Genomic DNA, 56,966 nt, shown 5'->3' on the forward strand with positions numbered 1-56,966 from the left:
GGCCGCAGCGTTCGAGCAGGTCGGTGAGTTCTGCGCACAAGGTCGCCACTTCGCAGCGGTGTTCCTGCAAGCCGCCGTTCTTGCAGTGATGCAGCACGGTCAGCGGGTTGATTGCGCAATTGAGCGCCAGCTTGCGCCAGAGCCGGGTGAGGATGTCGGCGCTCCATTCGTGGGGAATGCCAGCGGCGGCCAAGTCGTCGAGCCAGAACGGCGCCACTGGGTGAGCCGGGTCGCCCAGCCAGGTGTAGCCGTGGCCGGCGAATACCACGCGCCAGTCACCGTCGCGGAACGCGCCTTCGGTGCTGGAGGCGCTGATGCAACGGGCTTGGGGCACACAATTGGCCACCGCGTCCTGGCTGCCGAGGCCGTTCTGCAACAGGATAAGTTCCGATTCGGCGTCCAGACGATGGGCCACCGAGGCCACGGCCGCTTCCGCGTCGTAGGCTTTGCAGGCCAATAGCAGGCGCCTGATCGGTTCTGGGTTGTCCGCCGTTTCGCCAGGTATCGGGTAGCTCTGCGCCTGGCCCTGTTCCATCAGCGTCAGGCCGCCGGCGCTTCGGTAGGCTTGCAGGCGGGCTTCGTTGCGCAGCACCAGCCGAACCGGCAACCCGGCCCGGGCCAGGCGCGTGGCCCACAACGTGCCGAGACTGCCGGCCCCCAGGACATGCCAGGTGGTCGACATCAGTTTTTTACTCGGATTGGCGCAGGCATCTGAGGGCTCGCAGTGTCGGCAGGAAAAGAGCCGTTATAATGAGCCCGATTTTAACCACAAGCCAAGCGCGCGCCGATGATACTGGCGCGCCTTTTTATTTGGAGAACACTACATGCCGTCATTCGACGTGGTATCCGAACTGGACAAGCACGAAGTCACCAACGCGGTTGAAAACGCCGTCAAGGAACTCGACCGTCGTTATGACCTCAAGGGCAAGGGCAGTTTCGAGTTCAAGGAAAAAGACCTGACCGTGAACCTGACCGCCGAGGCCGAGTTCCAGCTCGAGGCGATGATCGAGATCCTCAAGCTGGCGCTGGTCAAGCGCAAGATCGACGTGCAGTGCCTCGAGGTCAAGGACGCCTATGCCTCGGGCAAGCTGATGAAGCAGGAAGCCGTGCTCAAGGAAGGCATCGACAAGGAACTGGCGAAGAAGATCGTCGCTCATATCAAGGACGCCAAGCTCAAGGTGCAAGCCGCCATCCAGGGCGAGCAGGTGCGAGTCACCGGCAAAAAGCGTGACGACTTGCAGGAAGCCATTGCGGCATTGCGCGGCAAGGAATTCGGCATGCCACTGCAATTCAATAATTTCCGCGATTGATACTTCAGTGACCCTGTGGCGAGGGAGCTTGCTCCCGCTTGGGTGCGAAGCGCCCACCTATAAGGGGCTGCTACGCAGCCAGCGGGAGCAAGCTCCCTCGCCACAATGTGTCTCTGCAGGTCTTTTAGTGGCAACAGGAATAGGAGAGAGAGATGGACTTGAATGCTGAAGTGGACAACCTGGTCAAGGCTTCCCAGACCTGGATCCCCATGATCATGGAATACGGCAGCCGCGTGCTGCTGGCGGTCATCACCCTGGCCATCGGCTGGTGGTTGATCAACAAAGTCACGCAGAAACTGGGTGCGCTGCTGGCCCTGCGTAACGCTGACCTGGCGCTGCAAGGGTTCATCAGTACCCTGGCCAACATCATTCTGAAGATATTGTTGATCGTCAGCGTCGCTTCGATGATCGGTGTGGAAACCACTTCGTTCGTTGCCGCCATTGGTGCCGCCGGCCTGGCGATTGGCCTGGCCCTGCAAGGCAGCCTGGCGAACTTCGCGGGTGGCGTGTTGATCCTGCTGTTCCGTCCGTTCCGCATCGGTGACTGGATCGAAGCCCAAGGTGTGGCCGGTACGGTCGACAGCATCCAGATCTTCCACACCGTGTTGCGCACCGGTGACAACAAGACTGTCATTGTGCCCAACGGCAATCTCTCGAACGGCATCATTACCAACACCAACCGCCAGCCGACCCGCAAGGTGGTGTTCGATGTCGGCGTGGATTACCAGGCCGACCTGCAAAAAGCCCGGGAAGTGCTGCTGGACCTGGCCAAGGATGAGCGTGTGCTGGCGGATCCGGCGCCTGAAGCGGTGATTTCCACCTTGGGCGACAGTTCCATCACGGTGTCGCTGCGTATCTGGGTCAAGACCGCGGACTACTGGAGCGTGATGTTCATGCTTAATGAGCAGGCGCGGGATCGTTTGAAGGATGCCGGTATTGATATTCCGTTTCCACAGCGAGTGATTCGGGTGGTTCAGGAAGGAGCAGCGCAATAATGATTCGACTATAACTTGGCCTGGGGTCAGGTCAGGTTATGTTTAGTTAGCTTGCTATTTAACAAGTTGTGCTAAAGCTTACATTGCAATGGATATAAAAAAACCGCTCACCTGATCCAGATGAGCGGTTTTTTGCTTGTTGCGGGTGTCGCTATCGAACTAGCACTGAATTACAAGATGCTCAGTGGGTATTCGATGATCAGACGGGTGTCATTGTTGTCGTTGCCGTTGATGGCGTTGTAGTCAGAGTTAGCACGGTAGAACGCAGCACGTACGCGGAAAGACAGGTCCTTGGCTGGACCGCTTTGCATAACGTACTTGGTTTCGAAGTCCCACTCGTGCTCTTTGCCTTCTGCGCCGCCAGTCTCGATGTTGTCACCGGTAACGTAACGAGTCATGAAGCTCAGGCCAGGAACGCCGTAGGTCTTCATGTTCAGGTCGTAGCGAGCCTGCCAGGAGCGCTCGTCCTGACCGTTGAAGTCGGAGTACTGGATGGAGTTGGCGAGGAAAATGGTACCGCCGCCGTCAACGCCATACACATAGCCGGTGTCACCGGAGGAGCGCTGGTGAGCCAGGGTGAACTTGTGGGCACCGATGGCATAGGCTGCTGCGAGGGACCAGATACGGTTGTCAACGTCGCCGCTGAGCTTCTGGCCCTGATCCTGGCTGTCATAACCGTTGAAGTCGAAGTTCAGGGACTGATCTTCGTTGATCGGCAGGGTGTAGTTCAGGTTGATGTATTTCTTTTTGTAGTGATCTTCAACGTCGGAAGCCGCTACGCCTGCTACGAAATTGTCGGTGAACTGGTAGGTTGCGCCAACGATGTCAGCAGATTTCAGGCCAAGGCCGTCATCTCCCATGCCAGTTTGCGAGCTGATGGCGTTGAAATGACCTGCGCTCAACTCCAAGCCTTTGATTTCTTTGCTGGTGATCAGCGTACCCGTGGCAACTTCTGGCAGCAGACGGCTGTCGTCAGTCGAGAAAACCGGGCTGGTGGTGAACTGGTTACCGTATTTCAGGACGGTGTCGGACAGACGGAATTTAACCGCGCCGCCCACCTTCGATTGTGTGTCTTCCAGGTTGCCGTCGCTGTCACGAGCGAACAGACCGTTACCGGCACGACCGCTACCGCCATCAATGCGAACGGTGCCAAATGCGAAGCCATCAACGCCTACACCAACGGTACCTTGAGTGAAACCCGACTCGTAGATGGCACGAGCGGCAACACCAGACTCTTCACGATAACTTTGTGAAGTGCTTGGGTTGTTCTTGAAATCACGGTTCATGTACAGCGCACGGGTCAGAACAGTCAAGCTCTGATCTTCAATAAAACCCTTGGATTCTTCCTGGGAAGAGGCCATTGCGAACTGCGAGGTACTGGCCGATACAGCCAGTGCGATCATGCTCCACTTCATCACGCGCATCGTGATTTGCTCCTTTGGTTTTTAGAAGAGTACTGCCGTCCCACCTGTTTTTTTATCTGGGCGGCTCTTTCTTTTTGTGTCGGCGCAAACTTATATCACGTCGACATTCTTTGGCGATACTTGCCCATTCAACCTTTCAGCTTCTTTACGACCATGTCGCCAATGGCTCGATCCATGTCGCATTTCAGCTGGTCCGACGCAACCGTATCCACAACTTAATGTTGTTTTTTCTTTTCCGGCATCGGTGTAAAGAGTCCGTCATTACCGCGCTTGAAGCTCCTGTGGGCAGCCTTGCCACTTTAATTTGTATGTCGGCAGGTTCTCGCTTCCGGCGAGGCCTTTGGACAGTGCGGGGATGAATGCAACAAGCATGCTCAAACCCGAATTTTGTTTACATTTTTTTCACATTTCACCGGTTGACGCGGTGAAACCTCATGAAACCGGGCTCCAAAGGCCTTGTTTTAAATAGGGTTGACTCGTGTGCGGCTCTCGTGATTGACGCCGACAAACGCGGCGAGACAATCAAAAACGTTACCGGTTCACCCTACCCAGTGAGTAGATCACGGATGCTTTGTGCACTGAGCGTAGACGCACTGTGCTGTTTTGGTGCAAAAAATTTTCCGGCTGTACGAAAATCTTACAACGCCGAGGCCTTGCGTGGGCCCCTGGCACGGTCCTGTCAGGACTGTGTGGTGCCGCTTGCGCTGTGTTGGTGCGTCAGCTTGCACAGGTTGATGCTGTGTGTTGAAAAAAACTTCGCAGGACGAGCATCAGGACGGTACACCGTGATCGATCCGGCGTTCGCGGGTATGCTGCGCATCTGAGTCCGATGCAGGCCTGTAGGCCGCCGAACCGGGCAAAACCGATAACGAGCGAGGAGTACGCGCGGTGTTCGCTTTAGATCCACGACTGCAACAAGACACATTGCCGATCGGTGATTTCCCGTTGTGCCGATTGCTCTTGTCCAACGATTCGAACTACCCGTGGTTCATCCTCGTACCGCGGCGGGAAGATATCAGCGAATTGTTTCAATTGGATGACGCTGATCAACAACAGCTGTGGAAAGAAACCACGGCGTTGGCCGAAACCCTCAAGGATTCGTTCGATGCCGACAAGATGAACGTTGCAACCCTGGGTAACGTCGTCAGTCAATTGCACATGCATGTCATTGTGCGTAAGCGTGATGACGCCGCCTGGCCCGCGCCGGTCTGGGGCAAGCACCCGGCCCAGCCTTATAATGCAGGGCAGGTCGCGGCCATTCGTGAACGGTTGCGAATGGCCTTGACCGATGATTTCAAGTTTCTGGAGGGCTGAACCATGAACCTTGAAGACCGCGTAACCGATCTGGAAAGCCGCCTGGCGTTTCAGGATGACACCATCCAGGCATTGAACGATGTGCTTGTGGAGCAGCAGCGGATCGTCGAGCGTCTGCAACTGCAGATGGCGGCGTTGCTCAAGCGCCAGGAAGAAATGGCCGGGCAGTTCGAGTCGTTCGAAGAAGAGGCGCCGCCTCCTCACTACTGACTGGGCCCGACTCTCGTTTGACGGGCAATAAAAAACCGCGAGCAGCCAGGCTGCATCGCGGTTTTTTACGGTCAGGGATCAGCGGCGCGGTAGCGCGGCGATCACGTCTTCGGCCTGCAGGCCCTTGTCGCGGTTCATCACGGAGAACTCCACGCGCTGGCCTTCCACCAGGACGCGATGGCCTTCGCCACGAATGGCCCGGAAATGCACGAAAATGTCATCGCCGGAGTCGCGGGAGATGAAACCGAACCCTTTGGACGTATTGAACCACTTCACCGTGCCGGTATCGCGGTTGGACATGTCGTAGTTCTGCGCAGCGGCGGCCGGCGACGACTTCTTGTAGAAGCTGACGGCCAGGTGCAGTGCCACGGCGAGCAGTGCCGCGCCCAGGCTGAACAGAATGGCCGGTTGACCGCCGATTTCCGGCATGGGTGCCAGCAGGGCCAGGGTTTGCAGGGCAACGGCCAGTACCAGCAGGGCGCTGACCAGGTTTTGCAGTTGGTGACGTGGACCTTTGTTCCAGTAAGGGATGACGGGTGCAAGGGTCAGGTTGAGCAGGCCGAAAAAGGCCAGGTACAGTGCATCGGGGTGTTGCAGGTAAGGTGTGGCTTCGGAACCCAGGCTAGGGATGAAGGACAGCAGCAGGGCAGCTGCGCCCATTAGCAAGTGGACGATTTTCAACATTTTGATTGGCTCACGGTTAAGACAGATCACAAGGAAGAGCGGGTCGGGGACGGTTCGCTTCGAAACAATGAGAGGCGTTGGACACGTACCCGAATCAGCCTATGCGCCACACCCGGGAAAATAAGCGTAGCGACACACTGCCTATTTAACAGTAAAGCTCGGGCCTTCTCAAACCCGTTACGGGCGCGCACCGCGCTGTTCGTCGGCCAGGAAAAACTCGCCGATGCTTGAAGGTGCCAGGCAAACGGCGTTGAATTCCTCGAGGTGTCGGAACCGCCCGCTGCCCCGGCTTGTCGGTTCAGGAGGGCTGGCGATCTGTCGCAGGCCATCGGCGGCCAAAACCACTAGAGTTTGGGGCGTTGTCGAATTCATCACCGTCAGGAGATCAACCAGCATGGCAATTGATATCGGTATCAGTGAAGAAGACCGCAAATCCATCGTCGACGGGCTTTCGCGCCTGCTGTCGGACACTTATGTGCTGTATCTCAAGACCCACAATTTCCACTGGAACGTCACGGGACCGATGTTTCGGACCCTGCACCTGATGTTCGAGGAGCAATACAACGAGTTGGCCCTGGCGGTGGACCTGATTGCCGAGCGCATCCGCGCCCTGGGTTTCCCGGCTCCGGGGGCCTACTCGGTGTACGCGCGCCTGTCTTCTATCAAGGAAGAGGAAGGCGTGCCTGCCGCCGATGACATGATCCGGCAACTGGTCGAGGGCCAGGAAGCGGTGACGCGTACGGCCCGTGGCATCTTTCCTTTATTGGACAAGGTCAGTGATGAGCCCACCGCCGACCTGCTGACCCAGCGCATGCAAGTTCACGAAAAGACCGCGTGGATGCTGCGGGCGCTGTTGGAAAACTAATAGGGCGCGCGTTGTATGTCGTGGCGAGGGAGCTTGCTCCCGCTGGGTTGCGAAGCGACCCCCCATACCAGACGCTGATTCTTTGGAGGCTGGAAGATTTTGCGCCTGCTGCGCAGCCGAACGGGAGCAAGCTCCCTCGCCACAGGTGTAGGACGACGTAATTCGTCGCCTGCCTGCTGTTGGCTTGTCCTACGCCCATGGTCATAAAGTCGTCTGGAACTGGCGATGCCGTTGAGCTTCCATAGAGCCACAGGTGGATTGTTCCAACTGAGAGGCTCGTATGGCAAAGGAGTGTCAACGGTATGATTCAAGGAAAGGAACCGGAGGAGGGGGTGCGTGGACGCTTTCAGTCCATCAGCGTCGATCCGTTCGTCAGGGGGTTCGATATGCAACTGGTGCGTCCCCTGGCCCGATCCATTCGTCTGAACGGGTTCGCCACCTGTCTGCGGCTGGAGCAGGTCTATTGGGATATCCTCGGCGACATGGCCCAGCTCAACAGCTGTTCCATCAGTACGTTGCTGTCCCATGTCGACAGAGAGGTGCACCTGCGCCATGGCGGGGTACGCAATTTCAGCGCGCTGGTGCGTGTTGTATGCGTGGTGCACGGTTTGAAGGAAACCGTGTCGCAGGTGGCGGACTGTCATTGACGGCTAGCTGCCCTGTCGATGACTGAGTCGGACTGCAAACGGCCTGTGCGGTCTTACGGCTGCACAGGCCGCATTTAATGGATATAATCCCGCTCTTTGCCGCAAAGCCCAGCCTTTGCGCGAGTAACCTGATTGCCGAGACAACCCATGCCGATGTACGACTATCAATGTGCTTCCTGTGGTCATCAGATGGAAGCCATTCAAAAGATCAGCGCGGCACCGCTGGTCGACTGCCCTGCCTGCCAGGCGCCAGAACTGAAAAAGATGCTGTCCATGCCTGGTTTCCGCCTCGGCGGCACAGGCTGGTATGAAACCGACTTCAAGACCGGCGCCAAGAAGAATTTGGCCGGTGGCGACAAAGCAGATTGAGTTGAACACGCGCGAGTGCTTGCACGGGCAGGTCCTCCAACCGAATTTCGAATTACGAGAAGTGAAACCACTACCATGATGCGCAGCCATTATTGCGGCCAACTGAACGAAAGCCTGGAAGGTCAGGAAGTTACTCTTTGCGGATGGGTCCATCGTCGCCGTGACCATGGCGGGGTGATTTTCCTCGATATCCGTGATCGTGAAGGCCTGGCCCAGGTGGTGTTCGATCCGGACCGCGCTGACACCTTCGCCACCGCCGACCGCGTGCGCAGCGAATACGTGGTCAAGATCACCGGCAAGGTGCGCCTGCGTCCGGCCGGTGCTGGCAACGCCAACATGGCGTCCGGCATGATCGAAGTGCTGGGTTACGAGCTGGAAGTGCTCAACGAATCGGAAACCCCGCCGTTCCCACTCAACGAATACTCCGACGTGGGCGAGGAAACCCGCCTGCGCTACCGCTTCATCGACCTGCGTCGCCCGGAAATGGCCGAGAAGCTGCGCCTGCGTTCGCGCATGACCACCAGCATCCGTCGTTACCTGGACGAAAACGGCTTCCTCGACGTCGAGACGCCGATCCTGACCCGCGCCACGCCGGAAGGCGCCCGCGACTACCTGGTGCCGAGCCGTACTCACCCCGGCAGCTTCTTTGCCCTGCCGCAGTCGCCACAGCTGTTCAAGCAACTGCTGATGGTGGCCGGGTTCGATCGCTACTACCAGATCGCCAAGTGCTTCCGCGACGAAGACCTGCGTGCCGACCGTCAGCCTGAGTTCACTCAGATCGACATCGAGACCAGCTTCCTCGACGAAAAAGACATCATGGGCCTGACCGAAGGCATGATCCGCAACCTGTTCAAGGAAGTGTTGGGCCTGGAATTCGGCGAGTTCCCGCACATGACCTTCGAAGAGGCCATGCGCCGCTACGGTTCCGACAAGCCGGACCTGCGTAACCCGCTGGAGCTGGTGGACGTGGCTGACCAGCTCAAGGACGTCGAGTTCAAGGTGTTCAGCGGCCCGGCCAACGACCCGAAATGCCGTATCGCGGCCCTGCGCGTTCCTGGCGGGGCCAGCATGCCGCGCAAGCAGATCGACGACTACACCAAGTTCGTCGGCATCTACGGTGCCAAGGGCCTGGCCTACATCAAGGTCAACGAGCGCGCCGCGGGTGTTGATGGCCTGCAATCGCCGATCGTGAAAAACATCCCTGAAGCCAACCTCAATGTGATCCTCGATCGCGTGGGCGCGGTTGACGGCGACATCGTGTTCTTCGGCGCCGACAAGGCCAAGATCGTCAGCGAAGCCTTGGGCGCGCTGCGCATCAAGCTGGGTCACGACCTGAAGCTGCTGACTTGCGAGTGGGCGCCAATGTGGGTCGTTGACTTCCCGATGTTCGAAGAAAACGACGACGGCAGCTTCTCGGCGCTGCACCACCCGTTCACCGCGCCGAAGTGCTCGCCGCAAGAGTTGGAGGCCAACCCGGCCACCGCTCTGTCGCGCGCTTACGACATGGTCCTGAACGGCACCGAGCTGGGTGGCGGTTCGATCCGTATCCATCGCAAGGAAATGCAACAGGCAGTGTTCCGCCTGCTGGGCATCGACGAAGCCGAGCAGGAAGAGAAGTTCGGCTTCCTGCTCGACGCTCTGAAGTACGGTGCACCGCCCCACGGTGGCCTGGCCTTCGGCCTGGACCGCCTGGTGATGCTGATGACCGGCGCCCAGTCGATCCGTGAAGTGATCGCGTTCCCGAAAACCCAGAGCGCGGCCGATGTCATGACCCAGGCGCCGGGTGTGGTGGATGCCAAGGCATTGCGCGAGTTGCACATTCGTCTGCGTGAACAGCCAAAGGCTGAGTAAGGCTGGCACCTGAGAGGGCGCATCTTCGGATGCGCCTTTTCATTGGGGTCGATATTTCTGATTGCCGGCCACTGCGTACGCGCAGGGCGGGCAATGTTCCAAAGAGAAACGGAGCGAGTTATGGCAGGTCATTCCAAGTGGGCGAACATCAAGCACCGCAAAGAACGTCAGGATGCCAAGAGAGGCAAGATCTTCACCAAGTGGATCCGTGAACTGACGGTCGCGGCCCGCCAGGGTGGCGGCGACCCCGGTTCCAACCCGCGCTTGCGCCTGGCCCTGGACAAGGCGCTGGGTGCCAACATGAGCCGCGACATCATCGACCGGGCCATCGCCCGTGGCGCGGGTGCGACCGAGGCCGACAACGTTGAAGAGCTGACCTACGAAGGTTATGGCCCGGGCGGCGTGGCGGTGATGGTCGAATGCATGACCGACAACCGCAACCGTACTGCCGCCGCCGTGCGTCACGCGTTCAGCAAATGCGGTGGCAACCTGGGCACCGACGGCTCGGTGGCCTATCTGTTCGAGCGCAAGGGGCAGATCAGCTTCGCGCCGGGCCTCGATGAAGATGCCCTGACGGAAGCGGCCCTGGAGGCTGACGCCGATGACGTGGTCAGTCATGAAGACGGTTCGTTCGACGTGTTCACGTCGTTCGCCAGCTTCTATGCCGTGCGCAACGCCCTGGAGGCGGCCGGCTTCAAGCCCGCCGACGCAGAGATCGTCATGCAGCCGACCACCAGTGCCGAACTGGACCTGGAAGGGGCCGAGAAGGTGCTCAAGCTGATCGACATGCTGGAAGACCTGGATGACGTGCAGAACGTTTATTCCAATGCCGATATTCCGGAGTCGGTGGCTGAACAGCTGGGCTGACGGGCACTCAAGGCTTGTTTGAAATCATTGTGGCGAGGGAGCTTGCTCCCGCTGGAGTGCGAAGCGCTCCCAAAAAGGTCTGCTGCGCAGCCCAGCGGGAGCAAGCTCCCTCGCCACGGATCCACTGCAAGCCCTTGATGAGCTGTATCCTCTTGTAACCGCATTACCTTTCGCAGGCGCTATGACTTTAATCCTTGGTATCGACCCTGGTTCGCGCATCACCGGCTACGGTGTGGTTCGCGATACCGGGCGCGGCTGCGTGTACGTCGCGTCCGGTTGCATCCGCACCGGGGCGGGTGAACTGCACGAGCGCTTGCAGATCGTTTATCGCGGCGTTCGCGAAGTTATCCAGACCTACGGCCCGGTGACCATGGGCATCGAAAAGGTTTTCATGGCGCGCAACGCCGACTCGGCCTTGAAACTGGGGCAGGCCCGGGGCGCGGCAATCGTTGCTGGCGCCGAGGAAAACCTGGAGATCGCCGAGTACACCGCGACCCAGGTCAAGCAGGCGGTCGTCGGAACCGGGGCGGCGAACAAGGAGCAGGTGCAAATGATGGTGATGCACCTGTTGAAGTTGGTCAGCAAGCCGCAGATCGATGCCTCGGACGCCCTGGCCATTGCCATTTGCCATGCCCATACCCGTTCCAGCCTGTTGCCTCACGGCCTGGGAACCGCACGCAGTCGTGGCGGGCGCCTGCGTCTCTGATAGCATCAGCGCAATCTTTCGTGAGCCCGAGCATCTTGCGCCTGTGTCGTCGGCCTTCCTGCCCGGGCTGTTACTCGCCAGCCAAGGCTGGCCAACACCCAAGGATCTGAAACGTGATTGGACGCTTGCGCGGCACCCTGGCTGAAAAACAGCCGCCGCACCTGATTCTGGATGTAAACGGCCTGGGCTATGAGCTGGAAGTGCCCATGACCACGCTGTATCGCTTGCCGTCGGTCGGCGAGCCGCTGACCCTGCACACCCATTTGGTCGTGCGCGAGGATGCGCAGTTACTCTATGGCTTCGTCGGCAAGCGCGAGCGGGATTTCTTCCGCGAACTGATCCGTCTCAATGGCGTCGGCCCGAAACTGGCCCTGGCCTTGATGTCGAGCCTGGAAGTCGATGAATTGGTGCGTTGTGTGCAGTCCCAGGACACTTCGGCCCTGACCAAGGTGCCGGGTGTGGGCAAGAAAACCGCCGAGCGCCTGCTGGTCGAACTCAAGGACCGCTTCAAGGCCTGGGAGGCGGTGCCGGCGATGTTCGCCCTGGTGCCGAACCAGCCGGATGCGCCTGCGCCTGCGGTCAGCGCCGAAAACGATGCAGTCACCGCGCTGATCTCCCTGGGCTACAAGCCGCAGGAAGCCAGCAAGGCGATTTCCGCTATCAAGGAAAAAGGCCTGAGCACTGAAGACATGATTCGTCGTGCCCTGAAGGGAATGATTTAAGTGATTGAAGCTGACCGCCTGATCGCCGCCACGGGCGCGCCCCGTGACCGCGAGGAAATCCAGGACCGCGCGATTCGTCCTGTCAGCCTGGCCGACTACATCGGTCAACCGACCGTGCGCGAGCAGATGGAGTTGTTCATCCAGGCCGCCCGTGGGCGCAGCGAGTCGCTGGACCACACCTTGATCTTCGGCCCGCCGGGCCTGGGCAAGACCACCCTGGCCAACATCATTGCCCAGGAAATGGGCGTCTCGATCAAGAGCACGTCCGGGCCGGTCCTCGAGCGGCCGGGTGACCTGGCGGCGCTGCTGACCAACCTTGAGCCCCATGATGTGCTGTTCATCGACGAAATCCATCGGCTGTCGCCGATCGTCGAGGAAGTGTTGTACCCGGCCATGGAAGATTTCCAGCTCGACATCATGATCGGCGAAGGGCCGGCGGCACGCTCCATCAAGTTGGACCTGCCGCCCTTCACCCTGGTGGGCGCCACCACTCGCGCAGGCATGCTGACCAACCCGTTGCGCGACCGCTTCGGTATCGTCCAGCGCCTGGAGTTCTACAACAACGCCGACCTGGCGACGATTGTCAGCCGCTCGGCGGGCATCCTCGGGTTGCCGCTGGACCCGGACGGTGCGTATGAGATCGCCCGGCGTGCCCGGGGCACGCCGCGGATCGCCAACCGCCTGCTGCGCCGGGTCCGGGATTTTGCCGAAGTCCGGGCCAAGGGCCACATCACCAAGCCGATTGCCGACCTGGCGTTGAACCTGCTGGACATCGACGAGCGTGGTTTCGACCACCAGGACCGGCGCCTGCTGCTGACCATGATCGAGAAGTTCGACGGTGGCCCGGTGGGCGTGGACAGCCTGGCCGCGGCCATCAGCGAAGAGCGCCACACCATTGAAGATGTACTGGAACCGTACCTGATCCAGCAGGGCTACATCATGCGTACCCCTCGCGGGCGCGTGGTGACCCGTCATGCTTATCTGCATTTTGGTTTAAACATCCCGACACGAATGGGTGAGATGCCGGTGGTAGACGAATTCCTCGATGCCGTGGACGATTGAACGAGCTCTGTACGCCGACTTTTTTCCAGTTCGTGCTGTCCCAGACGACGCCTGGAGCGTCAATGCGTTCGAGAATGAAAAAACAGTTGCCTGGCCGATTGGCAACCTGAGGAGTAAGCACTAGAGTATGCGCGCGCAAAACGGGCTGGAGTCGTTCGCACATCGCTGTCGCGTTTATTACGAGGACACCGATGCTGGCGGCATCGTCTACTACGTCAATTACCTCAAGTTTATGGAACGGGCTCGAACCGAACGGCTGCGGGAACTGGGTTTTGCCCAATCCGCGCTGGCAGGGGAGGACCTGTTATTCGTCGTGCATTCCAGCGAAGCGCGCTACCACGCGCCGGCGCGACTGGACGACGAGTTGCTGGTAAGTGCCGATGTCATCGAATTGAACCGTGTCAGCCTGCGTTTCAAGCAGCAGGTCAGGCGGGCTACGGATAACGTGCTGCTCTGTGAAGGGCAGTTTTTGGTGGCCTGTGTGCGCACCCATAGTTTGAAACCCCGGGCCATTCCCGAAGCTCTACGTGCGGCCTTTGCCGGCGTGAGCGGCGCGGGTACACACTCAGAGCAGGAGATAAAGCGTGGAAGCTAACGTCGTCGACCATTCCTCCATGTGGAGCCTGGTCAGCAATGCCAGCGTCGTGGTGCAACTGGTAATGCTGACCCTGGTAGCCGCATCGGTGACCTCATGGATCATGATCTTTCAGCGCAGCAACATGCTGCGCGCCGGTCGTCGTGCCCTGGAGAGCTTCGAGGAGCGTTTCTGGTCCGGCATCGACCTGTCCAAGCTCTATCGCCAGGCCGGTAGCAACCCTGATCCGGACTCGGGCGTCGAGCAGATCTTCCGTGCCGGCTTCAAGGAGTTCTCTCGCCTGCGCCAGCAGCCGGGCGTCGACCCTGAGGCGGTGATGGAAGGTGTGGCCCGTGCCATGCGCGTCGCCATTTCCCGCGAGGAAGAGAAGCTCGAACAGGGCCTGTCGTTCCTGGCCACCGTTGGTTCGGTCAGCCCGTACATCGGTCTGTTCGGTACCGTGTGGGGGATCATGAACTCCTTCCGTGGCCTGGCTTCCGCCCAGCAAGCGACCCTCGCCACCGTGGCCCCGGGTATCGCCGAGGCACTGATCGCCACCGCCATCGGTCTGTTCGCGGCCATCCCGGCCGTTATCGCCTACAACCGCTTCGCTGCCCGCAGCGAAATGCTGACCGGCCGTTACTACACCTTCGCCGATGAATTCCAGGCGATCCTGCACCGTAAAGTGCACACCAGCGAAGAATAAGCAGGTATTTCCCAATGGCTTTAATCGCTCGAGCCCGAAAAAAGCGCAAGCCGGTCGCCGAGATGAACGTGGTGCCCTACATCGACGTGATGTTGGTGCTGCTGGTCATCTTCATGGTGACCGCGCCGATGCTCAATCAGGGCGTGAAGGTCGATCTGCCCAAGGTTTCCAGCGAAGCCTTGCCGCAGGACAACAACACCCAGGTCCTGACCATTTCGATCAAGGCTGACAAGACCTACTACTGGAACCTTGGCAGCGAAGTGGACACCGAGAAGCAGCAGGACCGGGCCATGACGTTGCCGCAGATGACCGATGCAGTGACCAAGATCATTCGTGTCGGCAACGATGCCGGCAAGCGCACGCAAGTCTTCATTCGCGGCGACAAGACCGTCGACTACGGTGCCGTGATGGGGGCCATGGGCGGCCTGCAGAAAGCCGGGGTCGGTAATGTTGGCTTGATCACTGAGGCGCCCTGATGCAGCAACAGCGAGAGCCGTCCGCCTCGGAAAGCTACTTCTGGCCCAGTGTCCTGGCCATCGGCCTGCATGTGCTGGTGTTCGGCATGCTGTTCGTCAGTTTTGCCATGACTCCGGAGTTGCCACCGGCCAAGCCGATCGTGCAGGCGACGTTGTACCAGCTCAAGTCGAAAAGCCAGGCGACGACCCAGACGAACCAGAAGCTTGCCGGTGAGGCGAAGAAGTCCGCCGCGCGCCAGACTGAAGTCGAGCAAATGGAACAGAAGAAGGTCGAGCAGGAAGCGATAAAGGCCGCGGAACAAAAGAAAGAGGAAGCGGCTCAAAAGGCCGAGGACGCCAAGAAGGCCGATGAGGCGAAAAAAGCGGACGAGGCGAAAAAGGCTGACGAAGCCAAGAAAGCCGACGAAGCGAAGAAAGCCGAGGCCAAAAAGGCAGAAGAGAAACAATTGGCTGATATAGCCAAGAAGAAAGCCGAAGAAGAAGCCAAGAAAGCCGCTGAAGAAGAGGCCAAGAAAGCGGCCGCTGAAGAAGCGAAGAAAAAGATCGTCGAGGACGCGAAGAAAAAAGCCGCCGAAGACGCCAAGAAGAAAGCTGAAGCTGAAGAGGCGAAAAAGAAAGTCGCCGAAGACGCGAAGAAGAAAGCCGCCGCCGACGCCGCCAAGAAAAAGGCCCAGGACGCAGCGCGTAAATCCGCCGAAGACAAAAAGGCCCAGGCCTTGGCAGATTTGCTTTCCGACACGCCGGAGCGCCAGCAGGCATTGGCTGATGAGCAGGGCGATGAAGTCGCCGGCAGCTACGATGACTTGATTCGCGCACGAGCGGCAGAAGGCTGGGCTCGTCCACCTTCGGCGCGCAAAGGCATGACGGTCGTATTGCAAATCGGCATGTTGCCCGACGGTACGGTTACCTCGGTCAGCGTCGCCAAGTCCAGTGGTGACGGTCCGTTCGACGCTTCGGCGGTCGCAGCGGTCAAGAACATTGGGCGATTGACGGAAATGCAAGGAATGAAACCGAGCGACTTTGCTCCCTATCGTTCATTCAAGATGACATTCACACCTGAGGATCTAGCCTTGTGAGAAACCTTCTTCGATCAATGCTGGTCGTTATCTGCTGCCTGGCAGGGATAGCGGTAGCAGAGGAAAAGAACATCCTGGTCACCAGCGGCAGCGACCGGGCGACCCCGATTGCCGTCGTACCGTTCGGCTGGCAGGGCGGTAACGTCCTGCCGGACGACATGGCGGAAATCATCGGCAACGACCTGCGCAACTCGGGTTACTACGCGCCGATTCCGAAGCAGAACATGATCAGCCTGCCAACCCAGGCCAGCGAAGTCATCTACCGTGACTGGAAGGCCCTGGGCGCCCAGTACATCATGGTCGGCAGCATCGTTCCGGCTGGCGGTCGCCTGCAGGTGCAGTACGCCCTGTTCAACGTCGCCACCGAACAGCAAGTGCTGACCGGCAGCGTGTCGGGCAGCGTCGATCAATTGCGTGACATGGCGCACTACATCGCCGACCAGTCGTTCGAGAAACTTACCGGCATCAAGGGCGCGTTCTCTACCCGCATGCTCTACGTGACGGCCGAGCGCTTCTCCGAGAACAACACCCGCTACACCCTGCAGCGCTCCGACTATGACGGCGCCCGTGCGGTGACTCTGCTGCAATCGCGCGAGCCGATCCTGTCGCCGCGCTTCGCCCCCGATGGCAAGCGCATCGCCTATGTCTCGTTCGAGCAGAAGCGTCCGCGCATTTTCGTGCAGCACATCGACACCGGTCGTCGTGAGCAGATCACCAACTTCGAAGGCCTGAACGGCGCGCCAGCTTGGTCGCCGGACGGCTCGCGGCTGGCGTTCGTACTGTCCAAGGACGGTAACCCGGACATCTACGTGATGAACCTGGCTTCGCGTTCGATTTCCCGTGTCACCAACGGCCCGGGCATCAACACCGAACCGTTCTGGGGCAAGGATGGCTCGACCATCTACTTCACCTCCGACCGTGGCGGCAAGCCACAGATCTACAAGACCAGCGCGGGTGGCGGCGGTGCCGAACGCGTGACGTTCGTCGGTAACTACAACGCCAACCCGAAGCTGTCGGCAGATGAAAAGACCCTGGTGATGATCCATCGCCAGGATGGTTTCACTAATTTCAAGGTGGCGGCCCAGGATTTGCAGCGCGGTAGCGTAAAAATCCTCACTGATAGCACTCTGGACGAGTCACCCACTGTTGCGCCCAACGGCACCATGGTAATCTACGCCACCCGCCAGCAGGGCCGGGGAGTCTTGATGCTCGTGTCCATTAATGGACGCGTGAGGCTCCCGCTTCCTACCGCTCAAGGCGAAGTCAGAGAACCGTCCTGGTCCCCTTACCTGAACTGACGCGGCGCTATACGTTTTACTTAACACACTGGGGTTCATTAGGAGTTTCACGATGGAAATGCTGAAGTTTGGTAAATTTGCTGCGCTGGCTCTGGCCATGGCTGTAGCTGTAGGTTGCTCGTCCAAAGGCGGCGACAATGCCGGTGAAGGCGCTGTTGATCCAAACGCTGGTTACGGCGCTAACACCGGTGCAGTTGACGGCTCCCTGAGCGAAGAAGCTGCTCTGCGCGCAATCACCACCTTCTACTTCGAATACGACAGCTCGGACCTGAAGCCAGAAGCCATGCGCGCTCTGGACGTTCACGCCAAGGACCTGAAAGCAAACGGCGCTCGCGTTGTTCTGGAAGGCAACACCGACGAACGTGGTACTCGTGAGTACAACATGGCACTGGGCGAGCGTCGTGCGAAAGCCGTTCAGCGCTACCTGGTACTGCAAGGTGTTTCCCCAGCTCAGCTGGAACTGGTTTCCTACGGCGAAGAGCGTCCAGTTGCTACCGGCAACGACGAGCAGTCCTGGGCTCAAAACCGTCGCGTCGAACTGCGTAAGTAATTCGTCATGCGAACGTGCCGTCGTGCTGTAACTGTTCTGGCTCTCAGCCTTGCGCCGCTTGCGGCGTGGGCTGCGGTTCCTGTGGTCGATAACGATGCCGGCTATAACAATAGCGGGAGTAGCTATCCGCCTGCGGGTTACGGTACGAACGGCGCCTATGCCGGGGGAGGGGTTTCGGCCCCTGTCTCGGCACAGGGCCAGCTGTTCAACCAACTGCAGCAAATGCAGGATCAGATCTCGCGCCAACAGGGTGTGATCGAAGAACTGCAAAATGATATTTCGCGCATGAAGCAGGAAAACCTGGAGCGATACCAGGATCTTGATCGGCGCATAGGAACCGGCGTTGCACCTGCACCTGCCGCGACTCCTGAGAATTCTCCTGCCGGTGGCGACTTGAACGCCCCCGGCGCAGCCGCAGGCGCGGGGGCAGCCGCTCCCGCAGCACCTGCCGCCGGTGGCGAGCCGGCTGATCCGGCGAAGGAAAAGCTCTATTACGATGCTGCCTTCGACTTGATCAAGGCCAAGGATTTCGACAAGGCCAGCCAGGCTTTTGCCGCTTTCCTGCGCAAATACCCAAACAGCCAGTACGCGGGCAATGCCCAATACTGGTTGGGCGAAGTGAACCTGGCCAAAGGCGACCTGCAAGGTGCCGGCCAGGCATTCGCCAAGGTTTCGCAACTGTATCCCAAGCACGCCAAGGTGCCGGATTCGCTGTACAAGCTGGCTGATGTAGAGCGCCGCCTCGGTCACACCGACAAGGTAAAAGGCATTCTGCAGCAGGTGGTGGCCCAATATCCGGGGACATCCGCCGCCCAGTTGGCCCAGCGCGATCTGCAACGCATGTAAGCTGGCTTGACCTGTTTTGAAGAAACCCGCGCCTGTCGCGGGTTTTTTCGTTAGAATTCACGCCCTTTTTATGAAACACGCTTTTTGGGATCTGCGCGTTGGCGGGGTTCCTTGAAGTGCCTGACGGAGGCGGACAGCCTGTTTAGCTGTTACGCCCGTGGCGACTATGCAAGACACATTGAGAATCACCGAAGTTTTTCACTCGTTGCAGGGTGAAACGCGGACGGCTGGGCTGCCCACAGTATTTGTGCGCCTCACCGGTTGCCCGCTGCGTTGCCAATACTGCGACAGTGCCTACGCGTTCAGCGGCGGCACTGTGCGAACCCTCGACGATATCCTGGAGCAAGTGGCCAGTTATCGTCCGCGTTATGTCTGTGTCACGGGCGGCGAGCCCTTGGCGCAACCCAACGCCATCCTCTTGCTCAAGCAGTTGTGTGATGCCGGTTACGAGGTTTCCCTGGAAACCAGCGGCGCCCTGGATATCTCGGCCGTCGACCCGCGCGTCAGCCGCGTCGTGGACCTGAAGACTCCAGGCTCCAAGGAAGCGCACCGTAACCGTTACGAGAATATCGAGTTGCTGACCCCTAACGATCAGGTCAAATTCGTGATCTGTTCACGGGAAGATTACGACTGGGCCGTGTCCAAGCTGATCCAGTACGGGCTCGACCAACGGGCCGGCGAAGTGTTGTTGTCGCCGAGCCATCACGATTTGAGCGCTCGGGACCTGGCGGACTGGGTGGTGGCGGATAACCTGCCGGTGCGCCTGCAACTGCAGCTGCATAAATATCTTTGGAACGACGAGCCGGGGCGCTGATATGACTGAACATTCGAACATTGCCGAAAAACGTGCGGTCATCCTGTTGTCCGGCGGCCTGGATTCGGCCACCGTCGTGGCCATGGCCCGTGCCGAGGGTTACCGATGCTACACCATGAGTTTCGATTATGGTCAGCGCCACCGCGCAGAACTGCACGCGGCCGAGCGAGTGGCCCGGGACCTGGGCGTGGTGGAGCACAAAGTGATCGGCCTGAACCTCAACGGCATTGGTGGCTCGGCCTTGACCGACAGCTCCATTGACGTGCCTGAGGCGCCTGGCGAAGGCATTCCGGTGACCTATGTGCCGGCGCGTAACACCGTATTCCTGTCCTTGGCATTGGGCTGGGCCGAAGTGCTGGGCGCCCGTGATATTTTCATCGGCGTCAATGCTGTGGATTACTCCGGTTACCCGGATTGCCGCCCGGAGTTCGTCGAAGCCTTCGAGCGCATGGCGAACCTGGCGACCAAGGCCGGCGTAGAAGGGCAGGGTTTTCGCATCCAGGCACCGTTGCAGAATCTCAGCAAGGCCGACATCGTCAAGGCCGGTGTGAAGCTTGGCGTGGACTACGGGCTCACTGTTTCCTGCTATCAGGCCGACGATCAGGGCCGTGCTTGCGGCAAGTGCGACAGCTGCCGCCTGCGCGCAGAAGGCTTTGCCGCGGCGGGTGTGAGCGATCCAACCCGTTATTTTTGATTTATTTCAAATTAGGTGTTGAATAGTCCTTAGAAATCAGTATTATACGCGCCACCACACAGCGGGTCGTTAGCTCAGTTGGTAGAGCAGTTGGCTTTTAACCAATTGGTCGTAGGTTCGAATCCCACACGACCCACCATTTTTTGCAGTTTTAAAAGTCTGGAAGGCCCACGAAAGTGAGGATTTCCGGATTTTTTTTTGCCTGGAATTAAGTGTCCCCCCGCCCAGGGGCAGGGAGTCAGCAGTCCTGTCGTGGAGCAGTCGCCATGCTCACGACTGCCAGGGCCTTCAGCCCTTTTTCTCGCCCGACGCGGAGCGATGAGCGCCAGAAATCAGCGCTTCCCATGCGAGCCAACGTCCTGCCTGGATCTGCCATGAGGGCACCCGGCAAGCCCATTCTTTCTGTGGTTTTCTGGCGAATACCGGTAACCGAGGTTTGCGCACAACCTTGCTATTGAGCGTGCTGACACAGAACTTCGAGTAGTTTTTCAGCTCTTTGAGTTCAAGTGACAGCATGTCTTTTGGGCACAGTAACAGTACGTCCCCAAAGGAATACAACTGGAACGCCTCGACTTCTATTTTTTGCGCAGCAACCTGACGTGTTTTCCACATGGTGGCGCTCAGGTCTTGCAGTTTTATCTCTTCTGGCAAGGCGTATCGCTCCGCCGTTTGTTGGCGAACCGATAAGCCTCCTGCTGCGATGTAGGTGATCTGGCTCAAACTGCCCGGCGAAAGTAATGTGAAGGCGCAGAAGGCCAGGATCATTGCGATCAGGCCATTGAAGGTCCGCCTGTAGATGTCCCCCTTGAAACAATGAAATATGACGACCGGTAGCAGGGTGAAGATGAGTGTCAGCCAGGATAGGCCCGCCACGTAGGGGACGGTGTCAGGTGTTTCCCTTTCCATGTATGAACGTATCGTCAGCAGGATTGGAAAGGCGGCGAAGAGCACGGTGACGAATATGGAGATCGAGAGCAGGGTGACGAGCCAGAACTCTTTGCGAGCCCGTACCCACGCCTGTAGCCGCTGCCATTTTTCTTTTAGCCAGCGCCACGCTGGCGTCGTCTTGTTTTTGAGTGCCTGCAAACAGGTGAGCCATTTTTGCAGCCAGGCCTTCCGGGGGCGGGCAGGTTTATGTTGCTGCAGCTTTTTCCGCTTTATTTGTTGATGAGCTGCCAGGCGTTTCAAGCGGGCTCGCTCCAGCCTGGCTTGGACAAGTGTGCTTTTCCTGATGACTCTTTTGAACGGCGTGAATGCGTACATGAGAAAGCACGCAACGAAGACGATCAGGAGCAATGCCGCGAATATCGTCCAGGCGTTCAATGTGGACAGGAAAAAGGTGGCCCAGATGAAGGCGCTAAATCCCACAACCGTGGGGAACACCAGATAGAAAACAATCTTCGGTTGGTTGTCCTTCATGTTTGAAAAAAGCGAAACCGAGCAGCCGAACATCCACGTTGTCGCCCCCAAGATGAACAAATACGACAGCATCAGCAGCAGGACCAGCACGACCCAGACCAACAGTGCAGACTTCACATCGATGGACGGCATGAACAGATCGATTCGTCCAATCGTCCGGGTATAAAGGTACAACGTGACGAACCCAAGCCCTGTCGCGAGCAGGCCTAACGTGACGGTGATCTGGGTCCAATAGGAAAGAATGCGTTTGACGGTGTGCTTGAGCACTTCAGCGAAGGTTCTGTCAGGAATGACGGACAAGGCGTAGCTCCCTTACGAGGTAAAAATCCTGGCAGGTATAGTAACGCCAAGTCGCACCAGCTAAATCTTCAACCTAGCAAGTCCTCCTACTGGAAATTCAGCGGATGTGCTGTCCGTAATGTTTCGGGTCCAGGCGCAATACCATCACCATCATCAACGCCATGACCGCCGTGAGCGACCACCAGGCCCACTCAAAACTCCCCAACTGGTCGCGGATCATCCCGGCAATCAATGGCGAGAGGCCGGCGATGAGATAGCCGACACCCTGCACGAACGCGGTAAGGCCACCGGCCCGGCGTGGGTTGTCCAGGTGGTCGAGGGATACGATCAGGCTCATGGGGAATAGGCCGCCGATACCCAGCCCCAGCAGGCAGGCCCAGAGCAGGCTGAAGCGTTCCGGACTGAGGATCAGGCCGCAGAAGCCGCCGATGATCAGGGCCAGCAGGACGCTCAGGACCAGGCGTTTATCCCGGCTGCGGTTGGCAATAGCCGGGGTGACCAGGCCGGATAACACTTCCATTGCCGTGAGGAACCCCAGCAGCAGGCCAGCGTGCTGTTCGCTCCAGCCCTTTTCCACGTAGTACGGCGCCAGCCAGGCCAGCACGCAGGTGTAGGAAGCGGTGCCCAGGCCAAAGAAAATCGCCAGGAGCCAGGCCCGGGCGTTGCGGGAAAACGCTTCGTGATGCCGGGACGCTGCTTCGGGCAAGGGCGTGATGTTCGAACGCTGGGCGTACCAGCAGCCCAGGGCGACCAGCGCCAACAATGCCCAGATCGCCAGGCCGACGCGCCAACTGCCGGTCTGCGTCAGGACAAAGGGTGAAAACGATGCGGCAATCGCCGCCCCGCCCATGATGGAGGTGACGTACAAGCCCATGAACAGCGAGACGTTGTCGGCGAAGCGTGACTTGATCAGTGCCGGCATCACCGCCTGGATCAAAGCGATCCCAAGCCCGGCCACGATCGCACTGGCGATCAACCCGGCGGCGCTGTCCAGGTACAAGCGCGAGGCCGTGGCGATGCCAATGATCAACAGCGACAGCACGATGGTGCGGTGTTCTCCGATGCGCAGGGCGATGCGCATGCCCAGGAACATCGCCAGGCCCATCGCCATGACGGGCAACATGGTCAGCAGCGAGGCGGTACTGAAACTCAAGGGCACCTCGCCGCGAATGGCCGACAACAAGGGCCCGACCGCTGCCATTGAGGGTCGCAGGTTCAGCGCCACCAAGACGATGCTGACCATCAGCCAGATGGCGTGGGTGGTTGAGGTTCGAATGTTTTCCATGGAGCCGCCTTTGCTGGACAAAAGGGCATTTAGGCTGGGGCGGCCTGTCATGGGCAAACTGAAAACTGGCAGGGGGTATTGAAAAATTAAATGCGGCACGCAATCAGTGAAGGGATCAGAGTTTTTTGTGGCGAGGGAGCTTGCTCCCGCTGGGGCGCGTAGCGGCCCCTTGCGGTGTGTCAGGCAAACCAGGGGGCTGCTTCGCAACCCAGCGGGAGCAAGCTCCCTCGCCACACAATAGTCGTTCACAACCTCCTATTCCATCGCCGGGCTCAGCGTCCCCAGCCACGCCACCAATCCCAGAATGATCACCGCCACACAGAACTCCAGCACCATGCTGCGCCGCAGGGCATTCACCGCAACGCCGTGCTCGCCGGTCTGTCGGGCCTGTTCCAGCAATGGGCTCAGATGAAAGCGGTTCAGCGCGGCGAACACCAACATGGCCGCGAACAAGATCAGCTTGAGCGCCAGTAACTGACCATAAGTGCTGTCCAGCAGCCCTTCGACATTCGGGCCGACGATAAACAGATAATTCACCACCCCCGTCACGCTGATGACCACCACGATCACCGCCCCGGCGGTTTCAAACCCGGTTAACGTCCGGGCCAGTACCGCCAACTGCGGTTCGGTCTGGCGAAGCAGCAGGGCAAACGCGGCCAAGGCCCCGACCCAGCCGCCCGCTGCCCACAGGTGCAGGAAGTCGGTGATGAAGTGCCAGTTGCGGCGCTCACCTTCGTCCATGGCGCCATGCCCGGCCCAGGCCAGCGTCGCCAACGCCACAGCGCCGCCCAGCATGACCAGCCATAGGCTGAGGGTCGGCCAACGTCCATTGAGCGTCGCGGCGACACCGGCCAACAGCAGCGCCGCTATCCGCAGTGTCCAACTCGAGCCGACGTCGGTCTCCAACACCATCATTTCAATGTGCGGCCACAGTTCGACCCAGTCTGAAACACCGCTCATGGCCCAGGCCATGCACGCCATGGCGGCGAAGGACAGCAGTCCGCCCAGCACCGCCGTGGTCACTAGCAGCGGTGTGAAAGGCAACTGCGCGCCCGACGCCCGCTCCTGGCCTCGCAGGCTATAGAGCCCGAACGCGGCCAGGCCGAACAACAACATCAGATCCAAATACAGGGCAAACCGCAGGGCGATGTTGATCGAGTCGCTCATCAACTCACTTCACCTTGAACGTGACGTTACCGGTGATCGGGTGAGTGTCGGACGACACCGCGCGCCACTGGACCTGATAGGTGCCGGCGCTGAGGGGACCATTCGGGACAATGACCATGGTTTTCGGGTCATCGCTGCCGGAGACCTTGGCTGGCATGGGCATGGGCGAATGCGCCGCCATGCCGGGCATCTCGGTCATCATCAGCTTGGCACCGGAAAACTTGGTCATCAGGTTTTCGGAAAAGTGCAGCTCGATCTTTGCCGGTGCCGCACCCTCGGCGCCCTCGGCGGGGGTAGAGGAAAGCAGCTTCGGATGGGCCTGGGCCAAGCCGCTGATCAACAGGCCAGTGGACAGGGCGACAACAGCAACAGCGTTTTTGAGCAATGACATGCAAGGACTCCTACAACGTGGTTTTTTAATTTTGGGTGAAACAGCTCAGCGGGTCAGAACCACATGCGCAGCCCCAATACCAGGCGGGCTTCGCTGCGATCTTCACCTTCTGCGCGGGCGTAGTCGGCGGTGTTGCCGTAGGTCCGGTTCCAGGTGACGCCAACGTATGGCGCGAATTCGCGGCGTATTTCATAACGTAGCCGTACGCCGAGTTCGGTGTCCGACAGCCCCGAGCCGACACCGCGGGCGGGGTCGTTCTTGCCATAGAAGTTGACCTCGGCGGTGGGCTGCAGGATCAACCGATTGGTCAGCAGGATGTCGTAGTCGCCTTCCAGCCGCGCCGCGCTCTGGCCACCTTCGCCGATGAACGCGGTGGCTTCGGCTTCGAAGTTGTACAGCGCCATGCCTTGCACGCCGAAGGCGGCCCAGGTTTGCGCATCGCCCGGCTTGAAGTCCTGGCGTACGCCGGCCACCAGGTCCCACCAAGGACTGATGGCGTGGCCCCACAGGGCCTGAAGTTCCGCCTCGTCGGTCTTGCCGTTGAGGCGTTCACCTTCGGAGCGCAGCCACAAACGGTCGATGTCGCCACCGATCCAGCCGGAGGCATCCCAGCTCAGGGCGCTGCCGTCATCGGCGTCTTGCCACTCCAGCTGGTCGATGAGGAAAAACGAATTGATTGCGCTGTCATGCACCGCGTGTCCGCCATGATCCTCGTAGACGGCGGCGCGATCGGCGGCTGTCAGTTCCGGGATCGGCGTGCGGCTGGTGGTCGGCGCTGATTGCATGGGCTCCATGCCCTGCATCGAGTCCATGCCTTGCATCGAATCCATACCTTGCATCTGGCTATGGTCCATCCCGGGCATCTGGCTGTGATCCATGCCTTGCATGTCGTTGCCCGCCGCCCAGGCCGAGGTGGTGGCGCCGAGGGTGAGGCTGGCAATGAGTGCCATGGGGTATTGAAAAAAAGTGGTCATGGTCGGCTCCTCATTCCTGCACCCGAACTTCACGGAACATCCCCATCTCCATGTGAAACAGTAGATGACAGTGGTACGCCCAGCGCCCGAGGGCATCGGCGGTGACGCGGTAGCTGCGCTTGGCGCCCGGTGGCACGTCGATGGTGTGCTTGCGCACCATGAACTGGCCGTTCTCGTCCTCCAGATCGCTCCACATGCCGTGCAGGTGGATGGGGTGGGTCATCATGGTGTCGTTGATCAGCACGATGCGCAGTCGCTCGCCGTACTTGAGCAGCAGCGGCGCGGCGTCGGAAAATTTCACGCCGTTGAACGACCAGACGAATTTCTCCATGTGCCCGGTCAGGTGCAGCTCGATCGTACGGCCCGGCTCGCGACCGTCGGGGTCGGGGAAGGTGCTGCGCAGGTCTGAGTAGGTCAGCACTTTGCGGCCGTTGTCGCGCAGCCCCATGCCTGGGTCGTCGAGCTTGGGCTTGACGCTCATGGCCTGCATGTCGACCAGGGGGTTGTCTTTCTCGGTGTCGGGGTGCGACAGCATGCCGTCCATGCCTTGTATGGCACCGTGATCCATACCGGCCATGTCGCCCATCCCCTGCATCTGGCTATGATCCATGCCTTGCATCTGGCTGTCGTCCATCCCGGCCATGCCCTGCATCGAGCCGTGGTCCATGCCGCTCATTTGCCCCATGTCGCCCATGCTGCCGTGGTCCATGCCACCCATGCCCATGTCGTCCATGGTCACCAGTGGCCGCGGGTCCAGGGGCGGCACCGGTGCCGACAACCCGGCCCTGGCCGCGAGGGTGCCGCGGGCATAGCCGGTGCGGTCCATGGACTGGGCGAACAGGGTGTAGGCCTCCTGGGTCGGTTCGACGATGACGTCATAGGTTTCGGCCACGGCGATCCGAAACTCATCGACACTCACCGGTTTGACGTATTGGCCGTCGGACGCCACCACCGTCATCTTCAAGCCGGGAATGCGCACGTCGAAATAGCTCATGGCCGAGCCGTTGATAAAGCGCAGGCGAAGACGCTCGCCAGGCTTGAACAGGCCGGTCCAGTTCATGTCCGGCGCCTGGCCGTTCATGAGGTAGGTGTAGGTGGCGCCACTGACATCGGCCAGGTCAGTGGGGTTCATCTTCATCTCGGCCCACATCTTGCGATCGGCCACAGTGCTGGCCCAGCCGTTCTTGCCCACATCGTCAATGAAGTCGCCGACGGTGCGTTTGTTGTAGTTGTAGTAGTCCGACTGTTTCTTGAGCTTGCGAAGGATGTTGCCGGGGTCTTCATCGGTCCAGTCGGTGAGCATCACCACATAGTCCCGTTCGTACTGGAAGGGCTCCGGTTCCCTGGCGTCGATCACCAGCGGGCCGTAGACCCCGGATTGTTCCTGGAAGCCAGAATGGCTGTGGTACCAGTAGGTGCCGTTTTGCCGGACCTTGAACTGATACACGTACATGCCGTCGGGTTCGATGCCCTTGAAACTCAACCCCGGAACACCGTCCATGTTGGCTGGCAGCAGGATGCCGTGCCAGTGGATGGAGGTTGTCTCCTTCAAGCGATTGCGCACCCGCAGGGTGACGGTGTCGCCTTCACGCCAGCGCAGCAGCGGGCCGGGAATGCCGCCGTTGATGGTCTGGGCGGTACGTGGGTTGCCGGTGAAGTTGACCGGGCTTTCGCCGATGAACAGATCGAACTCGGTGCCGCTCAGGACGTTGGGTTGGCCAGGGCTGGTGACCGCCCAGACAGGCGCGCGCCACAAGCCCAGGCCACCGAGGATGCCGCCGGCAGTCAGGCCCTTTACGAAGGTTCGCCGGGAAGTTTTTGTTTGCATGCGATGGAAGTCCGTCAGTCGATTCGCAGCGAGCACTGGGACATTGCCCAGTGCCGGTGTGAACAGAAGATGACATAAGCCGGCTGGGCAGGTGATTACATTTCAGTCAGCTTGCCGGAGGCGCTTATCCACTGGCATGAGCGGACTTTTGTGGCGAGGGAGCTTGCTCCCGCTGGGTTGCGAAGCAGCCCCAAAAAGGCTGGGTACAACGCACCTTGCGCGTCAAAATGATGGATTTTGGGGCCGCTGCGCGCCCCAGCGGGAGCAAGCTCCCTCGCCACGGAGGGCCGCGTCCGGCCCCGGGACCTGGGCACAGGTCAGAATGATCTTTTGCATCGGTGGGATATTCTGTAGCCTTGCCGGCTTCATGCAGTCCCGTGCCTGATTGATACCCACTTTCCCGGCGGTACCCGAGTGGTCCGGAGCCGGGTGTATACTCGACTTTCGCGCTAAACGCGCTTGCAGGTCTTGCGAACATGACGCAAATTTCCGAACGCCTTCTGGTCCAGGCCCACCTCGACGCCAAGCAGCCCAAGCCGCTGAGCGCCGAGCAAGAGGCCTGGTACCGCGCCGCCATCGCCGCCGAGCTCAAGGCTCAGGACGCGGTGCTGGTCGCGCACTTCTACTGCGACCCGATCATCCAGGCCCTGGCCGAAGAGACCGGAGGTTGCGTGTCCGACTCCCTGGAAATGGCCCGCTTCGGCAATGCCCACCCGGCCAAGACCGTGGTGGTGGCGGGGGTCAAGTTCATGGGCGAGACCGCCAAGATCCTCAACCCCGAAAAACGTGTGCTGATGCCCACCCTGGAAGCCACTTGCTCCCTGGACCTGGGCTGCCCGGTGGACGAGTTCTCGGCGTTCTGCGACCAGCATCCGGAGCGCACCGTGGTGGTGTATGCCAACACCTCGGCGGCAGTGAAGGCCCGGGCCGATTGGGTGGTGACGTCCAGTTGCGCGCTGGAAATCGTCGAGAGCCTGATGGACAACGGCGAGACGATCATCTGGGGCCCGGACAAGCACCTGGGCACCTACATCCAGCGCAAGACCGGCGCCGACATGCTGCTCTGGGACGGTGCCTGTATCGTCCACGAAGAGTTCAAGTCCAAGCAGTTGGAGGACATGAAGGCGCTGTACCCGGACGCAGCGATCCTGGTGCACCCGGAGTCGCCGACGTCGGTGATCGAACTGGCGGATGCCGTGGGCTCCACCAGCCAATTGATCGCTGCGGCCCAGACCCTGCCGAACAAGACGCTGATCGTCGCCACCGACCGGGGTATTTTCTACAAGATGCAGCAGCTGTGCCCGGACAAGGTCTTCATCGAAGCCCCGACCGCTGGCAACGGCGCGGCGTGCCGCAGTTGCGCACACTGCCCGTGGATGGCGATGAATACTCTGGAGCGCACCCTCAAGAGCTTGCAGGAGGGTGCCAACGAGATCTTCGTCGACCCGGCGCTGATCCCCCAGGCGATTCGTCCGCTCAAGCGCATGCTGGACTTCACCCAGGCGGCGCGGATGAAGTTGGCGGGGAATGCCTGATTGTTGGGAGGCTTGAGATTTTCGAAGGTCTTGAGGCTTATAGAGGGGCTTGAAGCTTGGGAAGGTCTTGAGGCCTATGAGGCTTTTTGTGGCGAGGGAGCTTGCTCCCGCTGGGCTGCGAAGCAGCCCCTCTTGTCAGCACCCGATATCTTCAGATAGATCGCACAAGCCTCTTACGACTGCTTGGCAGCCGAGCGGGAGCAAGCTCCCTCGCCACGGGGTCTGGTGGTGGCTTTACTTGGTCTTCTTGGGAATCCGCACCAGCTGCGTATCCGAGTAGATGTCATGCCAACTGCGCTTGCGCTTGTCGAACAGCGCCCAGATAAAGCCCAGCCCCACCAGCAGCAATGACGCAATCGATACCACGAACCGCAACAGCGCCTGCCACAGGCTGATGGCCGTGCCATCGGCGTTCTGTACGCGGATGCACCACACCTGCATACCCAGGGTCTGGCCATTGTGGGTCCAGAACTTGGCGAAGAAGCCGAACAGCACGAACAGCAGCACGGTGGACAGCAACGGGTCGCCGTCCAGTGCGCCAGCTTCGGTCAGGGCCCGCATTTGTTCTTCACCGATGATCGCCATCTGGATCATCTTGTAGGCGCCGCTGGTAACGATCAGCAGCGCCGTGCACAGCAAAAAGTCATAGAACATTGCCGCCAGGCGACGGCCCAGGCCGGCGGGGGGGAAGTCGCCCTGGGGCGTGAGCAGGTGTTTGGGCATGACGGTCTCGGACGAAAAAGAAGCCATTTTACGGATTTACGCCCATAAAAAAGCCCCTGATATCAATCAAGGGCTTTTTAGTTCGCGAAAGCCTTAGGCTTCGGCTACAACCTCGTCAGCCTGCATGCCTTTCTGGCCCTGCACGGCAACGAAAGTGACTTTCTGGCCTTCTTTCAGGCTCTTGAAGCCGTTGCCCTGGATGGCGCGGAAATGCACGAACAGGTCCGGACCGCTTTCAGGCGTGATAAAACCAAAACCCTTCTCGTCGTTGAACCACTTGACGGTACCGCTCTGACGTTGAGACATTTTCTTATTTCCTTTGACGCTAAAATTGATGACAGCCTCTTTCGCATGAAAGAGTACTGGGCTGGGTTGCAGGAAAGTAAGAGACGTCGAACGGGATGTAGCAAACTTCATAAGCTACTGCCCAGGTCACGATTCCAAGCGACCCATGCAAACACAGTGACCAAACTCTACGCCAACTACGAATGAAAAAACAACCCCCCGGGGAAGCCCGTATTTGCTCAGCTTGCAGGCATTTACATACATCGCCGGGCGGGGCTTATTCGATAGGCTAGTTCAATTGTTAACGACTGTTATAAGCGCCATTGAATGTCTAAGGATATGCACCTTTTTATGGCGGTTGCGTTACACATTAGTGCACGTATAACGCAATCGCGTTACTTATAGAAACAGTCAATCAACCGCGATAGTAGCGCTGTGGGACGAATGGCATTTTGCTTACAAGTAAAGGCACCTTTTTCCCACGCACGATGGCCCAAACTGGCGTATCCAGGGCGACATAGGCGCTGTCCAGGTAACCCATCGCCAACGGACCGCCCAGGGTCGGGCCGAAACCGCCGCTGCACACCGTGCCGATAATCTCGCCCGCTTCGTTGACGATCTCTGCGCCTTCGCGCACCGGTGTACGTTCCTGGGGCAGCAGGCCGACGCGTTTGCGCTTCACGCCGCCCTGTTGTTGGGCGAACACGGTTTCAGCGCCAGGGAAACCGCCGGCGCGGGCGCCGTCGGCGCGACGTACTTTGGAAATCGCCCACAACAGGCTGGCTTCGATCGGCGTGGTCTCGGTGTTCATGTCGTGGCCGTAGAGGCACAGGCCGGCTTCCAGGCGCAGCGAGTCACGGGCGCCGAGGCCGATGGCCGCGACTTCCGGCTCGGCCAGCAGGGCGCGGGCCAGTTTTTCCGCCTCGGCGGCAGGTACCGAGATTTCGAAACCGTCTTCACCGGTGTAGCCCGAACGGCTGACATAGCAGTCCATGCCCAACAGCGTGACTCGCTGGAACTGCATGAAGGTCATCTTCGCCACGTCCGGCGCCAGGCGCGCGAGCACGGTGACGGCGGCCGGGCCTTGCAGGGCGAGCAGGGCACGGGCTTCGAACAGTGGCTCGATGCTGCACTGCGCGCCAATATGGGCTCGCAGATGGGCCAGGTCCTGGTCCTTGCAGGCCGCGTTGACCACCAGGAACAGTTCGTCATTGCCCAGGTTGGCGACCATCAGGTCGTCGAGGATGCCGCCGTTCTCGTTGGTGAACATGGCGTAGCGCTGCATGCCCACCGGCAGGTCGATGATGTCCACCGGTACCAGGGTTTCCAGGGCCTTGGCGGCGCCTGCGCCGGTCAGGCGGATCTGGCCCATGTGGGACACATCGAACAGCCCGGCCTGGTCGCGGGTGTGCTGGTGTTCCTTCATCACCCCCAGAGGGTACTGCACCGGCATGTCGTAGCCGGCGAACGGCACCATACGGGCGCCGAGTTCGAGGTGCAGCGCGTGCAGCGGGGTCTTCAGCAGTTGTTCGGTGGACATATCAGCTCCTGGAAAAAATGTGGAAGTGAGGCAAGCGCATCAGCATTCGATGATGTTGACCGCCAGACCGCCGCGGGCGGTCTCCTTGTATTTGCTTTTCATGTCGGCGCCGGTCTGGCGCATGGTGCGGATGACTTTGTCGAGGGAAACGAAGTGATGCCCGTCGCCGCGCATGGCCATGCGCACCGCGTTGATGGCCTTCACCGAGCCCATGGCGTTGCGTTCGATGCACGGTACCTGCACCAGGCCGCCGATCGGGTCGCAGGTCAGGCCAAGGTTGTGTTCCATGCCGATCTCGGCGGCGTTTTCCACTTGCTGCACGCTGCCGCCGAGCACTTCGCACAGGGCGCCGGCGGCCATGGAGCAGGCCACGCCGACTTCACCCTGGCAGCCGACCTCGGCGCCGGAGATGGAGGCGTTTTCCTTGTACAGGATGCCGATGGCGGCGGCGGTCAGCAGGAACCGCACCACGCCATCTTCGCTGGCGCCGGGGATAAAGCGCATGTAGTAATGCAGCACCGCCGGAATGATCCCCGCCGCCCCGTTGGTAGGCGCGGTGACGACGCGCCCGCCATAGGCGTTTTCTTCGTTGACCGCCAAGGCGTACAGGTTGACCCAGTCGAGCACCGACAGCGGGTCGCGCAGTGCGGCCTCCGGGTTCTTGCACAGCTGGCGGTGCAACGCCGCGGCCCGGCGCTTGACCTTCAGCCCGCCCGGCAGAATCCCTTCGTTGCGACAGCCCGCCGCCACGCAATCCTGCATCACCTGCCAGATTTTCAGCAGGCCGGCACGGGTCTCGGCTTCGGGGCGCCAGGCGCTTTCGTTGGTCAGCATCACCTGGCTGATGGACAAGCCATAGGTGCTGCAATGGCCCAGCAGGTCCTTGGCACTCTTGAAGGGGAAGGTCAGGGGCGTGGCATCTTCGACGATGCGGTCGGCGCCGGCCGCGCCTTCGTCGACGACAAAACCGCCACCGACCGAGTAGTACTCGCGGCTACGCACTTGCAGCCCTGCGGCATCGAAGGCGCGGAAGATCATGCCGTTGGGGTGAAAGGCCAACGGCTTGCGGATCATCGCCAAGTGCAGCTTTTCATTGAATTCGATGGAGTGTTCGCCGAGCAGGTTCAGGCGACCGCTGCTGCGGATCGCCTGCAGGCGGGCGTCGACGGTTTCGGTGTCCACGGTGTCGGGATGCTCGCCTTCCAGGCCTAGCAGCACGGCCTTGTCGCTGCCGTGGCCCTTGCCGGTGGCGCCGAGCGAGCCGTAGAGCTCGACCTTGACGCTGGTGGTGCAATTGAGCAAGTCATCGCGACGTAGCCCCTCGGCGAAACGGGCAGCGGCACGCATCGGGCCGACGGTATGGGAGCTGGAAGGGCCGATACCGATCTTGAACAGGTCGAACACGCTTAACGACATGGTGTTTCTCCGGTTTCTTTTTATGAGGATCGACGGTTATGAAATGAGGCACAGGCTCCTTTGTGGGAGCGAGCTTGCTCACTCCCACAAAGGAGATGTGGTTTCCTTGAGAAGGTGACCTTCCACAAGGTTCGCGGTGTTGTTGAGAGGGGCGAGCAAACCCGCCCCCCTACAGGTCAAGCGTAGCTTTCGATCGACGGGCAGGCGCAGACCAGGTTGCGATCGCCGAACACGTTGTCGACCCGGCCCACCGGCGGCCAGTATTTACCGTCGATCAACGACGCCACCGGGTACACCGCCTGTTCGCGGCTGTAGGGGTGGGTCCACTCACCGACGATTTCCGCGGCGGTGTGCGGGGCGTTTTTCAGCGGGTTGTCGTCTTTGTCCAGGCTGCCGTTTTCTACCGCACGGATTTCTTCGCGGATGCAGATCATGGCGTCGCAGAAGCGGTCCAGTTCTTCCTTGGATTCGCTTTCGGTCGGTTCGATCATCAGCGTGCCGGCCACCGGGAACGACATGGTCGGCGCGTGGAAACCGAAATCGATCAGGCGCTTGGCCACGTCATCGACGCTGATGCCGCTGCTGTCCTTGAGCGGGCGCAGGTCGAGGATGCATTCGTGGGCCACCAGGCCGTTGCTGCCGGAGTAGAGCACCGGGTAATGCTCTTCCAGGCGACGGGCGATGTAGTTGGCGTTGAGGATCGCCAGTTGCGAGGCGCGCTTGAGGCCGGCGCCGCCCATCATGCGGATGTACATCCAGGTGATCGGCAGGATGCTCGCGCTGCCGAACGGCGCTGCGCAGACCGCGCCTTGCTTGCGTTCCATGCTGGCGTGGCCCGGCAGGAACGGTGCCAGGTGCGACTTGACGCCAATCGGGCCGACGCCTGGGCCGCCACCGCCGTGGGGGATGCAGAAGGTTTTGTGCAGGTTCAGGTGCGAGACGTCGCCGCCGAACTTGCCTGGGGCGCAGAGGCCGACCATGGCGTTCATGTTGGCGCCGTCGATGTACACCTGGCCGCCGTTGTCATGAATGATGCCGCAGATTTCGCGGATGCCTTCTTCGAACACGCCGTGGGTGGACGGGTAGGTGATCATCAGCGCCGCGAGGTGTTCGCGGTGCTCGATGGCCTTGGCCCGCAGGTCTTCGATGTCGACGTTGCCGCGGGCATCGCAGGCGGTCACGACCACGCGCATACCGGCCATGTGGGCGGTGGCCGGGTTGGTGCCGTGGGCCGAGGACGGGATCAGGCAGATGTCGCGACGGTCTTCGCCGCGGCTCTGGTGATAGGCGCGGATCGCCAGCAGGCCGGCGTATTCGCCCTGGGAACCGGCGTTGGGTTGCAGCGACACCGCGTCATAGCCGGTGGCGGCGCAGAGCATGGCCTCCAGCTCGTCGGTCAGTTGCTGGTAGCCAGCGCTCTGCTCGGCCGGGGCGAACGGGTGCAGGGCGCCGAACTCGGCCCAGGTCACCGGGATCATTTCGCTGGCGGCGTTGAGTTTCATGGTGCAGGAACCCAGCGGGATCATGGTGCGATCCAGGGCCAGGTCCTTGTCGGCGAGCTTGCGCAGGTAGCGCATCAGCTCGGTTTCGGAGTGGTAGCGGTTGAACACCGGGTGGCTGAGGATCGCCGATTGGCGCACCAGCTCGGCCGGGATATGGCTTTGCACGCTGGCGGCCAGTGCCGCGAAGTCCGGCACGGCCTTGCCGTCGGCCATCAGGTTACCTATCAAACGGAGCAGTGCTTCGACGTCAGCCTGGCTGGTGGTCTCGTCCAGGGACAGGCCCAGGCGTTCAGCGTCCACCACACGCAGGTTGATGCGCTGTGCGCGGGCCTTGTCGTGCAGGGCAGCGGTTTGCGCGCCGGTGCGCAAGGTCAGGGTGTCGAAGAAGCTCTCTTGCTCGACGCTCAGCCCTAGCGCGCCCAGGCCCTTGGCGAGGATCGCGGTCAGGTGATGGATGCGATTGGCAATTTGCACCAGGCCCTTGGGACCGTGGTACACGGCGTACATGCTGGCGATGTTGGCCAGCAGCACCTGGGCGGTGCAGATGTTGCTCGTGGCTTTCTCGCGGCGGATGTGTTGCTCGCGGGTCTGCATCGCCAGGCGCAGGGCCGGTTTGCCGAAACGGTCCACGGAAACGCCGACCAGGCGGCCCGGCATGTCGCGCTTGAAGGCGTCCTTGGTGGAGAAATACGCCGCGTGCGGGCCACCGAAGCCCAGCGGCACACCGAAGCGCTGGGCGCTGCCGATGGCCACGTCGGCGCCGAATTCACCGGGTGGGGTCAACAGGGTCAGGGCCAGCAGATCCGCGGCCACCGCTACCAGGGCGTTGGCCGTGTGGAAGCGTTCGGTCAGTTCGCGGTAGTCGAACAGGTCACCGTTACTGGCCGGGTATTGCAGCAGCGCGCCGAAGAAACCGCTGACGTCGCTCAGTTCGCGCTCATCGCCGACCACCACGTCGATGCCCAGGGGCTCGGCACGGGTGCGCAGCACGTCGAGGGTTTGCGGGTGGCTGTGCACGGAGGCGAAGAAGGCGTTGCTGCCCTTGTTCTTGCTCAGGCGCTTGCAGAAGGTCATGGCTTCGGCGGCGGCGGTGGCTTCGTCGAGCAAGGACGCGTTGGCGATCGGCAGGCCGGTAAGGTCGCTGATCAGGGTCTGGAAGTTCAACAGTGCTTCGAGACGGCCCTGGGAAATTTCTGGCTGGTACGGGGTGTAGGCGGTGTACCAGGCCGGGTTTTCCAGCAGGTTGCGCAGGATCGGTGCCGGCGTGTGGCAGTTGTAGTAGCCCTGGCCGATGTAGGTCTTGAACAGTTGGTTCTTGGCGGCGATGGCCTTGATCGAGGCCAGTGCATCGGCTTCGCTCTGGCCGTCGCCCATGTCCAGCACGCTGGTGCCCTTGATGCTTTCCGGGATGACGCTGGCGCTCAGGGCTTCCAGGGAGTCGTAGCCCAGGCGCTCGAGCATGGCTTGCTCGTCGCTGGCACGCGGGCCGATGTGGCGGGCGATGAATTCGTTGGCAGTGCCGAGATTAACAGTCATGTGGCGCTCCTCAGGCTTCGGCGTTGGCTTTGATCAGGCGGTCGTAGGCGTCCTGATCCAGCAGTTGGCCAACGGCAGCGGCGTTGACTGGCTTGAAACGGAAAAACCAGCCATCGCCCAGGGGATCTTCGTTGACCAATTCCGGATTGCTTTCCAGGGCCGGGTTCACCTCGAGCACTTCACCGTCCAGTGGCATGTAGACACCGCTGGCCGCTTTCACCGATTCCACGGTGGAGGCTTCGGCACCCTTGTCGTAGCTTTGCAGTTCCGGTAACTGAACATAGACCACATCGCCCAAGGCGTTCTGGGCAAACGCAGTAATACCGACAGTAATGCTGCCGTCGGCTTCGGTGCGCAGCCATTCGTGATCTTCAGTGAAACGCAACTCGCTCATGGAAACTCCTGGGGCCAGATTCGTCTGGTGGACGCGAAGAAAGGCGCGGGGCTTGGCCCGGCCGAATGCTAATACCCATAGCAAGAATGCGGCCAATGTTAATAAGTGCTTATATATCAATGACTTGATTGGTTTTGTCGAAACTTGGATCGACTTCGCTGTAGCGAAATCGCTACAGCTGGGAGGCTGGATAAAATCGTTGTGGGATCAAAGCCTTGCGCAGCGCTGCTTGGCGATGAGTGTAGCGATATCGTTCCACTGTAGCGCTTTCAGTACAGGTGGAGGTCGTTTTTGACATGATTTCGACCCAACTCAGAACCCTGTGGGCGCGTGCTCGCGATAGCGGTGTGTCAGTCAACCTATGGCTGACTGGGCTACCGTCATCGCGAGCAAGCTGGCTCCCACAAGGGGGACTGCGGCGGGTTTATGGCTTTCCGGAAATCCCGTACTTGCGCAACCGATGGGCAATCGCGGTGTGGGACGTTTGCAGGCGGCTGGCCAACTGGCGGGTGGAGGGGTAATTGACGTAGAGGCTTTCGAGCAGGTGCTTCTCGAAGTTTTCCACGGCCTGTTCCAGGCTTTCGACTTCCACATCGCCCTGGCGTGCGACGGAGGTGCCGGCGATGTCCAGGTCGCCGATGTCCACCAGGCTGCTTTCGCAAATGGCGGCGGCGCGGAAGATCACGTTCTGCAATTGCCGCACGTTGCCCGGCCAACGGTTGCCCAGCAGGGCCGGGTACGTGCCGGGGGCCAGGCGGCAGACCGGGCGCTGGATCTGCGCGCAGGCCTGCTGCATGAAATAACGCGCCAGCAGCAGGATATCCTGGCCGCGTTCACGCAGCGGCGGGACTTCGACATTGAGCACGTTCAGGCGATAGAACAGGTCTTCGCGGAACGAGCCCTCGCTGACCATTTTCTCCAGGTTGCGGTGGGTGGCGCTGAGGATCCGCACGTTGACCTTGATTTCCCGGTCGCCGCCCACCCGGCGGAAGCTGCCATCGTTCAAGAAGCGCAGCAGCTTGGCTTGCAGGTACGGCGACATCTCGCCGATTTCATCGAGGAATACCGTGCCCTGGTTCGCCAGCTCCATCAGCCCCGGCTTGCCGCCTCGTTGCGCGCCGGTGAAGGCGCCGGGGGCATAGCCGAACAGTTCGCTTTCGGCCAGGTTCTCCGGCAATGCCGCGCAGTTCAGGGCCAGGAACGGTGCGCCATGACGGGCGCTGATGGCATGGCAAGCCCGGGCCACCAGTTCCTTGCCGGTGCCGGTTTCGCCCTGGATCAGCAGCGGTGCGTCCAGCGCCGCGACGCGCTGGGCCCGGGCCTTGAGGGTGCGGATCGCCGGGGATTCGCCCAGCAGCGCGTCGAAGCCTTCGGCGTGATCGTGATGCAGTGCCGACAGGCGCTCGCCGATGCGGTTCGGCTGATACAGCGTCAGCAGCGCGCCGGCATCGGTGATGGGCGTGGCGTCCAGTAGCAAGGTCTGGCCGTTGAGGGTGATTTCCCGCAGCGGCAAGCGAAAACCGTTCTCCAGCAAGGCGTCCAGCAGTGCCTCGTCACCGAACAGCTCGGCCACGCTTTCCCCGGCCGGTTCACGCCCGTACAGGGCAATCAGCGCCGGATTGGCCAGCAGCACCTTGCCGGCACTGTCCAGGGCCAGCACCGGGTCGGTCATGGCCGCGAGCAAGGCATCGAGCTGCAAGTGCCGCCGCTGGCCCGGCAGGATGTCCACCACGGTGACCGCCTGCACGCCGCGCACGCTGAACAGCGCCTCGCGCAACTCGTCGAGCACTTGCGGGCTGAGGGTCGGGGCGTCGATGTAGACGTTGGGCGGCACCATCTCCACCGCATCCAGGTTTAGATTGCGTCCACCGAGCAAGGCCAGGACTTCCTGGGTGATGCCGACGCGGTCGATGAAACTGACGTGGATACGCATGGGGCGATGGGTTCTGGAACTCGGAGGGCCGCAAGTATGCCTTGGGGCGGGCTATTGGTGAAATCCTGGTGCAACTCTTGAGAAACACACCGAACTCCCACAGGGGGACGGTGGTGAGGCGAATATGTTCTACAACCCCACATCCCACTCCGGTACCTCGGGAAATTTCTGTACCAGGAAATCCAGCAGACTGCGCAGCGCCGAGGGCATGTGCTTGCGTGAGGCGTACACCGCGTACATGTTCATCCGGCGGGGGGCGGCGTGGGGCAGCAGGCGGATCAGTTCGCCGTTCTTGATATGGGCGCCGGCCTGGTAGCTGGGCAGCATGGCCACGCCGGCACCGGCTATCGTTGCCTGAAGCAATGTGCTGGCTTCGTTGGCGCTGATATTACCTTGCACCGGCACCGAGACCTGCTCGCCGTCCTGCTCGAAATGCCACAGGCTCTTGCCGACGTAGGAGTGGGTCAGGCAGTTGTGTCGGCTCAGGTCTTCCACTCGCAGCGGTGTCGAGTGCTCGCGCAGATACTGTGGCGAGGCGCAGATCACCGAGCGGCAGACCGTGAGGCGACGGGCAATCAGGTTCGGGTCCAGGTCGTTGCTCATGCGGATCGCCAAGTCGATGCGCTCATCCACCAGGTTCACGGTGCGGTCGAGCATCTGCAGGTCGACGCTCACCCCTGGGTAGCGCTTGACGTATTCGGCCATGGCGCTCGCCAGTTGGGCCTGGCCGAACGAGGTACTGGCACTGATGCGCAACATGCCCCGTGGCGCATCGTCCGGGGTGCTGACGGCGGCTTGCATTTCGCCGGACAGTTCCAGCATCTGCCGGCACCGCGGCAGGATCTCGGAGCCTGCGGCCGTCAGGCTCAGCTTGCGGGTGGTGCGGTGCATCAGCCGGGCACCGACCCAATCCTCCAGCTCCGCCAGATACCGCGACACCACCGGCCGCGACAGGTCCAGATGCTCGGCCGCCGCCGACTGACTGCCCAGGTCCACCACCGTGACGAACACCCGCATTGCTTGTAGACGATCCATGATCTGCCCGATTTCAGAAACAAACTATGTTGGATCATCGCATTTTTTGAAATGAATCAGGTCACTAAGCTTCGTCTCATTCCCTTCGGGCTTTTGGACAATGGAGCACCCATGACCGCATTCACCCCACTCAAGCGCCTGTTGCTGGCGACCGCCTCGCTGGCGTTCGCCGCACACACCTGGGCTGCGGACCTGACGTTGGACGTCTACAACCCAGGGGCGGCAGCGATTTTTCCGGTGACCTCGGTATTGGTCAGCGGCGAGAGGGAGGCGATCCTGGTAGACGCCCAGTTCGGCAAGTCCCAAGCCGTGCAGGTCGTGGAAAAGATCCGCGCCAGCGGCAAACAACTGACCACGATCTACATCAGCCATGGCGATCCAGACTACTATTTTGGTCTGGAAACCCTGGTTGCCGCGTTTCCTGAGGCCAAGGTGCTGGCGTCCGCACCGACTGTCGAGCACATCACGCAGACCATGGATGGCAAGCTGAAATATTGGGGGCCGATCCTGAAGACCGATGCCCCGGCCAAAGCCATCGTGCCCCAGGTGCTCAAGGGCGACAGCCTGACCCTGGAAGGCCAGCGCTTGCAGGTCGTCGGCCTCGATGGCCCACAGCCGGACCGCAGTTTCGTGTGGATTCCGTCGATCAAGGCGGTGGTTGGTGGTGTCGTGGTGGCCGAGAACATTCATGTGTGGATGGCTGACACCCAGACGCCGCAGTCTCACAAGGATTGGCTGGCGACCCTCGCCAACATTGAAAAACTGCAACCGGGTACGGTGATTCCAGGTCACTACTTGGGTGACAGCGCCCGTTCCCTGGCCCCGGTGCGCTTCACTGCCGATTACATCAGGGCTTTCGACGAAGAAACCGCCAAGGCCAAGGATTCCGCCGCGCTGATCCGTGCCATGAAACTACGCTATCCGGACCTGGGTGAAGACAGCTCCCTGGAACTCAGCGCCAAGGTTGCCAAGGGCGAAATGAGGTGGTGAACCACAGTTTGTAATGCGAGCACACAGTTGTGGCGAGGGGATTTATCCCCGTTGGACCGCGAAGCGGTCCTGAGAAGGCTGATCAAGTTACATCAGGCCTGCTGCATGTGATGCATTAGGGGACTGCTTCGCAGTCCAGCGGGGATAAATCCCCTCGCCACAAGAGCATGTATTCAACATCGCTAATCACTGGAGAACACCATGAGCAAAATCGCAATCATCGGAGCCACTGGTCGCGCCGGCAGCCAATTGCTGGAAGAAGCCCTGCGCCGTGGTCACAGCGTGACGGCCATTGCCCGCAACACCGCGAAAATCGGTGAAAGGGCTGGTGTGGTCAGCAAGCAACTGGATGTATTGGACAGCGAGGCGTTGACGGCGGCGGTGACCGATCACGATGTGGTGATCAGCGCGACCCACTTTGCCACCGTGCCGGCAGACAAGGTCATCGCGCCGCTGAAAGCCGCTGGGGTCAAGCGTTTGCTGGTCGTCGGTGGGGCGGGTTCGTTGTTGCTGCCGGATAACAGCCGTGTGATCGATAGCGATGGCTTCCCGGAGGAATACCTGGCCGAAGCCAGTGCCGGAGCATTGTTCCTGGACGTACTGTGCCAGGAGCAGGACCTGGACTGGACCTTCCTTTCGCCTTCGGCGGAGTTCGTCGAAACCGAGCGCACGGAGCAGTTCCGTCTCGGCAAGGATCACTTGCTGTTCGACGCCGCCGGCCGCAGTTGGATCAGCTTTGCCGACTACGCCATCGCGATGATCGATGAAGTGGAAACACCGCAGTTTTCGCGCACACGGTTTACCGTCGGGTATTGATCGGGCGCTTTCGCGAGCAGGGTGGCTCCCACATGGGGGCCACAGTTTATTTAGCCATGGACTCTCACCCAGACGCTGACCAGCACCGTCGCGGCCATCAACCACGCCACCGCCGCCACGGCCAGGGACGCCTCCAGGCGCATGCGGTCGACCATCACATACAGCGTCACCAGGTAGACAAAGTACGGAATGATCGACCACATCCCAAACACGATGGTGGTCTTCAGGTCATCCACCGAACGGCCCTTGCCGACGATGTAATGGGCAATCAGGGCGAAGGTCGGGAACAGTGGCACGAGCCCGGCGATGTAATAGTTCCTGGTCTTGGCCAGCATTGCCAGGATGACCACCACCGCTGCACCGAGCGCTGCCTTGAAAATCAGATCCACAGGTTTCCCGCCCAGTTGATTAATGGCTCAAGCCATATTTTTTGACTTTGTCGAACAGCGTGGTCTTGGCCATGCCCAGCTCCTGGCTGGCCTGGGTCAGGTTGCCGCCGCTGCGTTGCAGGGCGTCCACCAGCAGGTTGCGCTCGAAGGCTTCGACTGCTTCGGCGAAAGCCAGGCCCTGGTTGCCGCCGCTGGCACCGGAGCGCTTGAACGCCGGCAGGCCCAGGGCGTAACGCTCGGCGACGTTGCGCAGTTCGCGTACGTTGCCCGGCCAGTCGTGGCTCATCAGGTTCGACAGGGTCTGGTTGTCCAGCTCCGGCACCGTGCGGTCGAAGCGCAGGGACGACTGCTGGAGAAAATGCTCGAACAGTTGCAGGATGTCTTCGCGTCGCTCGCGCAAGGGCGGCAGTTCCAGGGTCACCACGTTGAGGCGGTAATACAAGTCGCTGCGGAACTGCCCGGTCCGGCCCATTTCGTCCAGGTCGGACTTGGTGGCGGCGATCACCCGGCAATCCACGGCCACGCTCTGGTTCGAACCCAGGCGCTCTAGGGTGCGTTCCTGCAACACGCGCAGCAACTTGATCTGCAACGGCAGGGGCATGCTTTCCACTTCGTCGAGAAACAACGTGCCGCCATCGGCGTGCTCGATCTTGCCGATCCGGCGTTTGCCGGCACCGGTAAAGGCATTGGCCTCGTGGCCGAAAATCTCGCTTTCGAACAGGTTCTCTGGCAGGCCGCCGCAGTTCAGTGCGACGAACTGCTTGTCGTGGCGTCGGCTGAAGTCATGCAGGCAACGGGCGACCAATTCCTTGCCAGTACCGGTTTCACCTTCGATCAGCACGTTGGCCGAGGTGTCGGCGACGTTGGCGATCAGCGCGCGCAGGTGCTGCATGGCGGGCGAGCGGCCGATGATCCGGCCTTCCAGGGAATCGCGTTCGGCCAATTGCCGACGCAGCGACGACACTTCCCGGGCGAGGCTGCGCTGCTCCAGGGCACGGCGGGCGACGTCCACCAGGCGTTCAGGGGAGAAGGGCTTCTCCATGAAGTCATAGGCACCTTTTTGCATGGCGCCGACGGCCATGGAGATGTCGCCGTGGCCAGTGATCAGCACCACCGGCAAGCTGCGGTCCCGCGCCTTGAGTCGGGTCAGCAGTTCCAGGCCATCGATGCCCGGCAGGCGAATGTCGCTGATGACGATGCCGGCAAAGTTATCGTCGACGCGCTCCAGGGCCTCTTCGGCGCTGCCCACGCCGATGCAGGGAATGTCTTCCAGGGTCAGTGCCTGCTTGCAGCCCAGCAGGACATGGGGGTCGTCTTCGACGATCAATACGCTCAGGTCGTTGTTCATAGCGGCTCGGCAGGTAAAAGGCTTACCAACGGTAAACTGAGGACAAACGTGGTTCCACTGCCCTCGACCGGGTGTTCGACGCCCAGGTAGCCACCCGTGGCGGCGGCCAGGCTGGCGGAAAGCGTCAGGCCCAGGCCCAGGCCTTGTTCGCCGGGTTTGGTGGTGAAGAAGGGTTCGAACAGATGCTTGCGTGCTTCTGGGTCAATGCCATGGCCGTTATCCCGCACGCGCAGGCGATACTTGCCATCGCCGGCCTGGCCTTCGAGCCAGAGCTGTGGTTCGGGTTGCGTCTGCATGGCGTCCAGGGCATTGCCGATCAGGTTCACCAGGATCTGCTCCAGGCGCGTCTGGTCAATTTGCACCTGGACGTCGTCGAAGCTGGAATGAATCTGGATGTTCAAGCTTTCAAGACGAGCGCCCAGCAGTTGCAGCGCGGCCTCGACTCCATTGCCGAGGCTGGCCTGGCCCTGGTCGTCCCCACGCCGGGCAAAGGAGCGCAGGCTGGCGGTGATCCGGCCCATGCGGTCGATCAAATCGTTGATGGTCTTGAGGTTGGCGCTGGCGATATCCAGCTGGCCGCGTTCCAGGAAGCGCACGGTGTTGCCGGACAAGGTGCGCAGTGCCGCCAGCGGCTGGTTGAGTTCGTGGGCGATGCTGGTGGACATCTGGCCGATGGCAGCCAGTTTTCCGGCCTGGACCAATTCGTCCTGGGCCCGGCGCAAGGTCTCTTCGGCCTGTCGCCGCTCGCGGATCTGGCCCTTGAGTCGTTCGTTGCTGGCGCGCAGGTCGGTGGTGCGTTCGGTAATCCGACGCTCGAGCTGGTTGTTGGCTTGCTGCAAGGCTTCCCGGGCTGCGAGACGGGTGGCGATGACCTTGCGCCGTTCGTTCCAGGCGATCAACAGGAATGCCACCAGGGCGAAGGCCACGGCCACCAGGATGCCTTGGTTGATCGCCTGGCGACGCAGGTCTTCAAGTGGGGTCAGCAGGGTGAAATTCCATGGTGTATCGCTCAAGGGCCGGGTCTGCGACAAGTAGCTGATGGCGCGCTCGTCGGACACCAGTTCGCTGTTGGCCGGGAATGTCAGCTTCTCCATGCCTTCGGCTAGGCGTTCCCGGGCCAGGGGCACCAGTTCATTGAGCGGGAACCAGTAGTACTGCAGGCTGCGGGCCAGGCGTTCCTTGGTGTCGTCGCTCAGGGGGCGAACCGACTTGAGCCGTCGCGCCGGGTCGCTGGACAGGATAATGATGCCGTTCTCATCACTGACGAACGCCTCCAGCCGCGCACGCTGCCAGCGTTCCTCAAGGGCTTCGAGGCGTACCTTGACCACGGCGACGCCGATGATCTTGCCTTGTTGTTCCAGGCCATGGGCCAGGTAGTAGCCGGGTTCGCCGTTGGTACTGCCGATTCCGTAGAAGCGCCCCGGCTGGCCGCGCACGGCATTCTGGAAGTAGGCACGGAAGGACAGGTCTTCGCCCAGGTAACTGTCGACATCGCGCCAGTTGCTGGTGGCCATCACCCGGCCGGTGGTGTCCATCACGTAGATGGCCCGGCTGCGGCTGCGACGGTTCAGGCCTTCGAGGTATTCATTGACGATCTTGCGGTGCTCGGGTGTCGGGTCGTCGAGCAGTTGCGAGACACTTGACTCAAGCTCCAGCAGGCTGGGCAGGTAGGTGTACTTGCTGATCTCGCTCTCGACCGCACGGGCGTGCAGTTCCAACTGGCGCTCGCCATTCTCGGCGAGGCCACGTACGCCATAGTGCTCGCTGATCCAGAAGCCGAGGTAACCCAGGCCGATCATCAGGGCAATGACCAGTGGCGGCAGGAACAGATGGCGGATCAGGCGGGGTTTCACGGCGAGTGATGGCGGCGCGGCGCGATAGAGGGTGGGGTCGCATTTCATCACAGAAGCCTTGGGTCAACCAGTGTGGCGGCGGCCGCCCTTCGAACCCGGTCCGGTGGCGAGGGAGCTTGCTCCCGCTCGGCTGCGAAGCAGTCGCATAATCGGCTCATGCAGTATGCCAGGTACACCGCATTCGCCGGTTTTGGGGTCGCTGCGCGACCCAGCGGGAGCAAGCTCCCTCGCCACAGGAGCCGCTCCAAAGGACGTGGCGCTTAGTGCTGCAGGATTTTCTCGAGGAAATGCTGCGCGCGTTCGGAACGGGCGCTGATGTCGCCGAAGAACTCTTCTTTCTTGCAGTCTTCGATGATCTGGCCCTGGTCCATGAATATCACCCGGTTCGCCACTTTGCGGGCGAAGCCCATTTCGTGGGTCACGCACATCATGGTCATGCCTTCGTGGGCCAGTTGCACCATCACGTCGAGCACTTCGTTGACCATTTCCGGGTCGAGAGCCGAGGTCGGCTCGTCGAACAGCATTACCACCGGGTCCATCGCCAGGGCACGGGCAATCGCCACGCGCTGCTGCTGACCGCCGGAGAGCTGGCCCGGGTGCTTGTGGGCGTGGGCCGAGAGGCCGACCCGCTCAAGCAGTTGCAAGCCTTTCTTGGTGGCCTCTTCCTTGCTGCGGCCCAGCACCTTGATCTGCGCGATGGTCAGGTTTTCGGTGATGGTCAGGTGCGGGAACAGTTCGAAATGCTGGAACACCATGCCCACGCGCGAGCGCAGTTTCGGCAGGTTGGTCTTCGGGTCGGCGATGGACGTGCCATCGACCACGATGTCGCCTTTCTGGAACGGTTCCAGGGCGTTCACGCATTTGATCAGCGTGGATTTGCCGGAACCGGACGGCCCGCACACCACCACCACCTCACCTTTGCTGACCTCGGTGCTGCAATTGGTCAGTACCTGGAAGTCCCCATACCACTTGTTGATGTTCTTGATAGAGATCATACGGCGAACCTTTTTTGCAGACGCTTGACCAGCTGCGAGGCGGCAAAGCTGACGGTGAAGTACACGAGACCTGCGATGATCAGGAACTCATTGGAGCGGCCGATGATGTCGCCACTGGCCCGCGAAGCATTGAGGAAGTCCACCAGGCCGACCGTGTAGACCAACGAGGTGTCCTGAAACAGGATGATGCTTTGTTGCAACAGCAGCGGGGTCATCTTGCGAAACGCCTGGGGCAGGATGATCAGGCGCATGGTCTGGCCGTAATTCATCCCCAGTGCCTGGGCGGCCCCCATCTGGCCCTTGGGAATCGACTGCACGCCAGCCCGGACGATTTCGCAGAAGTACGCCGCTTCGAACATCATGAACGCCACGATGCAGGAACCGAATGCCCCGATCGGCGTATCTTCGCCGGTGATCCAGCGCAGCACGAACGGTACCGCCAGGTAGAACCAGGTGATCACCAGCAGCAGCGGGATCGAGCGGAAATAGTTGACGTAGGCGCCAGCGATATTGGAGACCAGCTTGTTATGGGACAGGCGCATCAGCGCCAGGATCGTGCCGAGGATGATCCCGCCGACCACGCCCAAGGCCATCAGCTTGAGGGTCATCACCATGCCGTTCCACAAACCGGGAATGGCCGGGATGATGCCAGTGAAGTCGAATTCCATTATTTACCCCCCACGGAGATCAGGCCGGGCACCGCGACTTTCTTCTCGACCATGCGCATGAGCAGCATCAGGCTCATGTTCAGGGTGAAATAGATCAGCGTGGCCAGGGTAAAGGCTTCGAACAGGTTGGCGGAGAACTCGGCGGTCTGCTTGGTCTGCGCGAGCAACTCCATCAGGCCGATCAGCGAGGCCACGGAGGAGTTCTTGAAGACGTTGAGGAATTCCGAGGTAAGCGGCGGAATGATGATCCGGTAGGCCTGGGGCAGCAGCACGTTCCAGTAGATCTGCGGCAGCTTGAAGCCCATGGCACGGGCGGCGGATTCCTGGCCGCGCGGCAGCGCCTGGATACCGGTACGCACCTGTTCGCAAACACGGGCGGCGGTGAACAGGCCCAGGCACACGACGACGCTCAGGTAGGCCGAGGTGGTTGGGTTCAGGTCCTGCTTGTACCACTCCTGCATATCGGCGGGCAGCAGGTCCGGCACCAGGAAGTACCAGATGAACAGCTGAACCAGCAGCGGCACATTACGGAAAAGCTCCACATAGCACGTGGCGATACCCGATACGAGCCGGTTCGGCACGGTACGCATGACGCCTAGTATCGAGCCGAGCAGCAGGGCGATGATCCAGGCTACGATGGCGATGGCGATGGTCCAGCCCAAGCCGGACACGTACCAGTCGAGATAGGTCTCGCTGCCCACGCCGGTAGACTTGAAGAACACGCCCCAGTCCCAGTTGTAATTCATTAGGGTCTCCCCTCAGATCGTTCGATGTACAAATGCCCGCCTGGGGAAACTCCGTTCCCGCCCGACTTGTAGGCCAGGCACACGCGATCGGCTCGACAGCCACCGGTTCGAGTGTTTCCAGATTTGCCAGCAGGGAGTGACCATCCCCTGAAAGGGCCGGGCCCTTTCAGGGGATAAGGTTAGTCAGAAATCAGGATTTCTTGTCGTCAGCCGCTTTATCGGTCGGCTTGGCGATCAGTGCCTTGAGTTCGTCGCTCATCGGGAAGTTCAGGTTCAGGCCTTTTGGCGGGATAGGTTGCATGAACCATTTTTCGTAGATCTTGTTGATCTCGCCCGAAGCGTAGGTGGCCTTGATGGCGTCATCGACAGCCTTTTTGAACGGCTCGTCGCCCTTGCGCATCATGCAGCCATAGATTTCGTAGGACTGTGGGGTGCCGGTCACGGCCCAGTCATCGGCTTTCTTGGCCTTGGCGGCTTCGCCAGCCAGCAGGGCGTCGTCCATCATGAACGCGACGGCACGACCCGATTCCAGCATCTGGAAGGATTCGCCATGGTCCTTGGCGGAGATGACGTTCATGCCCATCTGCTTGTCGGCGTTCATCGCCTTGAGGATGCGCTCGGACGTGGTGCCGGCGGTGGTCACGACGTTCTTGCCCTTGAGGTCATCGAAATCCTTGTACTTGGAATCTTTCTTGGAGAGCAGCTTGGTGCCGATCTCGAAAATGCCAACGGAGAAGTCAACCTGCTGCTGACGCTCGACGTTGTTGGTGGTGGAGCCGCATTCCAGGTCCACGGTGCCGTTCTGCACCAGTGGGATACGGGTTTGCGAGGTGACCAGGTTGTATTTGATCTGCAGGTTGGGCAGGTCCAAGTCTTTTTTCAGTGCTTCGACGACTTTCATCTGGATATCGTGGGAGTAGCCAACCGGTTTGCCGGAAGCGTCCGCGATGTAGGAAAACGGAATGGAAGCGTCGCGATGGCCAAGCGTGATAACGCCGGACTCTTTGATCTTTTTCAGCGTGCCGGTCAGTTCGGCTGCGAAAACCGGGGTGCTGATCAGAGCGGCAGCCATGGCTGCGCCCAGGAGATGGGGAACGATACGCATCGATGTTTCCTCGACATTGTTTTTTTTATTTCGGCCGGTTTGTCGGCCCTGAGTACTTCGAAGTGCCTGGCAGCTCCTGTTGTGTTGGCGTACAGGCATTCGTCTCCAGAAGTGTAGAGCATGACTCGTGCCAGGCCAGGGCTGTCTGTTTAACTTGTTGTTTTATATGGTAATTAATGTTTTGTTTCAGGTTTATGCGGGCTGCTTTATCCGGTTAGCCGAACTGACGGGCGGGTCATGTTCGGAAAACCGAATGGCTTGAGCCCGTCTCGATCCATTGTGGGAGCGAGCATGCTCGCGATAGCGGTGTGGCGGTCCCATACAGGGTTGAATGTGCTGGCCTCATCGCGAGCAAGCTCGCTTGTATGTTTAGACTTGAAAGGGTGGGCGGAGGTGGATGCCACATAGCAAAAAGCCCCTGAATCGCTGGATTCAGGGGCTTTGGGTTTTGCGGGATATCCGTCAGGCCGCTTCGATCTTGCGGCGGTTGTGCTCGACCTTGTCCAGGTACTGCTGCAGTTTCTCCTGCTCGACCGGGGTGGTGAACAAGCCCAGCTTGCTGCGGCGCCACAGGATGTCCTGGGCATCGACGGCCCACTCGTCGCTGCACAGGTAGTCGACTTCGCGCGTATAGAGGCCGGCGCCGATGTGCTCACCCAAGTCGCCCAGGTTGTGCACGCCTTCGAGCATGCGCCAGGTGCGGCTGCCGTAGGTCGTGGCCCAGCGGCGTGCGATGTCGGTTGGCAGCCAGTCGAACTTGTCGCGGATCGCCGAGCACAGCGCCTGCGGGGTGGTCATGTTTTCGCCGCCGGGGAGGGCCTCTACGGCGGTCCAGCCCGGACGCATTTGCGTGAAATACGGGGCCAGTTGTGCCATCGCCGATTCGGCCAACTTGCGATAGGTGGTCAGCTTGCCGCCGAACACCGACAGCAAGGGGGCTTCTTCACCGCCACCCGACAGCGCCAGGGTGTAGTCGCGGGTCACGGCCGATGGGTTGTCGGATTCGTCGTTACACAGTGGGCGTACACCGGAATAGCTGTGCAGGATATCGTCGCGGCTGATCTGCTTCTTGAAGTGGGCGTTGACCACCTTCAACAGGTAATCGGTTTCACCCTCGGTGATCGCCACTTTGGCCGGGTCACCGGTGTATTCGCGATCAGTCGTGCCGATCAGGGTGAACTGGTTAAGGTACGGAATGGTGAACACGATGCGCTGGTCTTCGTTCTGCAGAATGTGCGCATGTTCGCCTTCGTAGAGTTTCGGCACGATCAGGTGGCTGCCCTGGATCAGACGGATGCCATAGGGCGATTCCAGCTTCAGGTCATCGCGAATGAACTTGGCGACCCACGGGCCGGCGGCGTTGACCAGGGCCTTGGCGCGGATCGAAAACAGGCTGCCGTCGGCACGTTCCAGGTGCAGGTGCCACAGGCCTTTGCTGCGGCGGGCATTCACGCAGCGCGTGCGGGTGTGGATGTGCGCGCCTTTTTCCCGGGCGGCCATGGCGTTGAGTACCACCAGCCGCGCATCGTCGACCCAGCAGTCGGAATATTCGAAACCTTTGGTGATCTCGCTTTTCAATGCGCTGTCGGCACCGAACTTCAGGCTTTTGGAGCCGGCGAGCTGCTCACGCTTGCCCAGGTGATCGTAGAGGAACAGGCCGGCGCGAATCATCCAGGCCGGGCGCAGATGCGGGCGGTGAGGCAATACGAAGCGCATTTGCTTGACGATGTGCGGGGCCTTGGTCAGCAGCACTTCGCGCTCGGCCAGCGCTTCGCGCACCAGGCGGAATTCGTAATGTTCGAGGTAACGCAGGCCGCCGTGGATCAGCTTGCTGCTGGCCGACGATGTGTGGCTGGCCAGGTCGTCCTTTTCGCAAAGGAACACCGAAAGACCGCGACCGGCAGCGTCCGCGGCAATCCCCACGCCGTTGATCCCGCCACCAATGACGGCGATGTCGTAAATCTCGGCGAGAGGGGGCGTAGGCAAGGTAGAAGTGGGCATCGGCTGGCCTCGGGCTCTTTTTCGCAATATTTGAATTCGAACATAAATGTTCATTTGCGAAAATACTAGCCCATAAAGACCGCAACAGCCAGCAGACTTCGATTGAAAATACTGATCAAAGGAAGCTGAAAGGAAAATTTTCGAACACGAAGACAGCTTGAGGCAGATAGAAAGGCATCTGTGGCGAGGGGATTTATCCCCGTTGGGTTGCGAAGCAACCCTAGACTCCGGCGACTCGGTGTATCAGGCAAATTGAGTGACTGTGTTGGGGTTGCTGCGCAACCCAGCGGGGATAAATCCCCTCGCCACAGAGGACCGGAAGGGCGTCAGACCACTTCCAGGCGAATCTTGTGCTGGCTCAGCAACTGCGCCAGGGCCGGCACCGGTTGCTGGTCGGTCACCAGGCAGTCGATCAGGCTGATGGGGCCCAGGCGGACCATGGCATTGCGCCCGAACTTGCTGGAGTCCGCCGCCAGCAGCACTTGCCGGGCGTTGGCGATGATGGCTTGGGAAACCCGTACTTCCTGATAGTCGAAGTCCAGCAGGCTGCCGTCTTCATCGATCCCGCTGATGCCCACCAGGGCGAAGTCGACCTTGAACTGGTTGATGAAGTCGACGCTCGCCTGGCCCACCACGCCGCCGTCACGCCGTACGTTGCCGCCAGCGATCAGGACTTCGAAGTCGTCCTTGGCACTGAGGATCGAAGCCACGTGCAGGTTATTGGTGATGACCTTCAGATGGTTGTGATTGAGCAGCGCCCGGGCAATGGATTCGGTGGTGGTGCCGATGTTGATGAACAGCGAGGCATGATCGGGGATCTGGGCGGCGATGGCTTCGGCGATGCGTTGCTTCTCGTCGCGCATCTGATCGGCGCGCATGGCGTAGGCGGTGTTTTCCACGCTTGAATCGTAGGCGGCGCCGCCGTGGTAGCGACGCAGCAGGTTCACCTCCGCCAGTTGGTTGATATCGCGGCGAATGGTTTGCGGGGTGACGACGAATAGCTGCGCCATTTCCTCGATGCTGACATAGCCGCGTTCGCGGACCAGTTCGAGGATTTGCTGCTGGCGGGGAGGCAGATTCATGGGGCTTCCTTTGGGCTGCCGTACAAAATTTGCCCATGATGCCGCAGGAATCCACTTCCGACCAGTTTCAGAGCCTTATCAGGCTTTATTCAGCGTCTTCATGGGGTTCCCAGTCACGGGTACGACTGACCGCCTTCTGCCAGCCGGCGTAGAGTTTTTCCTTCGCCGGTTCGTCCAGTTGCGGTTCGAATTCGCGCTCGATCACCGCTTTGCCGCGCAGTTCTTCCAGGCTGCCCCAGAAGCCGCATGCCAGGCCGGCCAAATACGCAGCACCCAGGGCGGTGGTTTCACGCATTTTCGGGCGCTCGACCTGGGTGCCCAGGATGTCGGCCTGGAACTGCATCAGGAAGTTGTTCGCCACCGCGCCACCGTCGACGCGCAGGGCCTTGAGGCGTTCACCCGAATCCTGCTGCATGGCGTCGAGTACGTCGCGGGTCTGGTAGGCAATCGACTCCAGTGCTGCACGAATGATGTGGTCGACGCGTACGCCGCGGGTCAGGCCAAACAGCGCGCCACGGGCATAGGGGTCCCAATACGGTGCGCCCAGGCCGGTGAAGGCGGGCACCAGGTACACGCCGTTGCTGTCCTTGACCTTGTTGGCAAAGTATTCGGTATCCAGCGCATCGTTGATGATTTTCAGTTCGTCGCGCAGCCACTGGACCGTGGAGCCGCCATTGAAGACCGCACCTTCCAGGGCGTAGGCGACTTCGCCGCGTGGGCCGCAGGCGATGGTGGTGAGCATGCCGTGATTGGATTTGACGGCCTTGCTGCCGGTGTTCATTAGCAGGAAACAGCCGGTGCCGTAGGTGTTTTTCGCCTGGCCCGGCTCCACGCACATCTGGCCGAAAAGAGCCGCCTGCTGGTCGCCGGCGATGCCGCCGATGGCGATGCCGCTCTTGGTGCGGCCATAGATCTCCGAGGACGATTTCACTTCCGGGAGCATTTCGCGGGGGATGTCGAGGATGTCGAGCATCTTCGCGTCCCATTCCAGCGAGTGAATGTTGAAGAGCATGGTGCGCGAGGCGTTGGTGTAGTCGGTGACGTGGACCTTGCCGCCGGTGAATTTCCAGATCAGCCAGCTGTCGACGGTGCCGAACAGCAGTTCACCGTTGCGCGCACGCTCGCGGCTGCCTTCGACGTTGTCCAGAATCCACTTGAGCTTGGTGCCGGAAAAGTACGGGTCGGTGACCAGGCCGGTGGTTTGGCTGATGTATTGTTCGTGGCCATCGCGCTTGAGCTGCTGGCAGATTTCGGTACTGCGGCGGCATTGCCAGACGATGGCGTTGTAGATCGGCCGGCCGGTGGTCTTGTCCCAGACCACGGTGGTTTCACGCTGGTTGGTGATGCCGATGGCAGCCACCTGGTCATGGTGCAGGCCGGCCTGGGCGAGGGCTTCGACCATGACCGCGCTCTGGGTGGCGAAGATTTCCATCGGGTCGTGTTCGACCCAGCCGGCCTGTGGGTAATGCTGGGCGAATTCGCGCTGGGCGGTGCAGACCACGTTGGCGTCACGGTCGAAGATGATTGCCCGCGAGCTGGTCGTACCCTGGTCGAGGGCAATGATGTAGTTCTTGTTCTGTATATCGGTCATGTCGATTGCCTCGGGTCTTTCTATAAAAGGGAGACTAGATAAGGGAAGAAGCCACGGCGCAGGCTGGAATGGCAGGAGCCTGCGCCGACTGTTTCAGGATGTTCTGGGCTTGCCGTCAATGGCCGGTTCTGCATCCTTTGTAGCAGTTATGGCGCTGGGCAGGTGGCGGGCAATCAAGCCGCGATAAGCCGCAGCACCCAGGCATGCACCCACAATCGGGGCAAAAACAGGAACCAGGAAGTACGGGATGTCGCGCCCGCCCGTGAGGGAAATTTCACCCCAGCCGGTGAAGAAAGTCATCAGTTTAGGGCCGAAGTCCCGCGCCGGGTTCATCGCAAAGCCTGTCAGCGGCCCCATGGAGCTGCCGATCACCGCAATCAGCAGGCCGATCAGCAGTGGCGCCAGCGGGCCGCGAGGCAAACCATTGTTGTCATCGGTCAGGGACATGATCACTCCCATCAGGATGGCCGTGATGATCACCTCCACGAGGAAGGCTTGGCCGGTGGACAGTGCGGCGTGGGGGTAGGTGGAAAACACCGAGGCCAGTTCGAGGCTGGCTTGGGTGCCTCTAATCATGTGCCGAGACTGTTCGAAATCGAAGAATAGGTTGCTGTACAGCGTGTAGACCAGAAATGCGCCGCAGAAAGCACCGGCCACTTGGGACAGCATATAGAAAGGCAGCTTGCGCTTTTCGAAGCCGGTGAAAATGCACAGGGCAATGCTGACGGCGGGGTTGAGATGGGCGCCGGAAATGCCCGCGCTCAGATAGATCGCCATGCTGACGCCGACACCCCAGATGAGGCTGATTTCCCACAATCCGAAGCTGGCACCCGCTACCTTGAGGGCTGCGACGCAACCGGTGCCAAAAAAAATCAGTAGGGCAGTGCCCAGGAATTCAGCCAGGCATTGGCTGGGCAGGGACGGCTGTTGTAAAGCAGTTGTCATTCAAACCTCGGTTTTTTGTTGTTTTGCTGCGCCTTCGATAAAGCTCGATTGCGCGATCTCCAACGAGGCAGGATCCCCATCCTGATCTCGAGTTGCTGCTTGAGACCTGCGATATGACTTTCAGTTTCGAAAAAATATAGACAAGAAACGCTGGTGTCAAAGGTCGAAAGTGAACCGTCGGTCACATTTCAACTATTCGTGACGTGAATGACTCTTGCGCTGGCGGCGGATCACCGGCACTCACGACGCCCTCCCAAGCCTTTTCGCTGGCGATGGCTTAGAATCCGGCCACTCTTTTTTTCATTTCCTTGTCAGGAGCAGTCATGACACCCGCGTTGGATCTGCTTAAGAAAGTGCGCGCCGAACATCGCATTCACAGTTACGAACACGATCCCAAGGCCGCGTCCTACGGTTTGGAAGCGGCGGAAAAGCTCGGCCTGGATCCGGCGCAGGTGTTCAAGACGTTGTTGGCGGCCAGCGAAAAGGGTGAACTGTTGGTGGCGGTGGTGCCCGTGGCCGGAAGCCTGGATTTGAAAGGTCTGGCCCATGCCGCCGGGGTGAAAAAGGTCGAGATGGCCGACCCCGCCGCTGCGCAGCGTTCGACCGGTTATTTACTGGGTGGGATCAGCCCGCTGGGGCAGAAGAAGCGCCTGCGCACCTTTATCGACAGTTCCGCACAGCCGCTCGCCAGCATGTTTGTCAGTGCGGGAAGACGCGGCTTGGAAGTCGAGTTGGCGCCTTCGGTATTGAAGGAGCACACCGGGGCGACGTTTGCTGACATTGGGCGCGCTTGAATAACGGCTGCGCAGCCGAGCGGGAGCCAGCGCACTCGCCACAAGGGCATGAAAGGCTAAGCTTGGCGTCAGAGCTTCCATCCCCCGCTGTAGGGTGAAAATTCTACTGATCTGTCACTGGATAAGCTGTGCCGCTGCGCCGCATGCTGGCGCATCAAAAAAAAGGAGAAGTGCCATGCAGCTTGCGTTTCATCAGGTCGATGCGTTCAGTGACCGGCCGTTCGGCGGTAACCCGGCGATGGTCTATCGCCTCGACGGCTGGCTTGCTGATGACTTGATGCAGAAGATCGCCGCCGAACATAACCTGGCTGAAACCGCGTTTCTGGTGCGTGAAGGCCAGCATTGGCATATCCGCTGGTTCACGCCCACCACCGAAGTCCCGCTGTGCGGGCACGCCACGTTGGCCAGCGCTTATGTACTGTTCGAGGTCTACCACGAACCCGTAGGGCGGCTGGATTTCATCTGCAAGTCCGGGGCGTTGAGCGTCACGCGCGAAGGTGATCGGCTGTGGCTGGATTTTCCGGCCATCGTGCCCGCCGAGCTGGGGGCATCCCTGGCAGTCCAGAGTGCCTTGGGTGTCGAAGCGGTGGACGTGCTGAGCTCCAACGAACTGTTCGTGGTGCTGGAGTCGGAGCAAGCGGTGCTCGATTGCAAGCCGGACATGGCGGCCCTGGCTAAACTGCCTTGGCCGGGCGCTATCGTGACCGCGCCGGGGAGCAAGCATGATTTTGTTTCGCGCTATTTTGCCCCGGCGATTGGCATCAACGAAGACCCGGTGACCGGCTCGACCCACTGCAGCTTGATTCCCTACTGGTCCAAACGCTTGGGTAAACACGGGCTGACGGCTTATCAATGCTCGGCCCGGGGCGGGGCGTTGTTCTGCCGGTTGGAGGGTGAGCGGGTGAAGATCGGCGGGAATGCGACGTTGGTGGCCAGTGGGACGTTGATGCTGGGTTGACACCACGGTCTGTGCACTTCTGTGGCGAGGGAGCTTGCTCCCGCTGGGCTGCGAAGCAGCCCTCAAAACAGTCACCTCGGCCTACATCTACCTGATCCACCGCGTTGTCAGGTTTTAGGGCTGCTGCGCAGCCCAGCGGGTATCCGGCGTTAGCTGGCGGTGCTGTAACGCCGCACGCCGCTTTCCACCGGCGGTATATGCGCCGCCGTGCTGCCCGAGGCCTGGAACAGCACCAGGTGTTCTGCCGCTACCCGGATGCCGACCCGGTCACCGACCTGATGGTCGGCGTGGCTTGGGAAGATCGACTCCAGTTGTGCGCCCGTCGGCAGTTGCAGGCGATACAAGGTCGAGGCGCCCAGAAACGTCTTGCCGACTATGCTGGCGGTGAGCGGGCTGTCCGGTGCGTAGACGATATCGTCCGGGCGCAGCAGCACGTCCACCGCGCCGCCGATGGGCCAGGTGTAGGCTCGGTTACCGCGCAGGGTGCCCAACTCGGTTTGCACCGATTCAGGGCTGTCCAGTTGGCCGCGAATGAAGTAGCCCTGGCCAATGAAACTGGCGACGAATGGCGTCAGCGGTTCGTGATACAGGTTGTAGGGCGTGTCCCACTGTTCCAGTCGACCTTCCTTGAATACCCCAACATGATCACTCACGGCGAAGGCTTCTTCCTGATCGTGTGTGACCAGGATCGCGCTGGTGCCGCGGGCCTTGAGGATATCCCGCACTTCATGGCTGAGCTTGCGTCGCAACTCGCCATCGAGGTTGGAGAACGGCTCATCGAGCAACAGCAGTTGTGGTTCTGGTGCCAGCGCGCGGGCCAGGGCCACGCGTTGTTGCTGGCCGCCGGACAACTCATGGGGAAAGCGTTTGCCCAGGTTCTTCAGGTTGACCAGTTCCAGCAGCTCTTCAACGACGCGATCCTTGTCCGGATGCTTGCGAATGCCAAAGGCGATGTTCTCGGCCACGCTCAGGTGGGGGAACAGGGCATAGTCTTGGAACACCATGCCGATACGGCGTTTTTCCGGGGCGAGGGTGAAACCGGCGCGGGAAATGGTTTCCCCGGCCAGTTGGATTTCACCCTCGTGCACAGGTTCGAAGCCGGCTATGGCACGCAACGTGGTGGTCTTGCCGCACCCGGACGAACCGAGCAGGCAACCGATATCGCCGGCATTGAGGTGCAGGTTGAGGTTCTGCACGACCCGCTGGTTTTGGTAACCGCAGGCCAGGTCATGCAAATTCAGCAGCAGCGAATGGCTCATGCGTGGTGATACGCCGGCTCGACAAGGAACTCGAGCAGTGCCTTTTGCGCGTGAAGTCGATTTTCTGCCTGGTCCCAGGCCACCGAGCGCGGATCGTCCAGCA

At 60.5% G+C, this 56,966-nt stretch carries 57 protein-coding genes and 1 tRNA gene (2 of these 58 only partly in view); 27 read left to right on the forward strand and 31 right to left on the reverse strand.

The features are described from left to right. Positions 1-682, reverse strand: partial view of a putative 2-dehydropantoate 2-reductase gene (locus tag TK06_RS27515; RefSeq protein WP_063324605.1) — the 5' portion only. It extends 236 nt beyond the left edge of the window; the window shows 682 of its 918 coding nt (coding positions 1-682); it begins with the start codon at positions 680-682; its stop codon lies beyond the left edge, outside the window. 142 nt (positions 683-824) lie between these two features. On the opposite strand from TK06_RS27515, the gene TK06_RS27520 reads away from it, so the two are divergent. Together TK06_RS27520 and TK06_RS27525 are read left to right on the forward strand one after the other, a co-directional pair. Continuing rightward, positions 825-1,310, forward strand: coding sequence for a YajQ family cyclic di-GMP-binding protein (locus tag TK06_RS27520; RefSeq protein WP_060740892.1), 486 nt, complete (start codon positions 825-827; stop codon positions 1,308-1,310). A 152-nt stretch (positions 1,311-1,462) separates the two neighbouring features. Then, a complete protein-coding gene (locus tag TK06_RS27525; protein ID WP_063324606.1) occupies positions 1,463-2,305 on the forward strand; it encodes a mechanosensitive ion channel family protein in 843 nt (280 codons plus the stop codon). A gap of 170 nt (positions 2,306-2,475) precedes the next feature. On the opposite strand, the gene TK06_RS27530 is transcribed toward TK06_RS27525, so the two are convergent. Then, complete coding sequence (locus TK06_RS27530) at positions 2,476-3,729, reverse strand: OprD family porin (RefSeq protein ID WP_063324607.1); 1,254 nt, start codon at positions 3,727-3,729, stop codon at positions 2,476-2,478. A gap of 888 nt (positions 3,730-4,617) precedes the next feature. On the opposite strand from TK06_RS27530, the gene TK06_RS27535 reads away from it, so the two are divergent. Together TK06_RS27535 and TK06_RS27540 are read left to right on the forward strand one after the other, a co-directional pair. Further along, positions 4,618-5,043, forward strand: coding sequence for an HIT family protein (locus TK06_RS27535; protein ID WP_063324608.1), 426 nt, complete (start codon positions 4,618-4,620; stop codon positions 5,041-5,043). Positions 5,044-5,046: 3 nt separating this feature from the next. Then, positions 5,047-5,253, forward strand: coding sequence for a SlyX family protein (locus tag TK06_RS27540; RefSeq protein ID WP_003205050.1), 207 nt, complete (start codon positions 5,047-5,049; stop codon positions 5,251-5,253). Positions 5,254-5,331: 78 nt separating this feature from the next. Here TK06_RS27540 and TK06_RS33245 read toward each other — a convergent pair whose 3' ends face one another. Next, complete coding sequence (locus TK06_RS33245; RefSeq protein WP_003205048.1) at positions 5,332-5,937, reverse strand: cold-shock protein; 606 nt, start codon at positions 5,935-5,937, stop codon at positions 5,332-5,334. 177 nt (positions 5,938-6,114) lie between these two features. Further along, the gene (locus TK06_RS27550) at positions 6,115-6,333 is read right to left on the reverse strand and encodes a hypothetical protein (RefSeq protein ID WP_063324609.1); all 219 of its coding nucleotides are present in this window, start codon (positions 6,331-6,333) and stop codon (positions 6,115-6,117) included. Here TK06_RS27550 and TK06_RS27555 point away from each other — a divergent pair. The 18 genes from TK06_RS27555 (at position 6,332) to TK06_RS27640 (ending at position 20,199) form a co-directional block, all read left to right on the forward strand. Further along, positions 6,332-6,802 (forward strand): Dps family protein, encoded by a 471-nt coding sequence (locus TK06_RS27555; protein ID WP_063324610.1) that lies wholly within the window; start codon positions 6,332-6,334, stop codon positions 6,800-6,802. The two genes, TK06_RS27550 and TK06_RS27555, sit on opposite strands and share 2 nt — an antisense overlap. Positions 6,803-7,104: 302 nt before the next feature. Beyond that, on the forward strand, positions 7,105-7,449 hold the full coding sequence (locus tag TK06_RS27560) for a ribbon-helix-helix domain-containing protein (RefSeq protein WP_063324611.1): 345 nt from the start codon (positions 7,105-7,107) through the stop codon (positions 7,447-7,449). Between the two features lie 147 nt (positions 7,450-7,596). Beyond that, positions 7,597-7,818 (forward strand): FmdB family zinc ribbon protein, encoded by a 222-nt coding sequence (locus TK06_RS27565; RefSeq protein WP_003178589.1) that lies wholly within the window; start codon positions 7,597-7,599, stop codon positions 7,816-7,818. A gap of 75 nt (positions 7,819-7,893) precedes the next feature. Continuing rightward, positions 7,894-9,669, forward strand: coding sequence for an aspartate--tRNA ligase (gene aspS / locus TK06_RS27570; protein WP_058542615.1), 1,776 nt, complete (start codon positions 7,894-7,896; stop codon positions 9,667-9,669). Positions 9,670-9,789: 120 nt separating this feature from the next. Beyond that, positions 9,790-10,536, forward strand: a complete 747-nt coding sequence (locus TK06_RS27575) for a YebC/PmpR family DNA-binding transcriptional regulator (RefSeq protein WP_018614256.1) — start codon at positions 9,790-9,792, stop codon at positions 10,534-10,536. Between the two features lie 181 nt (positions 10,537-10,717). Then, positions 10,718-11,242, forward strand: coding sequence for a crossover junction endodeoxyribonuclease RuvC (ruvC, locus tag TK06_RS27580; RefSeq protein WP_063324612.1), 525 nt, complete (start codon positions 10,718-10,720; stop codon positions 11,240-11,242). 113 nt (positions 11,243-11,355) lie between these two features. Next, a complete protein-coding gene (gene ruvA / locus TK06_RS27585; protein ID WP_058542614.1) occupies positions 11,356-11,964 on the forward strand; it encodes a Holliday junction branch migration protein RuvA in 609 nt (202 codons plus the stop codon). Beyond that, positions 11,965-13,026 (forward strand): Holliday junction branch migration DNA helicase RuvB, encoded by a 1,062-nt coding sequence (gene ruvB / locus TK06_RS27590; RefSeq protein ID WP_003178599.1) that lies wholly within the window; start codon positions 11,965-11,967, stop codon positions 13,024-13,026. A 127-nt stretch (positions 13,027-13,153) separates the two neighbouring features. Beyond that, on the forward strand, positions 13,154-13,621 hold the full coding sequence (gene ybgC / locus TK06_RS27595; RefSeq protein WP_025215227.1) for a tol-pal system-associated acyl-CoA thioesterase: 468 nt from the start codon (positions 13,154-13,156) through the stop codon (positions 13,619-13,621). Next, positions 13,611-14,306, forward strand: coding sequence for a protein TolQ (gene tolQ, locus TK06_RS27600; RefSeq protein ID WP_014339916.1), 696 nt, complete (start codon positions 13,611-13,613; stop codon positions 14,304-14,306). The genes ybgC and tolQ overlap by 11 nt, the downstream gene beginning before the upstream one ends. 23 nt (positions 14,307-14,329) lie before the next feature. Then, complete coding sequence (tolR, locus tag TK06_RS27605) at positions 14,330-14,782, forward strand: protein TolR (protein WP_161798348.1); 453 nt, start codon at positions 14,330-14,332, stop codon at positions 14,780-14,782. Further along, on the forward strand, positions 14,782-15,858 hold the full coding sequence (gene tolA / locus TK06_RS27610; RefSeq protein WP_063324613.1) for a cell envelope integrity protein TolA: 1,077 nt from the start codon (positions 14,782-14,784) through the stop codon (positions 15,856-15,858). Before tolR ends, tolA begins: the two co-directional genes overlap by 1 nt. Further along, positions 15,855-17,156: a Tol-Pal system beta propeller repeat protein TolB gene (gene tolB, locus TK06_RS27615; RefSeq protein ID WP_063324614.1), complete on the forward strand. Its 1,302-nt coding sequence runs from the start codon at positions 15,855-15,857 to the stop codon at positions 17,154-17,156. The genes tolA and tolB overlap by 4 nt, the downstream gene beginning before the upstream one ends. A gap of 52 nt (positions 17,157-17,208) precedes the next feature. Further along, on the forward strand, positions 17,209-17,706 hold the full coding sequence (gene pal / locus TK06_RS27620; RefSeq protein ID WP_003178634.1) for a peptidoglycan-associated lipoprotein Pal: 498 nt from the start codon (positions 17,209-17,211) through the stop codon (positions 17,704-17,706). 6 nt (positions 17,707-17,712) lie between these two features. Then, positions 17,713-18,552, forward strand: coding sequence for a tol-pal system protein YbgF (ybgF, locus tag TK06_RS27625; RefSeq protein ID WP_063324615.1), 840 nt, complete (start codon positions 17,713-17,715; stop codon positions 18,550-18,552). 166 nt (positions 18,553-18,718) lie between these two features. Then, positions 18,719-19,366 carry a 7-carboxy-7-deazaguanine synthase QueE gene (queE, locus tag TK06_RS27630; RefSeq protein WP_063324616.1) on the forward strand — a complete coding sequence of 216 codons (648 nt, stop codon included), beginning with the start codon at positions 18,719-18,721 and terminating at the stop codon, positions 19,364-19,366. 19 nt (positions 19,367-19,385) lie between these two features. Beyond that, positions 19,386-20,060, forward strand: a complete 675-nt coding sequence (gene queC / locus TK06_RS27635; RefSeq protein ID WP_175501656.1) for a 7-cyano-7-deazaguanine synthase QueC — start codon at positions 19,386-19,388, stop codon at positions 20,058-20,060. A gap of 63 nt (positions 20,061-20,123) precedes the next feature. Continuing rightward, positions 20,124-20,199: transfer RNA gene (locus TK06_RS27640), tRNA-Lys, on the forward strand. Positions 20,200-20,348: 149 nt separating this feature from the next. On the opposite strand, the gene TK06_RS27645 is transcribed toward TK06_RS27640, so the two are convergent. From TK06_RS27645 to TK06_RS27670, 6 genes are all read right to left on the reverse strand, one after another. After that, positions 20,349-21,779, reverse strand: coding sequence for a hypothetical protein (locus tag TK06_RS27645; RefSeq protein WP_063324618.1), 1,431 nt, complete (start codon positions 21,777-21,779; stop codon positions 20,349-20,351). Between the two features lie 97 nt (positions 21,780-21,876). Then, positions 21,877-23,064, reverse strand: coding sequence for a cyanate transporter (locus TK06_RS27650; RefSeq protein WP_063324619.1), 1,188 nt, complete (start codon positions 23,062-23,064; stop codon positions 21,877-21,879). Positions 23,065-23,319: 255 nt separating this feature from the next. Continuing rightward, complete coding sequence (gene copD / locus TK06_RS27655; RefSeq protein WP_063324620.1) at positions 23,320-24,231, reverse strand: copper homeostasis membrane protein CopD; 912 nt, start codon at positions 24,229-24,231, stop codon at positions 23,320-23,322. 4 nt (positions 24,232-24,235) lie between these two features. Beyond that, positions 24,236-24,622: a copper homeostasis periplasmic binding protein CopC gene (gene copC, locus TK06_RS27660; protein WP_063324621.1), complete on the reverse strand. Its 387-nt coding sequence runs from the start codon at positions 24,620-24,622 to the stop codon at positions 24,236-24,238. A gap of 53 nt (positions 24,623-24,675) precedes the next feature. Continuing rightward, positions 24,676-25,596, reverse strand: coding sequence for a copper resistance protein B (locus TK06_RS27665; RefSeq protein ID WP_063324622.1), 921 nt, complete (start codon positions 25,594-25,596; stop codon positions 24,676-24,678). A gap of 10 nt (positions 25,597-25,606) precedes the next feature. After that, positions 25,607-27,424 carry a copper resistance system multicopper oxidase gene (locus TK06_RS27670; protein ID WP_063324623.1) on the reverse strand — a complete coding sequence of 606 codons (1,818 nt, stop codon included), beginning with the start codon at positions 27,422-27,424 and terminating at the stop codon, positions 25,607-25,609. A 476-nt stretch (positions 27,425-27,900) separates the two neighbouring features. Between TK06_RS27670 and nadA the strand changes: the two genes are divergently transcribed. Then, the gene (gene nadA, locus TK06_RS27675; protein ID WP_063324624.1) at positions 27,901-28,959 is read left to right on the forward strand and encodes a quinolinate synthase NadA; all 1,059 of its coding nucleotides are present in this window, start codon (positions 27,901-27,903) and stop codon (positions 28,957-28,959) included. 234 nt (positions 28,960-29,193) lie between these two features. Here nadA and TK06_RS27680 read toward each other — a convergent pair whose 3' ends face one another. From TK06_RS27680 to TK06_RS27715, 8 genes are all read right to left on the reverse strand, one after another. Beyond that, on the reverse strand, positions 29,194-29,682 hold the full coding sequence (locus tag TK06_RS27680; protein WP_063325237.1) for an RDD family protein: 489 nt from the start codon (positions 29,680-29,682) through the stop codon (positions 29,194-29,196). Positions 29,683-29,775: 93 nt separating this feature from the next. After that, positions 29,776-29,988 (reverse strand): cold-shock protein, encoded by a 213-nt coding sequence (locus tag TK06_RS27685; protein ID WP_063324625.1) that lies wholly within the window; start codon positions 29,986-29,988, stop codon positions 29,776-29,778. A gap of 394 nt (positions 29,989-30,382) precedes the next feature. Continuing rightward, positions 30,383-31,507 (reverse strand): glycine cleavage system aminomethyltransferase GcvT, encoded by a 1,125-nt coding sequence (gcvT, locus tag TK06_RS27690; RefSeq protein ID WP_063324626.1) that lies wholly within the window; start codon positions 31,505-31,507, stop codon positions 30,383-30,385. 39 nt (positions 31,508-31,546) lie between these two features. Next, on the reverse strand, positions 31,547-32,923 hold the full coding sequence (locus TK06_RS27695) for an L-serine ammonia-lyase (protein WP_063324627.1): 1,377 nt from the start codon (positions 32,921-32,923) through the stop codon (positions 31,547-31,549). A 176-nt stretch (positions 32,924-33,099) separates the two neighbouring features. Beyond that, positions 33,100-35,961, reverse strand: a complete 2,862-nt coding sequence (gene gcvP / locus TK06_RS27700; RefSeq protein WP_063324628.1) for an aminomethyl-transferring glycine dehydrogenase — start codon at positions 35,959-35,961, stop codon at positions 33,100-33,102. 10 nt (positions 35,962-35,971) lie between these two features. Next, the gene (gene gcvH / locus TK06_RS27705) at positions 35,972-36,355 is read right to left on the reverse strand and encodes a glycine cleavage system protein GcvH (protein WP_063324629.1); all 384 of its coding nucleotides are present in this window, start codon (positions 36,353-36,355) and stop codon (positions 35,972-35,974) included. Between the two features lie 424 nt (positions 36,356-36,779). Further along, on the reverse strand, positions 36,780-38,288 hold the full coding sequence (locus TK06_RS27710) for a sigma-54-dependent transcriptional regulator (protein ID WP_063324630.1): 1,509 nt from the start codon (positions 38,286-38,288) through the stop codon (positions 36,780-36,782). A gap of 129 nt (positions 38,289-38,417) precedes the next feature. Further along, the gene (locus TK06_RS27715) at positions 38,418-39,323 is read right to left on the reverse strand and encodes a LysR family transcriptional regulator (RefSeq protein WP_086936730.1); all 906 of its coding nucleotides are present in this window, start codon (positions 39,321-39,323) and stop codon (positions 38,418-38,420) included. A gap of 111 nt (positions 39,324-39,434) precedes the next feature. On the opposite strand from TK06_RS27715, the gene TK06_RS27720 reads away from it, so the two are divergent. After that, positions 39,435-40,313: an MBL fold metallo-hydrolase gene (locus TK06_RS27720; protein WP_063324632.1), complete on the forward strand. Its 879-nt coding sequence runs from the start codon at positions 39,435-39,437 to the stop codon at positions 40,311-40,313. A 201-nt stretch (positions 40,314-40,514) separates the two neighbouring features. After that, positions 40,515-41,129 carry an NAD(P)-dependent oxidoreductase gene (locus tag TK06_RS27725; RefSeq protein WP_063324633.1) on the forward strand — a complete coding sequence of 205 codons (615 nt, stop codon included), beginning with the start codon at positions 40,515-40,517 and terminating at the stop codon, positions 41,127-41,129. 50 nt (positions 41,130-41,179) lie between these two features. Here TK06_RS27725 and TK06_RS27730 read toward each other — a convergent pair whose 3' ends face one another. The 11 genes from TK06_RS27730 to TK06_RS27780 all read right to left on the reverse strand — a co-directional run bounded on the left by TK06_RS27730 (position 41,180) and on the right by TK06_RS27780 (position 53,852). Next, positions 41,180-41,509, reverse strand: coding sequence for a GlpM family protein (locus TK06_RS27730; protein ID WP_203417451.1), 330 nt, complete (start codon positions 41,507-41,509; stop codon positions 41,180-41,182). Positions 41,510-41,537: 28 nt separating this feature from the next. After that, positions 41,538-42,866, reverse strand: coding sequence for a sigma-54-dependent transcriptional regulator (locus tag TK06_RS27735; protein ID WP_063324635.1), 1,329 nt, complete (start codon positions 42,864-42,866; stop codon positions 41,538-41,540). Further along, positions 42,863-44,767: a sensor histidine kinase gene (locus TK06_RS27740; RefSeq protein WP_063324636.1), complete on the reverse strand. Its 1,905-nt coding sequence runs from the start codon at positions 44,765-44,767 to the stop codon at positions 42,863-42,865. The genes TK06_RS27735 and TK06_RS27740 overlap by 4 nt, the downstream gene beginning before the upstream one ends. Positions 44,768-44,979: 212 nt before the next feature. Then, positions 44,980-45,714 (reverse strand): amino acid ABC transporter ATP-binding protein, encoded by a 735-nt coding sequence (locus TK06_RS27745; RefSeq protein ID WP_003204983.1) that lies wholly within the window; start codon positions 45,712-45,714, stop codon positions 44,980-44,982. Further along, positions 45,711-46,382, reverse strand: coding sequence for an amino acid ABC transporter permease (locus tag TK06_RS27750; protein ID WP_063324637.1), 672 nt, complete (start codon positions 46,380-46,382; stop codon positions 45,711-45,713). The genes TK06_RS27745 and TK06_RS27750 overlap by 4 nt, the downstream gene beginning before the upstream one ends. Beyond that, the gene (locus TK06_RS27755) at positions 46,382-47,128 is read right to left on the reverse strand and encodes an amino acid ABC transporter permease (RefSeq protein ID WP_063324638.1); all 747 of its coding nucleotides are present in this window, start codon (positions 47,126-47,128) and stop codon (positions 46,382-46,384) included. The genes TK06_RS27750 and TK06_RS27755 overlap by 1 nt, the downstream gene beginning before the upstream one ends. 190 nt (positions 47,129-47,318) lie before the next feature. Further along, positions 47,319-48,233, reverse strand: coding sequence for a glutamate/aspartate ABC transporter substrate-binding protein (locus TK06_RS27760; protein ID WP_063324639.1), 915 nt, complete (start codon positions 48,231-48,233; stop codon positions 47,319-47,321). A 462-nt stretch (positions 48,234-48,695) separates the two neighbouring features. Beyond that, positions 48,696-50,234, reverse strand: coding sequence for a glycerol-3-phosphate dehydrogenase (gene glpD, locus TK06_RS27765; RefSeq protein ID WP_063324640.1), 1,539 nt, complete (start codon positions 50,232-50,234; stop codon positions 48,696-48,698). Positions 50,235-50,560: 326 nt separating this feature from the next. Continuing rightward, positions 50,561-51,316, reverse strand: coding sequence for a DeoR/GlpR family transcriptional regulator (locus TK06_RS27770; RefSeq protein WP_003204973.1), 756 nt, complete (start codon positions 51,314-51,316; stop codon positions 50,561-50,563). Between the two features lie 85 nt (positions 51,317-51,401). Further along, entirely contained in the window at positions 51,402-52,907 is a 1,506-nt protein-coding gene (gene glpK, locus TK06_RS27775; RefSeq protein WP_063324641.1) for a glycerol kinase GlpK, read from the reverse strand. A 93-nt stretch (positions 52,908-53,000) separates the two neighbouring features. Beyond that, on the reverse strand, positions 53,001-53,852 hold the full coding sequence (locus tag TK06_RS27780) for an MIP/aquaporin family protein (RefSeq protein ID WP_063324642.1): 852 nt from the start codon (positions 53,850-53,852) through the stop codon (positions 53,001-53,003). A 323-nt stretch (positions 53,853-54,175) separates the two neighbouring features. On the opposite strand from TK06_RS27780, the gene ybaK reads away from it, so the two are divergent. After that, entirely contained in the window at positions 54,176-54,646 is a 471-nt protein-coding gene (ybaK, locus tag TK06_RS27785) for a Cys-tRNA(Pro) deacylase (protein WP_063324643.1), read from the forward strand. A gap of 175 nt (positions 54,647-54,821) precedes the next feature. Continuing rightward, positions 54,822-55,604 (forward strand): PhzF family phenazine biosynthesis protein, encoded by a 783-nt coding sequence (locus tag TK06_RS27790; protein ID WP_063324644.1) that lies wholly within the window; start codon positions 54,822-54,824, stop codon positions 55,602-55,604. A 149-nt stretch (positions 55,605-55,753) separates the two neighbouring features. Here TK06_RS27790 and TK06_RS27795 read toward each other — a convergent pair whose 3' ends face one another. After that, complete coding sequence (locus tag TK06_RS27795; protein ID WP_063324645.1) at positions 55,754-56,863, reverse strand: ABC transporter ATP-binding protein; 1,110 nt, start codon at positions 56,861-56,863, stop codon at positions 55,754-55,756. Continuing rightward, a protein-coding gene (gene argF, locus TK06_RS27800; protein WP_063324646.1) for an ornithine carbamoyltransferase crosses the window boundary here: on the reverse strand, positions 56,860-56,966 show its 3' portion. It continues 814 nt past the right edge of the window; only the last 107 of its 921 coding nucleotides appear in the window; its start codon lies beyond the right edge, outside the window; it ends in the stop codon at positions 56,860-56,862. Before argF ends, TK06_RS27795 begins: the two co-directional genes overlap by 4 nt.

It is taken from the genome of Pseudomonas fluorescens (genome assembly GCF_001623525.1).
Classification (GTDB): domain Bacteria; phylum Pseudomonadota; class Gammaproteobacteria; order Pseudomonadales; family Pseudomonadaceae; genus Aquipseudomonas; species Aquipseudomonas fluorescens_Q.

Coding starts and splice junctions, on each gene's coding strand:
- TK06_RS27520 (WP_060740892.1), top strand. CDS start 825: ATGCCGTCATTCGACGTGGTATCCGAACTGGACAAGCACGAAGTCACC.
- TK06_RS27525 (WP_063324606.1), top strand. CDS start 1,463: ATGGACTTGAATGCTGAAGTGGACAACCTGGTCAAGGCTTCCCAGACC.
- TK06_RS27530 (WP_063324607.1), bottom strand. CDS start 3,729: ATGCGCGTGATGAAGTGGAGCATGATCGCACTGGCTGTATCGGCCAGT.
- TK06_RS27540 (WP_003205050.1), top strand. CDS start 5,047: ATGAACCTTGAAGACCGCGTAACCGATCTGGAAAGCCGCCTGGCGTTT.
- TK06_RS33245 (WP_003205048.1), bottom strand. CDS start 5,937: ATGTTGAAAATCGTCCACTTGCTAATGGGCGCAGCTGCCCTGCTGCTG.
- TK06_RS27555 (WP_063324610.1), top strand. CDS start 6,332: ATGGCAATTGATATCGGTATCAGTGAAGAAGACCGCAAATCCATCGTC.
- TK06_RS27550 (WP_063324609.1), bottom strand. CDS start 6,333: ATGCTGGTTGATCTCCTGACGGTGATGAATTCGACAACGCCCCAAACT.
- TK06_RS27560 (WP_063324611.1), top strand. CDS start 7,105: ATGATTCAAGGAAAGGAACCGGAGGAGGGGGTGCGTGGACGCTTTCAG.
- TK06_RS27565 (WP_003178589.1), top strand. CDS start 7,597: ATGCCGATGTACGACTATCAATGTGCTTCCTGTGGTCATCAGATGGAA.
- aspS (WP_058542615.1), top strand. CDS start 7,894: ATGATGCGCAGCCATTATTGCGGCCAACTGAACGAAAGCCTGGAAGGT.
- TK06_RS27575 (WP_018614256.1), top strand. CDS start 9,790: ATGGCAGGTCATTCCAAGTGGGCGAACATCAAGCACCGCAAAGAACGT.
- ruvC (WP_063324612.1), top strand. CDS start 10,718: ATGACTTTAATCCTTGGTATCGACCCTGGTTCGCGCATCACCGGCTAC.
- ybgC (WP_025215227.1), top strand. CDS start 13,154: ATGCGCGCGCAAAACGGGCTGGAGTCGTTCGCACATCGCTGTCGCGTT.
- tolA (WP_063324613.1), top strand. CDS start 14,782: ATGCAGCAACAGCGAGAGCCGTCCGCCTCGGAAAGCTACTTCTGGCCC.
- pal (WP_003178634.1), top strand. CDS start 17,209: ATGGAAATGCTGAAGTTTGGTAAATTTGCTGCGCTGGCTCTGGCCATG.
- ybgF (WP_063324615.1), top strand. CDS start 17,713: ATGCGAACGTGCCGTCGTGCTGTAACTGTTCTGGCTCTCAGCCTTGCG.
- queE (WP_063324616.1), top strand. CDS start 18,719: ATGCAAGACACATTGAGAATCACCGAAGTTTTTCACTCGTTGCAGGGT.
- TK06_RS27650 (WP_063324619.1), bottom strand. CDS start 23,064: ATGGAAAACATTCGAACCTCAACCACCCACGCCATCTGGCTGATGGTC.
- copD (WP_063324620.1), bottom strand. CDS start 24,231: ATGAGCGACTCGATCAACATCGCCCTGCGGTTTGCCCTGTATTTGGAT.
- copC (WP_063324621.1), bottom strand. CDS start 24,622: ATGTCATTGCTCAAAAACGCTGTTGCTGTTGTCGCCCTGTCCACTGGC.
- TK06_RS27665 (WP_063324622.1), bottom strand. CDS start 25,596: ATGACCACTTTTTTTCAATACCCCATGGCACTCATTGCCAGCCTCACC.
- TK06_RS27670 (WP_063324623.1), bottom strand. CDS start 27,424: ATGCAAACAAAAACTTCCCGGCGAACCTTCGTAAAGGGCCTGACTGCC.
- nadA (WP_063324624.1), top strand. CDS start 27,901: ATGACGCAAATTTCCGAACGCCTTCTGGTCCAGGCCCACCTCGACGCC.
- TK06_RS27680 (WP_063325237.1), bottom strand. CDS start 29,682: ATGCCCAAACACCTGCTCACGCCCCAGGGCGACTTCCCCCCCGCCGGC.
- TK06_RS27685 (WP_063324625.1), bottom strand. CDS start 29,988: ATGTCTCAACGTCAGAGCGGTACCGTCAAGTGGTTCAACGACGAGAAG.
- gcvT (WP_063324626.1), bottom strand. CDS start 31,507: ATGTCCACCGAACAACTGCTGAAGACCCCGCTGCACGCGCTGCACCTC.
- TK06_RS27695 (WP_063324627.1), bottom strand. CDS start 32,923: ATGTCGTTAAGCGTGTTCGACCTGTTCAAGATCGGTATCGGCCCTTCC.
- gcvP (WP_063324628.1), bottom strand. CDS start 35,961: ATGACTGTTAATCTCGGCACTGCCAACGAATTCATCGCCCGCCACATC.
- gcvH (WP_063324629.1), bottom strand. CDS start 36,355: ATGAGCGAGTTGCGTTTCACTGAAGATCACGAATGGCTGCGCACCGAA.
- TK06_RS27710 (WP_063324630.1), bottom strand. CDS start 38,288: ATGCGTATCCACGTCAGTTTCATCGACCGCGTCGGCATCACCCAGGAA.
- TK06_RS27715 (WP_086936730.1), bottom strand. CDS start 39,323: ATGGATCGTCTACAAGCAATGCGGGTGTTCGTCACGGTGGTGGACCTG.
- TK06_RS27720 (WP_063324632.1), top strand. CDS start 39,435: ATGACCGCATTCACCCCACTCAAGCGCCTGTTGCTGGCGACCGCCTCG.
- TK06_RS27725 (WP_063324633.1), top strand. CDS start 40,515: ATGAGCAAAATCGCAATCATCGGAGCCACTGGTCGCGCCGGCAGCCAA.
- TK06_RS27735 (WP_063324635.1), bottom strand. CDS start 42,866: ATGAACAACGACCTGAGCGTATTGATCGTCGAAGACGACCCCCATGTC.
- TK06_RS27740 (WP_063324636.1), bottom strand. CDS start 44,767: ATGAAATGCGACCCCACCCTCTATCGCGCCGCGCCGCCATCACTCGCC.
- TK06_RS27745 (WP_003204983.1), bottom strand. CDS start 45,714: ATGATCTCTATCAAGAACATCAACAAGTGGTATGGGGACTTCCAGGTA.
- TK06_RS27750 (WP_063324637.1), bottom strand. CDS start 46,382: ATGGAATTCGACTTCACTGGCATCATCCCGGCCATTCCCGGTTTGTGG.
- TK06_RS27755 (WP_063324638.1), bottom strand. CDS start 47,128: ATGAATTACAACTGGGACTGGGGCGTGTTCTTCAAGTCTACCGGCGTG.
- TK06_RS27760 (WP_063324639.1), bottom strand. CDS start 48,233: ATGCGTATCGTTCCCCATCTCCTGGGCGCAGCCATGGCTGCCGCTCTG.
- glpD (WP_063324640.1), bottom strand. CDS start 50,234: ATGCCCACTTCTACCTTGCCTACGCCCCCTCTCGCCGAGATTTACGAC.
- TK06_RS27770 (WP_003204973.1), bottom strand. CDS start 51,316: ATGAATCTGCCTCCCCGCCAGCAGCAAATCCTCGAACTGGTCCGCGAA.
- glpK (WP_063324641.1), bottom strand. CDS start 52,907: ATGACCGATATACAGAACAAGAACTACATCATTGCCCTCGACCAGGGT.
- TK06_RS27780 (WP_063324642.1), bottom strand. CDS start 53,852: ATGACAACTGCTTTACAACAGCCGTCCCTGCCCAGCCAATGCCTGGCT.
- ybaK (WP_063324643.1), top strand. CDS start 54,176: ATGACACCCGCGTTGGATCTGCTTAAGAAAGTGCGCGCCGAACATCGC.
- TK06_RS27790 (WP_063324644.1), top strand. CDS start 54,822: ATGCAGCTTGCGTTTCATCAGGTCGATGCGTTCAGTGACCGGCCGTTC.
- TK06_RS27795 (WP_063324645.1), bottom strand. CDS start 56,863: ATGAGCCATTCGCTGCTGCTGAATTTGCATGACCTGGCCTGCGGTTAC.